Consider the following 55952-nt stretch of genomic DNA (forward strand, 5'->3'; position numbering starts at 1 on the left):
CGCACAGCAAGACCTGCCGGCGCGCCCTTTCCGCGCGCCGGCCTCGACGGCCGGCCGCGCATCGCTTGCGGCGTGGTGGCGAAATTTGGCCGGATTGTCGCTTTGCCCGACGGAAGCCGCATCCGTGAGCCATCATGACACCTTCGCCCGGGTCAGTGACATCATCCGGGCCTCTCGGACGATAGAGCAAAGCACGCAATGACGCAGGTGTTGAATACGGCGCGCACGAAAGGCGTCATGCGCCATCTCCGGCTTTCGCGGATGATGCGACGCCCGCCGCTGCTGGTGCACCTCGCCGGCTTTGCCCTCATCGTGCTGATACCGGCGCTCCTCTTCAGCGCGTTCCTGATCCTGCAGTTCTCCCAGCAGCAGAAGGAGATCGCCGCGACCCAGGCGGTGGATGCCGCCGGGATCATCTCGGACGCGATCGACCGGGAAATCTACGGCCTGTTGACGGCAGCCAAGGTGCTCGCCTCCTCCTCGCTGATCGACGAGAAGAACCTGGCGGAGTTCCATCGGCGGACGATCGCCGCCCTCGCCTCGACGCGGACCGATGCGACGCTGGTCGATCCATCCCTCCACGTCGTCGTCGATACCCGCTCGCCCTGGGGGCAGGCGCCTTTCGTCGAGGCGAATACGGACGCGGCGGAGACGGTTTTCCGCTCACGTCTGCCGCACGTGTCCGACGTCTTCTTCGCCGAACGCTCGGGCGCTCTGGCGTTTCAGATCGCGGTCCCAGTGGTGCGCGGCGAGCAGGTCGTCTTCGTCCTCGCCATCACCAAGAAGACCCGCGACCTCGGCACCGTGATCGCGGAAAGAAACCTGCCGACGCCCTGGACGGCCATCATCAAGGACCGCGCCGGACACAAGGTGATCGCCGCCCTCGCCAGTAACGGGCGCGTGCGCGAGAGTGAAACGACGTCGAACACGCCCTCGCTGGCAGAAGTCGGCGGCGAACTGCATGAGGATCTGATCGAGGCCTCCTACAGCTCGGTCCTGACCGGCTGGACGACACTCGTGGCGCTGCCCGATGCCGTGATCGGCCAGCCGATCTTGCGCTCATGGCTCCTTCTCGTGGGCACGGGCGTCCTTCTTCTGTTGTTCAGCGCCGGCCTTGCCGTCTTCGTCGGCCGGCGGATCGCCGCGCCGATCCTGTTTCTGGCCGACCAGGCGAAGGCGATCGGCCGGGGCGGCCCGGCCATGCCGATCCGGACCAACATCGAGGAGGTTGCCGAGGTCTCGAAGGTCCTCGCCCAGGCGTCGCGCGAGCGCCGCGAAGCCGAGGAGCAGAACCAGTTCCTGATGCGCGAGATGAGCCACCGCGCCAAGAACCAGTATGCGCTCATCGCCGCCATCGCCCGCCGAGCCGCCAAGGAAAGCGCCTCCACCAACGAGTTTCTGGAAACCCTGTCGGAGGCGCTGAACTCGCTGGCACGCTCCGCCGATCTTCTTGCCGGCCGCGGATGGGAGAGCGCCTCGCTGGACGATCTCGTGACCAGCCAGCTAAAGGCCTTCGGCGCCGGCAACAGCGAGCGGATCGAGACACACGGTCCCGCCGTCAGCCTGTCGTCGGCCGCCGCGCAGACCCTTGGTCTCGCCCTCCACGAACTGGCGACGAACGCGGCGAAATACGGCGCCCTCTCGGTCGACGGTGGCTATATCAGGCTCGACTGGTCGCTCGGCGAGACCTTCGTCCTCAACTGGAGCGAACACGGCGGCCCGCTCGTGACCGAGCCGAAACGCTCAGGCTTCGGCACGCTGGTAACGCAGAAGATGACCGCCCGCGGGCTCGGTGGCGAGGTCGACATGGCCTATGCGCCGACAGGCGTGGTGTGGAAGCTGACGGCGCCCCGCGAGGCCATCCTCGCGCACTGAGCGGGCAAGACGCCAAATGCGTGGCCCTTAGCCGAAGGAAGCGTTTCCGCCGGCCCCGCTCTGCCCTATGACTGGACGGGGAGGACATGCCGATGGGAGACAACGGGGTGGCGACGCAGTTCGCCGACCGCAACGAGGCCGAGTGGCGGGCGGTCGCCGAAAAGGCCTTGGCCGGCGCCGGCTTCGAAACGCTCGTGTCCCGCAGCGACGACGGCATCGCCTACGGCCCGCTCTATCCCCGCCGGACGCCGGCGATGCCGATCGCGGGCCGCGCCGCGGGCACGGGCTGGACGATCGTCCAGCCGCTCGACGATCCCGACCCCTCCCGCGCGAATACCCAGGCGCTCGTCGATCTCGAAGCCGGCGCCGAGGCGCTGTCCCTCTGCTTCGAGGGTGCCGCCGCGTCGCGCGGGTTCGGCCTGAAGCTGGAGGACGAGACCCTCGCCACCGCGCTGGACGGCGTGCTGCTCGACATCGTCCACATCCGCGTCGAACCCCATCCGCAGGGCAGCGAAGCCCTCGCCGCGCTCCTCCGCCTTGCGGCGCGGCGCGGCCTCTCACCGTCGGCGCTGAGCATCGATGCCGGCATCGACATGGTCGGTCCGCTCGCCTTTTCCGGCCGGTTCCCCGATGACGATCGCGCGCTGCGGGCGGGTTGCGGCGCGCTGGCCAGGTCGCGGGCCGACGATGGCATGGGAGGAAGAACCGTCGAAGCCGACGGCCGTGTCTATCATGATGCCGGTGCGAGCGAGGCGCAGGAGCTCGGCGCGGTCCTTGCGACGGCCGTCTGGCATCTTCGCGCCCTCGTCGGCGCGGGCATGGCGCCCGGTGCCGCCGCCGATGCGATCGGCTTCACCCTTGCCGCCGACCAGCAGCAGTTTCTCGTCATGGCCAAGCTGCGCGCCTTGCGCCTCCTCTGGCGCCGCGTGCTCGATCTGTCGGGCGTCGCTTCGCCGGCACCGGCGCGGCTGCATGTCGAAACGTCCTACCGGATGATGACGGCGCACGATCCGCACGGCAACATCCTGCGCACGACGATCGCCGCCTTCGCTGCCGCCACCGGCGGCGCCGATTCCATCGCCGTCCTCCCCTTCACCGCAGCAAACGGCCTCGCCGAGGCGCGCGCCCGCCGGCTCGCGCGCAACACGCAGGTGATCCTGCGCGAGGAGGCGGGGCTTGCGTGCGTCGCCGACCCCAGCGCCGGCTCGGGCGGCGTCGAGGCGCTGACGGATGCGCTGGCACGAGCCGGCTGGGACGCGTTCCGCCAGATCGAGACCGAGGGCGGCATCTTCGCCAGCCTCAAGGCCGGCATCCTGCAGGCAAGGATCGCCGAGACGCGGCAAGCACGAGAGGCGGAAATCGCCGCAGGACGCCACGCCATCATCGGCGTGACGCACTACCCGCTCGGCAAGACACAGGCCGCGCCGCTGCTGACGACGCGTGAAGAGGCGCGGACCGGCGATGCTGGAGATGCCCCACCTGCCGTCCTGCCGCTGCAGGCAACCAGACTCGCCGCCACCCCGGAGGCCCATCCATGAGCTCCATTCCAGACTTCGCCGAACTGGAATGGCAGCGTCCGGAAGCGGAGCCCCTGCCTGCATCAGGCACGGATTTCGAGACGCCGGAGGGCATCGTCCTGAAGCCCGTCTATGCCGAAGCGGATCTGGCGGGCCTCGCCGCGCTCGACACGTTTCCGGGCTTTGCGCCCTTCATCCGCGGCCCCTACCCCACGATGTTCGTGCAGAAACCCTGGACCATCCGGCAATATGCCGGCTTCTCCACGGCCGAGGCATCGAACGCCTTCTACCGCCGCAACCTGGCGGCCGGGCAGAAGGGTCTCTCCGTCGCCTTCGATCTCGCCACCCATCGCGGCTATGATTCCGACCATCCGCGCGTCGCCGGCGATGTCGGCATGGCCGGCGTCGCGATCGATTCGATCATCGACATGCGCCAGCTCTTCGACGGCATCCCGCTCGGCGAGATGAGCGTGTCGATGACGATGAACGGCGCCGTGCTGCCGGTGATGGCGCTCTACATCGTCGCGGCCGAGGAACAGGGCGTGCCGCAGGAGGCGCTGTCGGGGACCATCCAGAACGACATCCTGAAGGAGTTCATGGTCCGCAACACCTACATCTACCCGCCGGCGGCCTCGATGCGCATTGTCTCGGACATCTTCGCCTATGCGTCCGAGCGCATGCCCAGATACAACTCGATCTCCATCTCCGGCTACCACATGCAGGAGGCCGGGGCGACGGCCGATCTCGAGCTTGCCTATACTCTCGCCGACGGGCTCGAATATGCCCGGGCGGGCGTCGCCGCCGGGCTCGACATCGACCGCTTCGCGCCGCGGCTCTCCTTCTTCTGGGCGACGGGCATGAACTTCTTCATGGAGGTCGCCAAGATGCGCGCCGGCCGCCTCGTCTGGGCGGAGCTGATGCAGCAGCAATTTCAGCCAAAGGACCCGCGCTCGCTGTCGCTGCGCACGCATTCCCAAACGTCCGGCTGGTCGCTGACGGCGCAGGACGTGATGAACAACGTCGTCAGAACCTGCGTCGAGGCCATGGCGGCGACCCAAGGCCACACGCAGTCGCTCCACACCAACTCCTTCGACGAGGCGCTGGCGCTGCCGACCGACGTCTCCGCCCGGATCGCCCGCAACACCCAGCACATCCTCGCGCGCGAAAGCGGCACGACGCGGATTATCGATCCCTGGGGCGGCTCGGCCTATGTCGAGAGCCTGACGCACGCGCTGGCCGAGAAGGCGCGGGCCCACATCGCCGAGGTCGAGGAGCTCGGCGGCATGGCCAAGGCGATCGAGAAGGGCCTGCCGAAGACGCGGATCGAGGAGGCCGCGGCCAAGACGCAGGCGCGCATCGATTCCGGCGCGCAGGTCGTCGTCGGCGTCAACCGCTACCGCTCCGGCAGCCTCGACGAGATCGACGTGCTCCGTGTCGACAATGCCGATGTCCGCCGGCAGCAGCTCGAAAAGCTCGTCCGCCTCAAGGAGTCGCGCGACCCGGCCGCCGTGGAAGCGTCGCTCGGCGCTCTGACGGCGGCGGCAAAAGATGGCACGGGCAACCTGCTTGCGCTGTCGATCGACGCCGCGCGTGCCCATGCGACAGTCGGCGAGATGGCGATGGCACTGGAAAAGGCCTTCGGCCGCCATGTCGCGACATCCCGGGTGATCTCGGGCGTCTACATCAGGGAGGCCGGCGCCATGTCCGAGCGCATCCAATCCATGCTGGCGCGCACCGCGCGCTTTGCCAAGGCGGAGGGGCGCCGGCCGCGCATCCTCGTCGTCAAGATGGGGCAGGACGGCCACGACCGCGGCCAGAAGGTGATCGCCTCGGCCTTCGCCGATCTCGGCTTCGACGTCGACATCGGCCCGCTGTTCCAGGCGCCGGAAGAGGCGGCACGGCAGGCGGTGGAGAACGACGTCCACATCGTCGGCGCCTCCTCGCTCGCCGCCGGCCACCTGACGCTCGTGCCGGCGCTGAAGGCGGCGCTGGAGAAGGAGGGCCGCGGCGACATCATGATCGTCGTCGGCGGCGTCATTCCGCCGCAGGATTTCCAGACCCTGCGCGAAGCCGGCGCCAGCGCCATCTTCCCGCCCGGCACGGTGATCGCCGAGGCGGCCGAGCAACTCCTCGACGAACTCGCCAACCGGCTCGGCCATGGCAGTCTCGCCGCAGAATAGGCAGCGCCGGCAAGTGAATTAGCGAACCTGGGACGTCGGGGGAAAATCTGCAAGAAAAAAATTTAAGGCTATAGAAATCACTTGCTTGAAGGCAAGCTAGATGCTGCAGTTAGCGAATAGCTATATGATACGTAAGCTCCGGCTATCGGTTTCAGTCGATTGAGGTCGCCATGGCACTTTTCCACCAAAATTACACGTTTGATGGAAAAAACGAGCAAGCAATTCGCGAGGAGCTAATTAGACCGTTTCTGACAGAATTGGGATATACACCTGAATCAGACACTCTTGTTCGGTATGAAGTTCCGCTTCGATATGAATATCACTTCTTGGGCCGAAAAAAACCTGGAAAAGATATAAAAATCGAAGGGCGATCGGATTATATAGTTGAAGTAATCCCGGCCGGGCGATGGGTTATAGAGGCAAAACCTCCCAGCGAAGCATTGACTGTTGAGCATTCGCATCAAGCTCATACCTATGCCGCCCATCCAGAAATTGCTGCAATACTATACCTAATCACAAACGGTAGAGAGTGGAAATTATACAGAACGAGCTATCCAGATAATCCAATTGCGGAGTGGCAATATGTAGATATTGATAAAATTACCCAAAATATACAGAATGTATTGAGTCCTTCGGCAATAAGGCGACTGAATAAATTTGAGATCGATCTTTCAAAACCGATCGCTAAAGGCTTACGCTCGAAACTAGAAATAAAGACTGGATATGTAGTATACGAAGAACATAAGTTTCAGCATAAAATTTTTGAAAAAGGGTCTCAAGAAGGTATTCAAAACGGAATAACTGGCGAAGGCATCAGTCGTGCAGATAATGGAGAGATTGTCGCCGTCGTCTCATTTCTCTCTGCGTACGGGACCATGCAACAATATTTTTCAGCAATGGGAATTGATAGATTAGAGTTTAGAACAGTTGATGAATATATATCTGACGATCGTAGTCGCCCCACTGTATTCACCAATCTGACTCGAGTTTCAGTCCCAAAAGGTAATTACCCACCCCCTTGTCACGGGCCGAATTCCCTGAATCCATGGACGGATGGATCGCGGTGATTTGCAGCGTCTGACGAAGGAAGAGTTGATCGATCTGGTGCTGAAGATTCAGCGTCCGGAGAAGACGTCACGCACATCCTCGAAGCCTCCGTCTAGTGACCGCAAGGAGCGCCGTGAGCAGGCAAGACCTGGCGGCGCCAAGCCCGGTCACGAAGGCCACAGCCGAGCGATGGGTGAGGATTTCGATCGGCTCGTCGATCACCGTCCCGAGCAATGCTCCTGCTGCCAGGCAGCCCTGGCCGATAGCCTTCCCGCGGAGATCGGCGGCACGTACGAGACGGTCGATCTGCCGGAGATCAAGCCGTTCGTGACGCGTCATCGCCGGCTTTCGGTTTGTTGTCCTTCCTGCGGCACGCTTGTCTCAGCGGGATTGCCCGATGCGGCAAGGGGGACGCCGTTCGGGCCGCGGCTGCATGCGGTGGCGACCTATCTTAAGACCTTCCAGGCCCTGTCCTATGAACGGCTTCAGAAAGCTCTGGCCGATCTCTTCGGCTTGCAGATCAGCCAGGGCGGGCTGATGAACATGCTGCGCCGGGCGCAGGGCACCTTCGTCGCCGACCGCGATCTCGCCATTGCCGCCCTGCGCCGCTCCAAGGTGGTGGCCTCGGACGAGACCGGCGTTCGCATCGAAGGCAGCAACGCCTTCCAATGGGTGTTTCGCTGCGATGACGCAGTCGTCCATCGTGCCGCTCCGACCCGTGGTGCCATCGTGGTCAGGACCCTGATGGACGGGCACCGGCCAAAGGTCTGGTGTTCCGATCGCTACTCTGCCCAGCAGGGACATGCCGACGCCCATCAGACCTGTCTGGCTCATCTGGCCCGCGACGTCGCCTACGCCGAACAGGCGGGCGAGGATCTGCTGCCGTCGCGGCTGCGGATCTGGCTGTCCAAGGCTTTCGCTTTGGCCAGCGGCATCACGACCTTCGCCGCATCGACCATCGTCGCCAAGCGCCGTGCACTGGAGCGAAGTCTTTCCGAGATCCTCGCCGCACCGACCTCCTGCCCTTTCGCTCGAGTGGTCCAGCACAAGTTCAGGCGAGCGCGCGACCAGCTCCTGACCTTCACTCTCTGGACCGGGATGGTCGAGGCCACCAACAACGGCTGCGAGCGCGCCCTGCGACCGGCCGTGATCCAGCGCAAGGTCACCAACGGCTATCGATCCATGTGGGCCGCCGAAGGCGAAGCTGACATCCGAACCGTCGTCGATACCGCCCGGCTGCGCCAAGGGGGCAACGTCTTCAACACAATTCTCGAGACGGTAGGCGCCTGACATTCTACGGAATGCGGGGGTGGGTAATTACCCCAAAAGGGACTATGTTCCCAACAGAAATTCGTTCAAAGGAAAAGATGGCGATACCATTCGCAATTCGTGCCGATATGTTCAGTCAAGCTGTAGGATTCATTGAGGAAGACCATTTCCAAGGGACTTTCCACCACAGAATGGACTTCTTTCTAGATTTTGGTGCGAACAGAAGGATGTTTATGGGACACCTGCCCGAACGAACGTGGGCAGAGGTGAGCGGGCGATTCAGTCTGATTGTTCGCTGAAGCGTCTTGACAGCTGGGTGGTCGAAAGTGGCTTGGTCGACTGGCTGTGATGGCTTCCAGCACTCGCCAATCAATGTTTCCAAGTCTCCCGGGACCGATAAGTCTCGGTACTAATGAGACCTGTGCGCGGGGGCTTGCCGGCAGCCTGTATCGTTGATTCACTGAGGTTCTTCGGACGGAGGATTGGGTCATGGCGCGGCGTCCCATTGGTCAGGAAGCTCTTCGACTTCGAGACGCGGGGGCAAAGCGGAGCCTTGGTGCCCTGGACGACATCGCCGGGTTGATCAACTGGTCCAAGATCGACCAGGATCTGTCACCGATTTACCGTTCCGCGACGGGTGAGAAGGCCTGGCCGCCACTGGTGATGCTGAAGGCACTCCTGTTATCGGTCTGGTACGACCTGTCGGATGTGAAGCTGGCCGAGGCCCTCGACGACCGGGCCTCGTTCCGCCGGTTCTGCGGCTTTGCCGCGAGCGAGCCGACCCCGGAGCGCACCGCCTTTGTCCGGTTCCGCAGGGAGCTCGTGAGGCATAGCCTCGACACAATCCTCTTCGAAGCGGTGACGCGCCAGCTCGACGAGAAGAACGTCATGGTGAAGACCGGCACGCTGGTGGATGCGACCATCATCGCCTCCGCCAGCATCACCAAGGACGGGGAAGCCCGCTGGGTCGGCCATCGCCGCAAGGCGGCCGTGCACGGCTACAAGGCGCATGTGGCGACCGACGCCGATGGTGGAATTGTCCGGTGTATCGAGATGACGCCGGCCAACGTCAACGACGGGCGCATGCTCGGTGCCGTACTGCCGCCCGAGCCCGGCAACGTCCACGCCGATCTGGCCTATGCAAGCGTGCGCAACGAGACCTTGATCAGGGATGCTGGCGGCTCCTCTCGTTTACCCGGTCGATCGGTTTGGGGCGGACCCGAGGCTCTCGCAAAACTCGAAGGCTGGAACCGCGAGGTCGGGCATGTCCGCCGCCGGATCGAGAAGGTCTTCGGTACCTGGAAGCGCAGCTACGGTCTGCGGCGCATGCGCTGGATCGGCCTCGCCAAGGCCGGACTTCAGGTACGGCTGACGGCAATCGCCTTCAATCTCACGCGAACGCGAAACATCCTGCGCGAGCGAGTGGCATGAGGACGGGACACGTGCGTCCGCCATCGGCCAATAGAGGCCAAAAGTGCCTCGAAACTGCTCGTCGCAAACGGAAATTCCAGCCGCGGCGGAATGGCGAACTCCCCGACGCTGAAACCTGAAATCCAAGTCCCCGCGCACAGGTCTCACTAATACCAACGTGCGCCGTTTCTGACTCGTATGGGATTCCCAGATCGAGGAAAGTCTGAATCATTGAGGCAAACGGAGGTTTGCCATGGTGAGACCCATTCCGCTGCGCGTTGATTTTGACGGTCTTGGCCTGCGTCGTCTGGCGCGGGAGACCAAGGACGCCAACCAGGCGCGCCGTCTTCTGGCGCTTGCGACGATCTACGATGGAGGCTCTCGTTCCCAGGCGGCCGAAGTGGGCAGCGTCACTGTGCAGATCGTGCGTGACTGGGTCGTACGGTTCAACGAACGAGGTCCTGTGGGTCTCGTCAACGTCAAGGCGCCGGGCAGTTCCTCCAAGCTGAATGACAAGCAGCGCCATGCCTTGGCGAAGATTGTGGAGAGCGGCCCGATCCCGGCGATCCACGGCGTCGTGCGCTGGCGGCGCAAGGATCTGGCGCAGTGGATCTATGAGGAATTCGCCATCTCGTTGGACGAGACCACGGTCGGGCGCGAACTGAAGGCGCTTGGCTTTGCCAAGCTCTCGGCGCGTCCGCGCCACTATGCGCAGAACGAGTTCGAGGTGGATGCTTTCAAAAAAACTTCCCCGCCGAACTGGCAGCCATCCAGGCCAAGCTCCCGAAGGGTACCGAGATCGAGCTCTGGTGGGCTGATGAAACCCGCATAGGGCAAAAGAACAAGATCACCCGCCGTTGGGCCCGGCGCGGCACGAGACCGTCCGCGCCGCAGGACCAACGCACCATGTGGGCCTATATCTTCGGCGCCGTCTGCCCGCAGAAGGGCAAGGGTGCCGGCCTCGTCCTGCCCTACTGCGACACCGGCGCGATGAACCAGCACCTGGCGGAGATCTCACGCGCCGTCGATCCTGGCTCCCATGCCGTGCTGATCCTCGATCGCGCCGGCTGGCACATGACGCCCAAGCTCGTCGTGCCCGAAAACATCACGCTGCTCTTCCTACCGCCTCGCGCCCCTGAGTTGAACCCGGTCGAGAACGTCTGGCAGTTCATGCGCGACAACTGGCTCTCAAACCGCATCTTCATCGACTACGACGACATCGTCACACACTGCTGCGAGGCCTGGAACAAGCTCGTCGACCAACCCTGGAAAATCATCTCCATCGGCATGCGTGACTGGGCACACAGGTTCTGATCAGCGCTCGTTGGTATAAAGAGACCTGTGCGCGGGGACTTGGATTTCAGGTTTCAGCGTCGGGGAGTTCGCCATTCCGCCGCGGCTGGAATTTCCGTTTGCGACGAGCAGTTTCGAGGCACTTTTGGCCTCTATTGGCCGATGGCGGACGCACGTGTCCCGTCCTCATGCCACTCGCTCGCGCAGGATGTTTCGCGTTCGCGTGAGATTGAAGGCGATTGCCGTCAGCCGTACCTGAAGTCCGGCCTTGGCGAGGCCGATCCAGCGCATGCGCCGCAGACCGTAGCTGCGCTTCCAGGTACCGAAGACCTTCTCGATCCGGCGGCGGACATGCCCGACCTCGCGGTTCCAGCCTTCGAGTTTTGCGAGAGCCTCGGGTCCGCCCCAAACCGATCGACCGGGTAAACGAGAGGAGCCGCCAGCATCCCTGATCAAGGTCTCGTTGCGCACGCTTGCATAGGCCAGATCGGCGTGGACGTTGCCGGGCTCGGGCGGCAGTACGGCACCGAGCATGCGCCCGTCGTTGACGTTGGCCGGCGTCATCTCGATACACCGGACAATTCCACCATCGGCGTCGGTCGCCACATGCGCCTTGTAGCCGTGCACGGCCGCCTTGCGGCGATGGCCGACCCAGCGGGCTTCCCCGTCCTTGGTGATGCTGGCGGAGGCGATGATGGTCGCATCCACCAGCGTGCCGGTCTTCACCATGACGTTCTTCTCGTCGAGCTGGCGCGTCACCGCTTCGAAGAGGATTGTGTCGAGGCTATGCCTCACGAGCTCCCTGCGGAACCGGACAAAGGCGGTGCGCTCCGGGGTCGGCTCGCTCGCGGCAAAGCCGCAGAACCGGCGGAACGAGGCCCGGTCGTCGAGGGCCTCGGCCAGCTTCACATCCGACAGGTCGTACCAGACCGATAACAGGAGTGCCTTCAGCATCACCAGTGGCGGCCAGGCCTTCTCACCCGTCGCGGAACGGTAAATCGGTGACAGATCCTGGTCGATCTTGGACCAGTTGATCAACCCGGCGATGTCGTCCAGGGCACCAAGGCTCCGCTTTGCCCCCGCGTCTCGAAGTCGAAGAGCTTCCTGACCAATGGGACGCCGCGCCATGACCCAATCCTCCGTCCGAAGAACCTCAGTGAATCAACGATACAGGCTGCCGGCAAGCCCCCGCGCACAGGTCTCATAAAAGCAGCAGCGGATGGTTACCAGGGCCGGGGTGTAGCCCTGCGCGGCCGTCATGAGCCGTTTCGAGGCGCGCTATTGCAGAGTCGGGGCTTGCGAGATGACCAAGGTCGGTGCATGCAGCCGCGTCCGACCCGTTCTGCTCGATCCATCGAGTGAAGGAGTTCACCGATGCTCGAAATCTACCGCTCGGACCCGTCCGGCCATATGCGCGCCGAGAGGATCGATGGCGACGCCGTCCCGCCGGACGCGATCTGGCTCGACCTCATCAATCCGAGCAAGGCCGAGGAGCGGCTGGTCGAGCGTCTCTGCGCCATCGAGGTGCCGACGCGCGAGGAGATGCGCGAGATCGAGGTTTCGAGCCGGCTCTATTCCGAGGACGATGCCGACTTCATGACGGCCTCCGTGGTCTTCGGCCTCGACACCGGATCGCCCGCCTTCGCGCCCGTGACGTTCATCCTGGCGGGCAAGCGCCTCGTCACCCTACGCTACACCGAGCCGAAATCCTTCGTCATCTATTCGGCCAAGCTCTGCAAGGATGCCAGCGAGGGGACGTTTCGCGCCAGTCTGGCTGAGGCCACGGAGATGGAGGGCGAAGCGACGTCCGCCACGGCCGCGCCCAACGGCAAGGCACCGAAAGTGCCGACCGCCGACGCCATCCTGATCGGCCTCCTGGAAACGGTGATCGACCGGGTCGCCGACATGATGGAAGCCATTGCCGCCGATCTCGACCGCATCGCCTCCGACATCTTCTCGGCCTCCGGCAACAAGCGCCCGACCGCCAATGCCGACTTCAAGTCCCTGCTGCGGCGCATCGGTGCCGCCGGCGACCTGATCTCGCGCACCCGGGAGAGTCTCGCCACCCTCGACCGGATGATGCCCTATCTGCAGTTCGTGCTCGACCGCCGCAAATCCCCGAAGGACGCCAAGTCCCGGGTCAAGGCGATGTCGCGCGACATCACCTCGCTGAACGACTTCGTCGCCTTCCTGTCGAACAAGACGACCTTCCTGCTCGACACCACGGTCGGCATGATCTCGATCGAACAGAACGCCATCATCAAGATCTTCTCGGTCGCGGCCGTCGGCTTCATGCCGCCGACGCTGGTCGCCTCGATCTACGGCATGAACTTCAAGTTCATGCCGGAACTCGACTGGCAGCTCGGCTACCCCATGGCCATCGGCCTGATGGCGATCTCGGCCGTGCTGCCGCTGATCTTCTTCCGCTACAAGCGCTGGCTGTAGCGACGGCGCTCAGCCGCGGCTGAAGCCGCGATAGGTCGCCGGCCCCGGCGAGGCCATGGCCGATTCGGTGACGGCGATGTCGCCGAGTTCGGCGTGGAAGGGCGACTTGATGCAGGCCGGGTCGGTGTTGCGGGCGTCGCCCGTCAGCGCCAGCGCCTGGCAGCGGCAGCCGCCGAAGTCGACATGCTTGCGCTCGCAGGAGCGGCAGGGCTCGGGCATCCAGTCGGTGCCGCGATAGGCCTCGAAGGCGGGCGATGCCGCCCAGATATCGGCGATGGAATGATCGCGGACCGACCAGAAGTCGAGATGCTTGATCGTCTGCGCAGCGTGGCAGGGCAGTGCCAGCCCCGCCGGGGTGACCGAGAGCGTCCGCTGCCCCCAGCCGCCATTGCAGGTCTTGGGATAGCGCGCGTAGTAGTCGGGAAAGACCGCGTCGATGACGAGAACGCCTTTCAGCCGGAGGCGCGCCTCCTCGACCTCGGTGATGGTGCGGTCGACATCCTCGCGCGCCGGCATCAGTTGCGCCCGATTCTTCAGCGCCCAGCCGTAATACTGGGTGTGCGCGATCTCCAGCCGCTTTGCCCCGAAGGCGACGGCCTTGTCGATCATCTGGGGCACCTGATGGATGTTCGTGCGGTGGATGACGGCGTTCAGCGTGAGCGGGAAGCCGCGTCTGACGACTTCGGCGGCAAAGGCCTCCTTGCGCTCGAAGCCGCCCTTGTAGCCGCCGACCAGCTCGGTCACGGCGGCATCCGCCCCCTGCAGCGACAGCTGAATGTGGTCGAGTCCGGCGGCATGCAGGTCGTCGAGCATGGCCGGGCTGACGCCGATGCCGGAGGTGATGAGGTTGGTGTAGAGCCCGACCTCGGCGGCATGGCGCGTCAGCTCGACGATGTCGCGCCGCGCCGTCGGCTCGCCGCCGGACAGGTGGATGTGGATGACGCCGAGCTCGGCCGCCTCGGTGAAGACGCGCTTCCACGTCTCGGTGTCGAGTTCGCTCGAGCGGGCGTCGAGTTCCAGCGGATTGGAGCAATATGTACAGCGCAGCGGGCAACGATGCGTCAGTTCGGCAAGGAGCCCGATCGGCGGCGGGGGTGCGAGGCGAGCGGGAGCATCCGTCTGCGGCGTGGGAAAGACGATCTCGTTCATAGCTCCACCATCTGCTTGCCCTGGAGGTCGAGGAGAAAGCTCTCGACATCGGGACGGATGACCGAGAGATCGGCGGTGAAGACGAGGGCCAGGGCTGCCAGGAGATCGGCAAACCGTGTCCGGCCATCGATGCGTTTCAAGATTTCGACCGACACCTCGTCGGCATTGAAGATCCGCTCGGGCGCGACCAGGATGAAGGTGCCGCGCGCCTTGTCCTCGCGAAACCGCACGCCGTGCGGAAACCGCGGCACGACCTCGTCGGCGATGCCGGTCACGTTCTTCCGCTCCCGACCGGTGCGACCGTACCGTGCTTGGCTTCGCCCATGCCGGGCTGCCAGACGTCCGGCGGCGGCATGACCGGGTCGACATAGGCGTGATGCAGTGCATCGAGCTGGGCCCAGAGAACCGTGCACTTGAAGCGCAGCGCATTCAGCACGGCGCGCTGCTCTTCCGGTCGCCGCGCGTGCTTCAGGCAGTAGTCGAGCGCAAAGTCGGAATCGCGCTTGGCCTGTACCGGCCGCTTGTCGAAATAGGCGAGCGTCTCGGGCGAGATGAAGTCGTAGTGCTCGAGCATCCCGCGCACCCGCGCCCCGATCGCCTGCGGCGAGAACAGTTCCGTCAGCGAGGAGGCGACGGCCTCCAGCAGCGTGCGCTCGCGCACGAAAGTGACATAGGCGTCGACGGCAAACCGCGTGCCGGGCAGGATGCCCTCGCCGGACAGCACATAGTCCCGGTCGAGACCGACGCCGTCGGTCAGCGCGATCCACTTTTCGATGCCGCCCCGGTTCTCCTCGTCGCCGTCATGGTCGATGATCCGCGAGCGCCAGTCGCGCCTGAGTTCCGTCGTGCCGAGCCGGGCGAGGATGTAGCTGTCCTTCACCGGGATCTGCGACTGGTAGTAGTAGCGGTTGAGCGCCCAGGCCTGCACCTGCGCCTTGGTCAACTCGCCGGCGTTCAGTCTCTGCTGGAACGGGTGGAGATGGTGGTAGCGCGTCGCGCCGATTTCCTGCAGCGCGGAGACGAAGTCGTCGGGGCTCATCATCGTCACGGCACGATCTCCATCCCGTCATGGGCGACACGCCATCCCGCCGCCTCGACCGCCCGGCGTTCGTCCGATCCCTCGATCAGCACCGGGTTCGTATTGTTGATATGGATGTAGACGCGGTCGCCGACGTCACGTCCGTCGAAAGCATCGATGCTGCCGCCCTCGCCGGTCATGGGCATATGTCCCATCCGTCGCCCTGTCTTTGCGCCGACGCCAGCTCGCTGCATCTCGTCGTCGACGAACACGGTCCCGTCGAAGAGGAGGACATCGGCCCCTGCGACGCGCGCGGCCAGATGCTCCGGCACGAAGGCGCAGCCCGGAACATAGAAGGCAGTGCGACCGCCCGCCGACAGGCGGACGCCGACCGTCATGTCGCCCTCGGCACCGACATCGATCTCGCCGCGCTCCAGATACAGCGGAACCTTTCCCGGCACCGGGAAGATTTCCACCGTCAGGCCCGGAACGGGTTCGAAGGGCTGTTCCATCTGCACGGGCCGCGTGGTCACGCAGGCCGGATCCATCACCGAATAGACCGGATTGTCGGCGATCACACCGAGAACGCCTTCCGTCCCGTAGAGGTCGAAGGCCTGCTTCTCGCGCAGGGTCAGAAGACCGGCGACGTGATCGACGTCGCCATTGGTCACGAGAACCGCCGCAATCGGCGAGGCGCGCCGCGCCGCGTCATCGGCGCCGCAGCTGGGCATCAAGGGAGGCGAGGCCATGATCTGGGCCCGCAGGTCGGGCGAGGCATTGAGGAGGAGCCAATGGACTCCGTCGGCCGTGGCCGCGATCGAGGACTGCGAGCGCGCGGTCACGCGCGGATCACCCGACCAGTGGAGACGACAGACGTGACAGAGACAATTCCATTGCGGGAACCCTCCTCCCGCGGCCGACCCGAGAATGAAAAGCCGCAGGCGGGATTGGCCCCGCCCGCGGCTGTCAGAGGCTGACACGATTTAGAATTCGATCGGCATGTAGCCGTTGATTTCCATCGCGACGCAAACTTCGACGAGAACGGGTTTCTTCCAGGCCATCTTGTAGCTCCCAATATGCGACCGGCTTGATGCCGGCCTTGTTGATCGGTGCCCACTAGAATTCGAACATACAGAAGCGGACGCCATCGTTGAAGTGGGGGCGCGATTAAATAAGCGTAAGGTCACAACGACCTTAAACATGTGCCGCGACCACGTTTCCAACGCTCAGAACCGCCTGTCCGGCTCTCGACAGGCCGCTGTCCGGCCCCTAGAGGCAAGGCGATGATGAACAGGGCCCCGTCCGACACCGACCTCCTGGCGACGCGGATCGCGGCCGGCGACCGCACTGCCCTCGCGCGCGCGATCACGCTTGTGGAATCGACCCGCAGCGACCACCGGACGGCGGCGACGGCCTTGCTCGACATGCTGGCGGAACGTACCGGCCGGTCGATCCGAATCGGCATGACGGGGGTTCCGGGCGTCGGCAAGTCGACGCTCATCGACGGTTTCGGCACGATGCTGACGGCGCTTGGACACCGCGTCGCGGTGCTGGCCGTCGACCCGACATCGGTGCGCAGCGGCGGCGCCATCCTCGGCGACAAGACGCGGATGGCGCGGCTGGCGACGGACCCCGCCGCCTTCGTGCGGCCCTCGCCCTCCTCCGGCACGCTCGGCGGCGTCGCGGCGAAGACACGCGAGACCATGCTCCTCTGCGAGGCCGCCGGCTTCGACGTGGTGATCGTCGAGACCGTCGGCGTCGGCCAGTCGGAGATCACCGTCGCCGACATGGTCGACCTCTTCGTTCTCCTGATGCTGCCGGGCGCGGGCGACGAATTGCAGGGCATCAAGAAGGGAATCGTCGAGGTCGCCGACATCATCGCGGTCAACAAGGCGGACGGCGAGAATGCCCGCCGGGCGCGATTGGCGGCGGCGGAACTTCGCGCCGCGCTGAACATCCTCGGTCCGCGCGACCCGCTCTGGTCGCCGCCGGTCCTGACCTTGTCGGGCCAGACCGGCGAGGGCCTTGCCGAACTGTGGTCGGCCATCTCGCGTTTTTGCGGTGTCGCCGAAGGTGCCGGGACCTTTGCCGGTCGCCGCGCCGGCCAGAATGTCCGCTGGATGTGGACCATGCTGGATGAGGCCCTGCGCAGAGCCCTGCTCGACCATGACGGCGTCGCCGCGGCCATCGCCGAGGGCGAGGCCGACATCGTCCGCGGCATACGGGCGCCGACGGCGGTCGCTCAGGCGATTCTGCAGCTCTTTACCGCCCGCTAACCAGTCCGGGCGATTTTGCCCGGGGAGCCACGGCGGCGCCGAGGGCGACACCCTGCCTTAAGCAGGGGATGCGACGCTTCGGCCATGTCGCAAAGCGCCTCGTTCTCCTCCCGTCGCCTTTTTCTCGCCGGCGCGCTCGGCGTGGCGGGCATCGCCATGGCATCGCCCCTCCGGGCGGAGATGCGCAAGTCCGGCACCGGGCTCGGCAGCTCGGGCCTGCGCGGCGCGCTCGACGCCACGTCGCGAGGCCTGACGCCGTCCGCCGGCGGCGACCAGACACGGCTCCTCCAGAAACTCCTCGACGAGGCGGCGCTGTCGGGCGAGACCCTGTTCCTGCCCCCCGGCGACTATTTCGCCGACAGCCTCGCCCTGCCGCGCGTCACGCGGCTTGCCGGCGTACCGGGTGCCTCGCGCCTGTTCGGGCCGGGGCTCGCCCTGACATCGGCCGGCGCCGAGCGCATCATCCTCGACGGTCTCTCGATCGACGGATTGGCGGTGCCAGCAGGCGGGACCGGCCGGCCGCTCCTCGACATCGCCGACTGCCCCAATCTCACCGTGACGGAGTGCGAGATCGGCAACGCCGCCGGCAACGCGCTGGATCTCACCCGAAGCGGCGGCCGAATCGAGAACTGCGTCATCGTTCGTGCCGGACTGGCGGCGATCCAGTCACGCGATTCCTCGGGCCTGGCGATCGATGGCAACCGGATCGAGGACTGCGGCAATGGCGGCATTCTGGTCCACCGCAATTCCCCCGGCCTCGACGCCTCCATCGTCACCGGCAACCGCCTTGCCCGGATTCGCGCCGATGCCGGCGGCACGGGCCAGAACGGCAACGGCATCAACCTGTTTCGCGCCCACGGCGTCACCGTCTCGAACAACCAGCTCGACGACTGCGCCTTTTCGGCCATCCGCGCCAATGGCGGTTCGAACGCGATCATTGCCGGCAACCAGTGCCGCAACTCCGGCGAGACCGCGCTCTATGCCGAATTTCAGTTCGAGGGCGCCGTGATTTCCGGCAACCTCGTCGACGGCGCCGCCATCGGCATCTCCATCGCCAACTTCAACGAGGGCGGCCGGCTTGCCGTGTGCACCGGCAACCTCGTTCGCAATCTCAGGACAAAGGGCCCCTACCCTGCCGACGCGCCGGGCTTTGGCATGGGCATCTCCGTCGAGGCCGACACGGTGGTGTCGAACAACGTCGTCGAGAACGCACCGCTCTACGGCCTGAAGCTCGGCTGGGGACCCTATCTGCGCAACGTCTCGGCAACCGGCAACGTCTTCCGCCTCTGTCCGGTCGGCATTGCCGTCACGGTCGTCGAGGGCGCGGGAACGGCCGTCCTCTCCGGCAACGTCATATCCGGGGCCGACCGCGGCGCCATCCTCGGTTATCGCTGGAGCGAGGCGGTGACGGGCGACCTCGCGGCAGAAGGAGCGCGGCCGCCGGACCATCTCACCATCGCCGGCAATGCCGGATAAGAGCGACTTTTCTGCCGTTCAAAGCGGCGGCGACAAGAAACCCCTGTCGGAAAACCTCCACCGGCGCTATGTCCGAAGGAAATTTCCAGGGGCAAGACCATGAACGACACCCGATCCGCGCGCCTTGCGGTGCTCATCGACGCCGACAACGCGTCCGCCAAGATTGCCGACGGCCTGTTCGAGGAGATCGCCAAGATCGGCGAGGCGAGCGTGAGGCGCATCTATGGCGACTTCTCGACCCAGCGCATGAAGGGCTGGACCGACATCCTCGCCCGCCACGCCATCATCCCGCACCAGCAGTTCGCCTACACCACTGGCAAGAACGCCTCCGACATCACGCTCGTCATCGACGCGATGGACCTTTTGCATTCCGGCCGTTTCGACGGCTTCTGCCTCGTCTCATCCGACAGCGACTTCACCCGCCTTGCCTCGCGCATCCGCGAGCAGGGCGTCAACGTCTTCGGCTTCGGCGAACAGAAGACGCCGGAGAGTTTCCGCCAGGCCTGCCGTCGCTTCATCTACACCGAGAACCTCCTGCCGCAGCGCGCGTCGCAGAGCCGCGACGCAGCAGGAGCCGGACCGATCCAGGCGCCGCTGCGCGAGAAGGCCGACGCCCTGCCGATGCTGTCGCGCGTCATCGACCAGATGGAGAGCGAAGACGGCTGGGTGAATCTGGGCACTTTCGGCAAGCAGCTGCAGAACCTCTACACCGACTTCGACCCGCGCACCTACGGCGAGCGCAAGCTTTCCGACCTCGTGCGCCGGACCAACGCCTTTGAGATCAACCACCCGGAAGGCGGCAGCATGCTGATCCGCCTGAAGCAGCATGCCACGCCAAAGCCGGCCGGTCTGCCCGCGGCACCGGTCGCCGACAAGGCGCCGGAGATCACGGCTGAACCGATCGAGGCGCCGAAGCCGGCCGGTCGTCGCCCCGCCGCCAAGACCGCTTCCGGCAAGCCGGCGACGTCCCGGCGGAGTTCGGCGGCGAAGTCCGCCGCAGCGAAGCCAGCCGCCGACAAGGCTGATACGGTCGCGGCGCCCGCGCCGGTCGCGGCGGCCGAACCTTCCCCAGCGCCAAAGACGGCCGCTGCAGCTCCCGCAGCGAAGGCTCCCCTCTCGGCACCGGAAGCGACGCCCGCTCGCGCTGCAGCGATCTCCGCACCGCTGACGCCCAAACCCGTACCGATCTTCGCCGCCCCCAGCGATGCCGCGGGCATCGAGGCGGCCGATGCCGTGCCGAAGCCGCGGCCGCGCACGCGCCGGCCGCTCGGAACGCCCCGCGGCTGAGGCGTCGCCGGGCCCCGTCTTCCGAGCCCGGCATCCCTATTGGGCGGCGCGCAGCTCGCCGACGACGATGCCGTTCCAGTTCTTCAGCGTTTTACGCGCCAGTGCGTCATAGGCTCCGGCCACATCCGGATCGCGGTCGCGAAAGATGTGTGCCAGGGTTGCGGCGGTGGCGATCTCCGCCGCCCGTCCGGCGCCATCGTCGATCTTCAGCGCGAAGCCGAGACCGAGCTCCGGAACAGCGCCGCAGAATACGCCTTCGGCACCGGTCTTGACGAACACACGGCCCGGCGCCGCTTCGATCAGCGCGACGCAGGCGCGGTTCGTCCCCGCCATGTACCAGGGCTCGGCCATGCAGGCGGCGATCAGGCGCTGGCCAGCTCTTGCCCGTTCCGCCGAAACGCCCTGGCCCGAAACGAGCTTGGCAAAGCCATGCGCGAAGGATTGCAGCGGCGCGGCATAGGTCGGGATCGAGCAACCGTCGGTGCCGGAATCCTCTTCGCCGAGCGCGGTGCCGGTCAGATCCTCGATCGCCGCCTTCGCCCGGACCTGCACGGGGTGGTCCGCGCCGATATAGCCTGCCGTCGGCTCGCCCATGGCGACGGCCGTACACAGGAAGCCGGAATGCTTGCCCGAACAGTTGTTGTGGAGCGCGCCCGGCGACCGGCCCTGGCGCGCCAGAACGCGCGCGACGCCGGAATCGGACGGCCAGTGGCAGCCGCATTCGAGCGCTCGTTCGTCGAGGCCGGCGCGGCGCAGGAGATCGGCCGCGAGCGCCACATGCCCCTCCTCGCCGGAATGCGAAGCGCAGGCGAGCGACAACTCCTTGTCGCCAAAGCCAAAACGATCGGCCGCCCCGGACTCGATTAGCGGCAGGGCCTGCATCACCTTGATCGCCGAGCGGGGAAACACCAAAGCGGCGATATCGCCGAGCGCATGAACCGATTCGCCCTCGCCGTCGACGACCGCAACGGAGCCGCGGTGGCAGCTTTCGACCCGGCTGCCCCGCGTCACTTCGACCAGGATGGGATTGCTCATACGGAAGTCCTCATTTTCGCCGCTCTGCATCATGAGCGTGCTCTAGCAGCGCAGCGTGTGCTTCGCCATATCCTGGGATGTGGCGCGCGTGACGCCATCTCCCGGGAACCCGATGCGATTGTTCAAAATTCTGCTTCTCACCCTCGGCGTCGTCTACGTCGCGCCGGCCCTCCTTGCCGCAACTCTGTTCTGGTTCGGCGATCATCCCGCGTCATGGGGTAGTGCCGACTGGAGCAGTGCGAAAATGCTGCCGGATCCGGCTGCGTCGTCGGAGGCTGCCGTCTATGTCATGTCGGCGCGGACCGGCGGGCTGAAGGGCGCGATATCAAGCCACTCCTGGATCGTCGTGAAGGAGAAGGGCGCGCGACGCTACGAGCGCTGGGACAAGGTCGGGTGGGGCGCACCGATCCGGCACAATGCCTATGCCGCTGACGGGCGTTGGTACTCCAACGCTCCCGAGATCGTCGTCGGCCGGCACGGTGCGGAAGCTGAAGGGCTGATCCCGAAGATTCGCGCGGCGGTCGCCGCCTACCCCTTCGCCGAACGCGGCGGTTACCACATCTTCCCCGGCCCGAACTCCAACACCTTCGTCGCCTTCGTTCTCGCCGAGACGGCAGGTCTTGCGGCGGCCTTGCCCCCTGTCGCCGTCGGCCGCGACTATCCCGTCGGGCGCGATCTCGTCACCCTGGACCGGGAGCGCGGCGAACTCCGCCTGTCGCTTTTCGGCTATGCCGGTATCACGATCGGCCGGATGTCGGGATTCGAGGTCAATCTTCTGGGCCTCGTCGCCGGCATCGATCCGGAACGGCTAGCGGTGAAGATTCCGGCCTTCGGCACGTTCGCGTTGCGGCCCGCCACGGTCTGAGGCGCCCCCACACCGCGAACGGTTCCAGCCGGCGCAGATTCCTGCTAGCGCGAAGCCGTTGAAGCGGCGCGGGGCGCCGTCGCGAGGGGAAGTCTGATGTTTCTCAGCTGTGGCGATGCGCTGTTCGATGTTTTTGCCGAGCCGGATGCCGACGTGTCGCGAATCGGGCTGAGGGCCGTCGTCGGCGGCTCGCCCCTGAACGTGGCGCTGGGCCTTGCCCGGCTCGGCCATCCCGCCGGCTTCTTCACCAAGGTGTCGAGCGACCTGTTCGGACGGCGCCTTCGCGACTTCATGCAGGCCGAAGCCATCGACCAGCGCTTCCTGATCCCAACCGAGCGCAACACGACGCTCGCCATTGTCTCCCTGTCGGCCAGCGGCTCGGCCGAGTATTCCTTCTACATCGACGGAACCGCCGACCGCTCCGTCGAGCCGAGCGAGGTTCCCGCCGATCTGCCGCCCGGGCTCGAAGCGATCCATGTCGCGTCCTATTCGACCGTGACCGAGCCGACCGCCTCCGCCCTCGTCAGGCTGATCGACCAGGAAAAACACCGGCGCTTCATCTCCTACGATCCGAACATCCGCGCCTCGATCGAACCCGACCTCGACGTCTGGCGCGCCAAGGTTGCCGAGATCGTTCCCTCCGCGGCGCTCGTCAAGGCGAGCGACGAGGATCTGGCTCAACTCTATCCCGGGCGATCGCTGGAGAACGTCCTGGCGGACTGGGTTTCGGCCGGCGCGAGTCTTGCCATCGTGACGCGCGGCGAAAAGGGCGCGATCGCGCTGTCGTCGAGCGGCGTCGGCGCGGCGATGGACGGGATCGAGGTCGAGGTGGTCGACACGGTCGGCGCCGGCGACACGTTTCAGGCAGCCACGCTCGCCAGGCTGAAGGAGACGGGCGTGATGAGCCGCGAGGGGCTGAAAGCGCTCGACGACGCCGGACTGCAGGCACTCCTCGACTTCGCCATTCGGGCCGCCGCGGTCACCTGCGGACGCCGGGGTGCCGACCTGCCGCGCCGCGGAGACCTGGGGTTGCCGCCGCTCTGAGGGCTGCCCCGCGGCGTGCCGACGATGGTCCAAACGGAAAAGGCCCGCCGGAGATCATCCGGCGGGCCCTTCACTGTCTTGCCGTTGCCGGCGGCTTTCGCCGCCGGCGCTGGTCCACTTAGTTAAAGCGGTACGAAGCCTTGGCCATCACCGAGTGATAGGTCAGGTCGTTGTTCGAGTCGGTCGAGAAGCTGGCGCCACCGAGGCCACCGGCAACAGGCGTGTAGTCGACATCGACCGAGCTTTCGCCGAGGTCGGTGTAGAGGTACTCGAGGCCGAACGAAACGTTCTGGGTCGCGAGCACGTCGAAGCCACCGCCGACGGCGTAGCCGATGTCGTCGTTGTCCGTGCGGGCCGAGACGTCATAGGCATTGCCCAGACCATCGGTGTAGGTGCCGCCGCCGTTGTAGCTGTTCTCGATGTCGGCATAGGCGAGACCGCCCGTCGCATAGACCATGAAACGGTCCATGGCGTAGCCGGCCTTGGCGCGGACGGTGCCGACGTAGTTGATTTCCTGGTCGGCGCCAAAGGTCTGCGTGCCCGTCGCGGTGGGCAGCGTGTAGCTCGTGTTCGCCTCGGCGTCGATGTAGTTCAGGTCGGCAACGGCGCCGATCACGAAGTTGCCCATCTGGTAGTCATAGCCAATGTGACCGCCGCCGATGAAGCCGGAATTGCTGTCGTCGTTGCCGCCGCTGAAGCCAGTGGTGTCGGACGAGAAGGCGCCCGAGTCGCGGTTGAAGGCGACGCCAGCCTGGCCACCGACGTAGAGGCCGGACCAATTGTACTGGGGAGCGGCTTCGACCATCGGCGCCGGTGCTGGCGGCTCGTCATAGATGACGTCGGCGGCGAGAGCGGGCGAGACGAAGGCGGTGGCCGAAGCCAGGAGAAGAGCGAAACGTTTCATGTAGGTGTACTCCAACTTTATGTCGCCAGCAGCGACGTTTGATCGATCGACATTTCCCTCGTAAGGCCGACCGAAACTTTACCGGGGCTGTCTGGGCCCGTCTTGTGTTCAAATGTCGGCCGCAAGAAAGCGTTGCAGTGGCAGGCTGACTTCCAGGCGACCCTGTTGCCGAAGCGCCACATCGGCCGAAACCGGGCATGGCGTTGGTTAAGAGTGACTAAGGGGAGACCGTTGATTTTGAATTAAAAAACCCGCGGAGCCGAAGCCCCGCGGGTCACGAAACGGTGTTGGAACCGGGCAGCGCCCGGCGTCGCCTTTAGTTGAAGCGGTAGGACAGCTTGGCCGTGACCGTGTGGAAGTCGAAGTCGCCGCCGCTGGTGAAGTCGGTCGAGTTGCCGGCGATGACGGCTGTGCCGCTGCCGTCGAACGGACCGCCGCTCAGCCGCGTGAAGGAGTCGCCACCGCCCAGATTGGTGTAGAGGTATTCGGCGCCGAACGAGATGTTGTCGGTGACGAGGACTTCCATGCCGGCACCGACCGTGTAGCCGAAGTCGTCCTCGTCCTGATTGACGATGGCGGCAGGATTGACGCCGGTGACGGCGGGCGAGTCGGTCGAGAACCCATAGTCGACCTCGCCATAGGCGACGCCGCCGGTGACATAGGCGAGCGCGCTCGGCGTCACCAGGTAGCCGGCGCGAAGACGGGCGGTCGCCAGATAGTCGAGGCCGCGCTCGGCGGTGTAGAAGGCGGGGGTATTGGAGAAGGCGCTTGCGGTCTGCGTCACGTCGAGAGCGTTGATGTCGAGAATCGCGCCGAGGACGACGCTGCCCATCTGGTAGTCGTAGCCGATGTGCGCGCCACCGATGAAACTGGAATCAAAGCTCGAATCGAAATTGTTGCCGAAGGCATCGACGCCGCCGCCGATGATCGGGCCGGCGAAGCCGTTAGTGCGCAGCCCGAGATCGTCCGGGCTCTCCGGATTGAAAGCGCCGCCACCCTGGATGCCGATATAGACGCCTGTCCATCCGGCGGCCGGCGCGACGACGGCCATCGGCGCCGGCGGCTCGTCATAGATCACGTCGGCAGCCAGAGCCGGAGCGGCGCTCAATGCGGTGGCGGCGAGAATGAGTGGTATGCGGTTCATGGTCTGACCCCTGCTTGGACATGTCGGACGGTGCGGCGTGTCATTCACCGCCGCTACTGCTGCTCGTCTGCAGGCAGAATGCTCGATCTTTCTCCCTGAACAAGGCCGCTTGAAAGAGCGGGACCAATAGAGTTGCAGAATAAGCACAAAGACCCTTACTATTTTGGCGCGACGAAAAAGCCGGTAACGCGGCAATGGTATGGGTCCTCTGGAAAATACTGCGATGAGCTGCAATCCGCGTGATCGAAGATCCCGGACTTCTCACGCGCACTTGATCGCCCGGTGACCATCTCCGGAGAAGGCTTGGTCGGCCCGGAGCGCACAAAACGTCGCATCGATTGCAAAGCGTTCAGGCTGTTGCATATATCCTCGCCAGGGGCATCAAGCTTCATGGAGGAAACATGCGGTTCTCATCGACTCTTCTTGCCGGCGCTCTTGTCGCCGCGGCATTCGCCACCCCGGCTCTCGCCCAGTCCGCAGGCGATCCGGTGGCGGGCAAAAAGGTATTCAACAAGTGCATGGCCTGTCACGCGGTCGGTCCCAACGCGAAGAACAAGGTCGGACCGGAGTTGAACGGCATCATCGGCGAAGCCGTCGCCTCCGTCGAAGGCTACAATTTCTCCCCGGCACTGAAGGAATACGCCGCGACAAATCCCACTTGGGACGAGGCGAACATGACTGCCTGGCTTGCCAATCCGAAGGCTGTCGTGCCGAAAACCAAGATGGCCTTCCCCGGCCTGAAGAAGCCTGAGGAAATCGCCAACGTGATTGCCTATCTCAAGAGCTTCGACGAGACGGGTGCAGCGGCCGCGAACTGAACCAAAGCAGATCGGTGGGCGGGCGCAATGCCCGCCTTTCCTCAGCGCACGGGCGCTCCCGCTGCCGGCGGCAGACGGTCGATCAGGGCCTGCAACTCCCCGTAAAAATAGCGACGGCCGGGATAACCGACGAGCCGCCCGATCTCGCTTCCGCCATCGACGAGCACGAAGGTCGGGGTGAAGACGGCGGGATCGAGCCCCGGGACGTCGCCCGTGCGGCTTTCATAGATGTCGACCCGGCGCAAAGGCGCCAAAGCGCCGGCGGCGCTGCGCGGATAGTCCGGCGCGATCTCTTCGATGAACCGCGCGCAGAACGGACAGGCTCTCTGCTCGAACATCAGGAGTTCTGCGCCTTTCGCCGGGGCGGCAGGCATTTGCACAAGAAGCGCCAGCGAGAGAACGGCTGCAGCTGCCGGCGACCATGCCTTCCGACCTCGTTCGAGACTACCCGTCATCCCCCCAGCCTATCTCCTAGCCGGCACCCATCGTTACACGATGGCGACATTCGGACGTGGGTCCCTGGTCTGGGGCACGCTCACGCCCGACTCCGCGCCAGGGGGATGGAAGACCGATCAGGCGTAGATGTCCATCGCCTGTTTCAGAAGATGCAGCGCCTCTTCCTTCGGACGCTGGAAGGAGTTGCGCCCGATGATCGAGCCGTTGCCGCCACCGTCGCGGATGGCCCGAACCTCGTCGAGAAGTTCCTCGGGCGTCTTGGCGGCACCACCGGAGAACACCACCAGTCGTTTGCCGGCAAACGAAGCCTGCATGATGTGGCGGACCCGGTCGGCTGCGTCTTCCGTCTTGATCGCATGCTTTTCATAGAAGGGCCTGGCGGCGTCGAGGTCGATGTCCGACGTGGGCAGCTTCACCTTGATAATGGTTGCCCCCATCAGCGCCGCCATGTGGGCGGCGTAGGCGATGATGTCGACAGCGGTCTCGCCCTCCTTGGTCACCTTGCCGCCGCGCGGATAGGACCAGACGACGGTCATCAGGCCGCGCGACTTTGCCTTGACGCTGATTTCGCGCAGTTCCTCCAGCATGTCGTAGGCGCTGTCGGATCCGGGATAGATGGTGAAGCCGACGCCGACGCAGCCGAGCCGCATCGCATCTTCGACCGTGGCGGTCAGCGCCTGGTCGTTGGATCCCGAAGCGAGCGAATTGCCGCTGTTCAGCTTCAGGATCAGCGGCACCTCGCCCGCGAATGTATCGGCGCCCTGCTCGAGCAGGCCGAGCGGCGCCGCATAGCCCGAGACGCCAGCCTCGATCGCCAGTTCGTACAGATAATGCGGATCGTAGGCCGCGGGATTCGGCGCAAAGCTGCGGGCCGGACCGTGCTCGAAGCCCTGGTCGACCGGCAGGATCACGAGGCGCCCGGTGCCGGCCAGACGGCCATGCATCAGCAGCCGCGAGAGATTGCTTTTCAGTCCTGGGGTCTCGCCTTCATACCAGGACAGGATCTTGCGGACGGTTTCGCTTCTGAGCATCGGGTCTCTTTCATTTGCTGCGACTTGAGCACGGTGGTTTTATCCTGCCGGCATTGTTGTCGCTGTCTTTGGAACACTGTGACGGATAGGTAAAGAGACCGGACAAGCCTTCCCAATATTATAATCGTTTGAATTCGCTCGGGTGGATAGTACGGCGGCAGGGTCCTCGAGGAGGGCTGCCGGAGACCGTCCGCGCCTCCAGCGTCCATCGGGCGGGTAGAGGTGACGAACGGATGAACAAATGGCTCGTGGCCGCGTTAACCCTTTATTGGCAGATGGCACTGCGGGAGAAGAGCAATGTTGACGGACTTCCCTCGGGGTTTCGGTTTTGATCCGACCGTCATGGGCGAACGTGCAGCGGGTTACGTCGCCGGACGCAGGTCAAGGCTTGCTCCTGGAATGACGATGACCCCGGTCCTGCCGGTCGTCCTCGTCGACGACGAGTTGCTCCCCGTCAATCCCCAGGACGAATCGGACAATGCACCCGCCGAGCGGACCTCACAGAGCCCCGTGGTTACGGCGGCTCTGGTCGGTGTCCTCCTGGCCGGCGCGGGATACTTTGTCGGCTTCCACTAGAAGGCGGTCCGCGCCGACGGACCATTCGTGCAGACGCCGGCCGAGCATCCTTGCTGACATTGCGCAGAGCGTACAGCCGCTGCGTACAGCGTACAGCCGCTGCGTACAGCGTACAGCCGCTGCGTAGAGAGAGTTGCGGTCGTGTCCGTCAACGTGGTGGAAATTGAGTGTAGCTGAAGCGGCTCCGTTTCAGGCGACTTCGGTGGAAATCTGTTCGGGTTTTGCAGTGTTGCCCATGGCCATGAGGTCGGCCATGGGTTCGGTCTGCATGTAGCGGTTCTGGATCTGCCATTCGTCGTTGGCCTCGAGAAGGACGGCGCCGATGAGCCGGATGATGGATCCCTCGTTCGGGAAGATTCCGACGACGTCGGCACGCCGCTTCACCTCCTTGTTCAGGCGCTCCAGGGAATTCGTCGAATGGATCCGGGTCCGGTGCTGACTGGGAAAATCCATGTGCGCCAGCACGTCGGTCTCGCTGTTGTCGATGAAGGCCCCGAGCTTTGGACACTTTCCCCGAAGCTGGTCGGCGACGTGGCGCAGCGCCTGGCTGGCGCTAGCACGATCGGGCTGGGCGAAGGCTTGGCGCAGCGCGGCCGCCGCCATGCTCTGCTGCGCCTTCGGGACATACGACAGGGCGTTGCGCATCCAATGCACCCGGCAGCGCTGCCAGGAGGCGCTGAACACCCGGCGAATGGCGGCTTTCAGCCCTTCGTGAGCATCCGAGATCACGAGCTTCACGCCGGACAGGCCGCGGCGCACGAGGCTCTTGAGGAAGCTCGACCAAAACGTCTCCGCTTCCGAGGGGCCGATGTGAAGGCCGACGATCTCGCGCTTGCCGTCCGTGTTCACGGCCACGGCGATTATGGCGGCGACCGAAACGATGCGTCCACCCTCGCGCTGCTTCAGGTAGGTCGCATCCAGCCAGAGGTAGGGCCAGTCGCCAGTGAGAGGACGGTCGAGGAAGCCGCCGACGCGTTCGTCGATGTCTTTGCACAGCTTCGATACGGTGCTCTTGCCGATCCCCGACAGCCCCATGGCCTGTACCAGATCGTCGACCCGCCGGGTGGAAACGCCGCTGATCCAAGCTTCCTGAATGACGGCAACCAAGGCCTTCTCCGAGAGCTTTCTCGGCTCCAGGAACGGCGGGAAGTAGCTGCCCTGCCGAAGCTTGGGTATCCGAAGCTGCAACGAGCCGAGCCGCGTGTCGAGCGAGCGGTCGCGGTAGCCATTGCGATAAGTCGCCCGTTCCTGCGTCCGTTCGTGGCGCCCGGCGCCGATCATGCCTTCAACGTCGACCTCCATAAGGAGCTGCATCACGCTCTCGGCTATCGTTCTCAGGAAATCGCCGTCCCCGGCTTTCGCAAAAAGCTCGGCAAGCGGTAGTCTGTCCTCGGTCATCGGGTTCTCCGGTCAGGTTGAAGTCTCGCAACTCCACCTTAGCCGCCCTATCCGGTGACCGCCTCAGCCACACCTTTCAATGTCGGAATTTCCACCACGAGCGCGGACACTACCAGAGTTGCCCGAGAGTCCGGCACAATGCATCCCGAAGGCAAAACTCGAAGACGTCGACTGCGAACAGGGGATGCGCCTCAGTAACGGCTAACAAATACAGCCTCGCCGGCAATATAGAACAGCTCTAAACAAGCATTTTATGTTGACAGGCTCATTCAACAAACCTAGCCATCGGGCAGTGCACTGGTCGCCGACAGGCTGCCTGATGCCCTCGGCCGCTCCCGACCGATGGCCCATGGAGGTTGAATGTTTCGTTCGTTCCGCAGCCGCCCGCGTCTTCCTGCCTGGATCGCCGTCCTCGGCGTCACCGCTCTTCACAGCCCCTCCTACGCCGACGAGACGTCGGCGCCGGAATTGACCGCCATCCTCGGCAATTATTCCGACATCGCCCTGGCCGGCTATTCTGACGCGCTCACCACCGCGAAGGTGCTCGGCACGGCCGTCGACGCGCTCATCGCCACGCCGACCGACGCGACCCTGGAAGCTGCACGCGATGCCTGGCGCGCAGCGCGTCCATCCTATCAGCAGACCGAAGCCTTCCGCTTTGGCAATCCCATCGTCGACGAGTGGGAAGGCCGGGTCAACGCATGGCCCCTCGACGAGGGCCTCATCGACTACGTCGCGCCGCAATACGGTTCCGAATCCGATTCCAACCCGCTCTACGTCGCCAATGTCGTCGCGAACACGGCGCTGAGCCTGGGCGGCGAGACGGTCGACGCCACGGTGATCGATGCCGCGCTCCTCAAGGACAAGCTGCAGGAGGCGGGCGGCGTCGAGGCGAACGTCGCGACCGGCTACCATTCGGTCGAGTTTCTCCTTTGGGGTCAGGATCTCAACGGCACCGGACCGGGCGCCGGCCAGCGCCCGGCGACCGACTTCTCCAATGACAACTGCACCAACGGCCATTGCGATCGCCGCGCCGCCTTCCTGAAGGCCGCGACCGACCTCCTCGTCACCGACCTGACGGAAATGGTGGGCAACTGGCAGAAGGATGGCGCGGCGCGCGCGCATCTTCTGGCCGATCCGGCCGCCGGCGTCTCGGCGGTGCTCACCGGCATGGGCTCGCTGTCCTATGGCGAACTCGCCGGCGAACGCATGAAGCTCGGCCTCCTCCTGCATGATCCGGAAGAGGAGCACGACTGCTTCTCCGACAACACCCATGCCTCCCACCTCTACGACGCCATCGGCATTCGCAACGTCTACACCGGCCGCTACACCCGCAGCGACGGCAGCATATTGGAAGGGCCCTCCGTCTCGGCCCTTGTCGCGTCGAAGGACAAGGCGATCGACGACGAACTGCGCGCCAAGCTCGATGCCAGCGTCCTGGCCCTCGAGGAAATCGCCAAGGCGGCCGAAAATGGCGAGGCCTACGACCAGCAGATCGGCGAGGGCAACGCGGCGGGCAATGCGCGCGTCCAGGCCGGCATCGACGCGCTGATCGCCCAGACACGGACGATCGAGCGGGCCGTCGCGGCGCTCGACCTCAAGAACGTGACCATCGAGGGCTCGGACAGCCTCGACAACGCCGACGCGGTATTCCAGTAGGCTCCATCCTGCAGTGTCGGACGCGCCGAATGGTGCGTCCGCGGCCGCTTTCGGCCACGCGACCAGAGTATGCCGGCCATGACCATCCCCCGCTTCGCCATCCTCGCCGCCCTTCTCGGCGGCGCAGCGCTTTTGCCGGTGGTGGCAGCGCGCGGCGTGACGCCTGAATTGCGCACGGACCTGTCGGCAAAGGATCTCGCCCGCGTCACGGCGGTGACCCGCCCGACCACGGACTTCACCACGCCCGAGAAATTCGAGCTGATGCAGGGCGGTGCCGGGACGCTGCAGAACATCGTCAACCGCGACAGCTTCAGCAAGATCGCCGCCAACCAGTCTTTCGCGGCGCGCGAGAGCTTCAACATCGGCAATGGGCTCTTCACGAAGTTCTGGGTCTCCTCGCCCTCTTCGACCGAGGCCTCGGACGGTCTCGGCCCCCTTTTCAACGCGAGGTCCTGCCAGAGCTGCCATCTGAAGGACGGTCGTGGTCGTCCGCCCGCGGAGGGCGAGCCGGGGGTCTCCATGTTCCTGCGCTTGTCGGTGCCGCCGAAGACGGACGAGGAGCGCCAAGCGCTTGCCGACCGCAGCATGCAGCGCATTCCCGAGCCGACCTATGGCGGCCAGCTGCAGAATTTCGGCGTGCCGGGCATCCTGCCGGAAGGGCAGATGCGCATCGACTATACCGAGGTGCCGGTCGAGCTCGGCGACGGAACCCTCGTCCAGCTCCGCCATCCCCGCTATTCCGTCACCGATCTCAACTACGGCCCGATGGCGCCGGATGCGATCCTGTCGCCGCGCGTCGCCCCCCCGATGATCGGCCTCGGCCTCGTCGAGGAGATCCCGGCCGCCGACATCCTCGCTCATGCCGATCCCGAGGATACCGACGGCGATGGCATTTCCGGCAAGGCAAGCATGGTGCGCGATCCCGAGACGGGGGGCATGACACTCGGCCGCTTCGGCTGGAAGGCGAGCGCAAGTTCCATCAAGGTCCAGGCGGCGGAAGCCTTTGCCGGCGATATCGGCATATCGACGCCGCTCGTGACCGATTCCTTCGGGGAATGCTCGATCGCCCAGGCACTCTGCCGTGACGCGCCGAACGGTGTCCAGCCGCGGCTCGGCGAGGTCGAGGCGCCCGACCCGGTGCTCGATCTCGTCACCTTCTACTCGCGCAACCTCGCCGTCCCCGCCCGCCGCGATGTCGGCGCGCCCGACGTGCTGAAGGGCAAGAGCCTGTTCTATTCCAGCGGCTGCGCGTCGTGCCACGTACCGAAATACGTCACCAGCCGCGATGCCGCCGACGCGCCGCAGGCCTTTCAGCTGATCTGGCCCTATTCCGACTTCCTCCTGCACGACATGGGCGAGGGTCTTGCCGACGGCTCCACCAACGGCGATGCCACCGGAACGGAGTGGCGCACACCGCCGCTCTGGGGCATCGGCCTGACCCAGACCGTCAACGGCCACACGCTGTTTCTCCATGACGGGCGGGCGCGCAACCTGACCGAAGCGATCCTCTGGCACGGCGGGGAAGCTGAAGGATCGCGCAACAGCTTCAAGGCTCTCGGCAAGTCCGACAGGGACGCCCTCCTCGTCTTTCTGGAGTCGCTATGACCTTCGCAAGATCCTGCCTCGCCGCCGCGCTGCTGGCATTCACCACGAGCGCTGCGGCTGCCATCACGCCGGCCGATGTCGTGCGGCAGGCCGTCGACGGCTACATCCGCCCCGGCTACCAGCGGTTCGACAAGGCCGCGGAGGGCATGGCGGAAGCACAGAAGGCGCTCTGCGCCTCGCCGTCGGAGGCAAATCTTGCCGCCGCACGCAGAAGCTTCGCCGATGTCGTGATGACATTTTCCCAGGTCGAGTTCGTGCGCTTCGGCCCCGCGATGGCCGACAACCGTGTCGACCGCATCCTCTTCTGGCCCGATCCGCGCGGAATCGCGCTGCGCCAGGTGCAGGGGCTTCTGGCCGGCAAGGACGAAACTGCCACTGATCCTGTGGCGCTGCATGGCAAGAGCGTCGCCGTCCAGGGACTGACGGCTCTGGAGTTCGTTCTCTACGGCACGGACGCCCAATCCCTTGCCGGTGCGGAAGGCGATTATCGCTGTCGCTACGGTGCGGCGATCGCAGCCAACGTCCTCGGCATGGCGGACGCCATCGTGAAAGGCTGGCAAGAGGGCAAGATCGGCTTTGCGGAGGACATGCTGACCCCGAAGCCGACGAACCCGGCCTATCGCAGCATCACCGATTCGCTGCAGCAGATCACCGGCGTCTTCATTCAGGGATTCGAGTTGATGCGCGACCTCCGCCTGCGTCCGGCCTTCGGACGGTTGCCGGGGGATGCCAAGCCGAAGGCGTTGCTGTTCTGGCGCTCGGGTCTCACCGCCACGAGCCTCAGCGGCAATTTTTCCGGACTCTCGGAGCTGTTCGAGTCCTCGGATCTCGACGAGCTGTTGCCGCCGGCGGCCGCGGCATCAGCCGTTTCGGTGCGCTCGACGCTGAATGATGCGGCAGCGACCCTTGCGACCATGAAGATGCCGATCGACAAGGCGCTGGTCGACCCGGTGGAGCGAACCGAAGTCGGCCGGCTTCTGGTGGCGACGCAGACACTGCAGCCGATCTTCGTCAACGAGATCGCCCCGGCGCTCGGCCTCAGCACCGGCTTCTCCTCGCTCGACGGCGACTGAGATGATCGACCGCCGCCACTTTCTGGCCAGCGCGGGTGCCGCCTTCCTTTCGGGCCTTGCCCCCGCCGCGGCCGAGGCCTTCGACCGGACCGCCGCCGTCTTCGGCGCCGCCTGCCAGAAGGCCGACGGCAGTTTCGGCTGCGCGATCTTCTCCGAACGCGGCGAGATCCTGTCGATGATCGATCTCCCCGACCGCGGGCACGACGTCACCTTCGACGTCGCCACCCGTCGGGCCGTGGCCTTCGCCCGGCGCCCCCGGACCTTCGCGGTCGTCTTCGATCCCCGGAGCGGCACCACGCTGCGGACCATCGCCTCCGTCGAAGGCCGCCACTTCTTCGGCCACGGCTTCTTCTCGCCGGACGGCAAGCTTCTCTACGCCACCGAAAACGAGATCGACACCGCCGCCGGCCTCATCGGCGTCTACGATGCGACGGCGGACTTCAGGCGCGTCGGCGAGTTCGCCACCCATGGCATGGACCCGCACGAGGCGCTGCTGATGCCGGACGGCGAGACCATCGTCGTCGCCAATGGCGGCATCGAGACCTATCCCGACTACGGACGCCAAAAGCTGAACATCGCGACGATGGAGCCCTCTTTGGTGTTCATCGACCGGCGTTCGGGCGACCTGATCGAGAAGCACGTCCTGACCCAAGACCTCCACCAGCTGTCGATCCGGCATCTGGCCATCGACGCCGGTCACCGCGTCTGGTTCGGTTGCCAGTACGAAGGCAATCCGAGCGACCTGCCGCCGCTGGCCGGTTTCGTCCGGCCGGGCGAAGCGCTCTCGCTAGTGACGCTCGCGCCGGAACGGCTCGCCGCTCTGTCGAACTATGTCGGCTCGGTCGCGACCAATGGCGACGGCAGCCTCGTCGCCTTCGCCTCGCCCAAGGGCAACACCATCCTGACGCTCGACGCCGCGACCGGGAAGGCCGCCGCCAGCTACACGCTCGCCGACGGCTGCGGCCTCGCGCCCATGCCCGAGGGGCTCCTCGCCACCAGCGGCCGCGGCGACGTCATCGCCCTCCCCGGCGGCACGGATCGCCAGCCCTCGCAGAAGGTGCTGTGGGACAATCATATCCTGGCGATTTGAGGCAGGAGCCAAACGGTGTCGACGAGTTCCAGACGAAAGGAACCGCCGATGTGCTGAATACCGCCGTCAGGAAACGGACACCGCCTCAGCGCGCAGTTGCAGACCCAGTGAGCGCACCACTCCGAGCAGGGTCGACAATTTGGGGTCGCCTTCGGCACTCAGCGCCTTGTAAAGCGCCTCCCGCGTAATGCCGGCCTCTCTGGCCACCTGCGTCATGCCCCGCGCCCGGGCGATGACACCCAGCGCTGCAGCAATGTACGCGGTCTCCCCGGATTGGAAAGCATCCTCCAGCAGTGAAACCTGCGCCGACGAGTCTCCGAGATAGTTTGAGGCGTCGAAGGGAAGAGTGTCGATGGGCATCATTCAAATCTCCAGTTCGTCCGCCAAAGCCCGGGCCGTTCGGATATCCTGGGCCTGCGTGCTCTTGTCGCCGCCGCAGAGCAGGACGACGAGGATAGGTCCGCGTCTGGCGAAGTAGACGCGATATCCCGGTCCATGGTCGATGCGCAGTTCTCCAATGCCATCGAAGAATTTTGCATCACCGAAAAGACCGACCTGCAATCGGACGAGTCGCTGAGCGATGCGCTCCTGGGCTCGCCTGTCCCGCAATGCCTCAAGCCAGTCGCGGAAAACGCGGGTTTGGCGAATTTCAAGCATATGTAATATTTAGATTACGGCTTACCGACCGTCAATCCGCGGCTGTGACGCGACGAAGGAGCCAAGCTTTGCCCCTCATTGGGTGCGCGCGTCTTCAGAGGATCTCGCAAAGGCGATCTCATGGGAATTGACAGGTGCCGGCTTCGCTGGAAAGCGGGACGGCGGTTCGAAGAAAAGCCATCCCGCCTTATCCGCGATACGTCGCCTCCGCCCCTTCGACTTTTCACACAGCCGGAAACTGCGCCGCCTCGGTCAAAAGGCCCCAGACATAGTCGGCAAAGGAGCGAACGCAGAAGAGCTCGAACTCGCTCTCGCCGCGCCGCCAGATCACCATGTCGGCCTTGGCGAACACGCTGCGGCTGACGGCGCCGACGGGAAAGCTCTGGAGGCGCAGGTCCTGCGGACAGCTCGACGACAGCACGGCCTCGGCGGCCGGGCCCTCGATACGGATGCCGACATAGCGGTCGGTGACGTCGACGGCCGAATGGAGCACTGTTCCCGAGCCCTCGATGGCCGCGATCATCTGCGACGCCGGCGTCCCGCCGACCAGCAGCCAGTCTTCCGGGCCGAGCCAGAGCGCCGACACGCCCTCGGCGACGACACTCGTCTTCGGTTTTCCGGGCAGACTGAGGCCCAGCGCCCCGCCCACGGCCGAAACCGCATCGGGATGCGCCCGAAGGCTCACATGCGCGCGGGCCGCGAGGGGCACCAGCGAGACGCCGGGGCCGGCGGCGTAATGGCCGGCGAGCGCCTCGAGCGTCCGCGGCATGGTGCCGGCCGAGGCCGTCGTGATCGGATCAGCCATTGAGCCGCTCCCCTTCCGGATCGAAGAATATCGGCTTGGTGACCTCGACGGCGATGGTCTCGTCCGGCATCGGCACGTGCAGCGTCTGGCCCGTCAGGGCAGCGCCGTCGCGCACCAGTGCCAGCGCGATCGAGCGGCCGAGCGTTTCCGACCAGTAGCTCGACGTGACGTGCCCGATCATCGTCATCGGGACGGGCTGGTTCGGATCAGCGACGATCTGCGCACCCTCTTCCAGCACGGTCAGCGGGTTGCGGGTCAGGAGCCCGACCAGTTGCTTGCGACCGGGGGCCATGAGGTCCGGCCGCGTCATGCCGCGCTTGCCGACGAAATCGGCCTTCTTCTTCGACACAGCCCAGCCGAGCGCGGCGTCGGCGGCGGTGACGGTGCCGTCCGTCTCCTGGCCGACGATGATATAGCCCTTCTCGGCCCTGAGCACGTGCATCGCCTCGGTGCCGTAGGGCGCAAGGCCATGAGGACGGCCGATCTCGCGCAGAGCGTCCCAGACGGCACGGCCGCGGTTCGACGGCACGTTGATCTCGAAACCCGTCTCACCGGTAAAGGAGACGCGGAAGAAGCGCGTGGGAACACCCATGAACGTGCCCTCGGCCACCGACATGTGCTTGAAGACGTCCGGCGAGATGTCGATCCCGCCGACGAGCGGCGTCACGATCTCGCGCGCTTTCGGGCCCTGGATGGCGATGGTCGCCCACTGCTCGGTCACCGAGGTCAGCCAGACGTTGAGGTGCGGGAACTCGGTCTGGAGATAGTCCTCCATGTGGTTCAAGACGCGCGGCGCGCCGCCGGTCGTCGTCGTGATGTGGTAGCGGCTCTCACCGATGCGGGCGACGATGCCGTCGTCCATGACGTAGCCGGCCTCGCTCAGCATGATCGCATAGCGGCACTTGCCGACGGCGAGACTGGCGATCGGCGTCGCGTAGATCAGGTCGAGGAATTCGGCCGCATCCGGGCCGCAGACCTCTATCTTGCCGAGCGTCGAGGCGTCGAACATACCGGCGGCGTCACGCACCGCGCGGCACTCGCGCTTGACCGCATCGTGCATCGAGGCGCCTTGCGGAAAATACCAGGCGCGCTTCCAGTTGCCGACATCCTCATACGCGGCGCCCTCGGCCTCGGCGCTGTCGTGGATCGGCGTCTTGCGGACGGGATCGAAGAGCTCGCCGCGCGAGGTGCCGGCGATGGTGCCGAAGGTCACGGGCGTGAACGGCGCGCGGAACGTCGTCAGGCCGACCTGCGGCATGGTCCGCCCGAGCGCCTCGCCGGCGACGCCGATGCCGTTGATGTTCGACGTCTTGCCCTGATCCGTGGCCATGCCGTTGGTGGTGAAGCGCTTGATGTGCTCGACCGAGCGAAAGCCCTCACGGGCGGCGAGGCGGATGTCCTTGGCGGTGACGTCGTTCTGGAAGTCCACGAAAGCCTTCACGAAACGACCCGGACCCGCCGAGGGCGCTGCCCCGGCCATGCCGCCAGCAGTGCCAGCAGCACCGCTGATACGCACTGCGCCGGACACGACCATCCCGCCGGAATCATTGTCGGCGCCGGACGCCGCCGACAGGCCTGCCGCGCGGCCCGTGGAGACGGCCGAGGCCAGATCGAAGTCGCCGGCGCAGGCGCCGACCGAGACGCAGTCCTGCGCCGATTCGCCGGGAATATAGGCCTGCAGTTCCGGCGCGAAGGCGAGCTTGCCGCGCGACTGGGAGAAGAGGTGCACCGAGGGCGTGAAACCGCCGGACATCAGCAGCGCATCGCAGTCGAAGCCGCGGCGATCGAGGCCCGACTTGGTCTCGACGACGGTGATGCCGCGGATGCGCTTGACGCCGCGCACCTTGGCGACGTCGTAGCCGGCCAGGACCTCGATGCCGAGTTCGCGTGCCTCGCGCGTCAGGTCGCCGTTTGGATCCTCGCGCAGGTCGACGATCGCCGGTACTTCGACGCCCGCCCGCTTCAGGTCGAAGGCGGCGGCGTAGGCGCTGTCGTGGCAGGTGAAGACGGCGACACGCTTGCCGACCTTGACGCCGTAATGGTTCAGATAGGTCCGGCCGGCGCTGGCGAGCATGATGCCCGGCCGATCGTTGTCCGGAAACACCAGCGGCCGCTCGATGGCGCCGATGGCGAGCACGACCTTCTTCGCCCTCACCTGCCAAAGCCGTTCGCGCGGCGCGGCGGGGTCGGGGGCGGCGAGATGGTCTGCGCGTTCTTCGACGAGGCCGATGAAGTTCTGGACGTAGTATCCGAAGGCCGTCGTCCGCGGCATCACGCGGACGTTCGCCATGCCCTTCAAACGGGCCACCGCGTCGGCGACGAAGTCGGCAGCCGTGACGCCGTCGATCGTCACTTGGCTCTCGGCCTTCAGCCAGCCGCCGAAGGCGTCGCCCTCGTCGCAGAGGATGACGCTCGCCCCGCTCTCGCCCGCGGCGAGCGCGGCCGAGAGGCCGGCCGGTCCGCCGCCGACGACGACGACGTCGACATGCTCGAAGCGGTTGGCATAGCGGTCCGGATCGGGCTTGCCGGGCACCTTGCCAAGGCCCGCAGCCGAGCGGATGTTCGGCTCATAGACCCTGTGCCAGAAGGATTTCGGCCACATGAAGGTCTTGTAGTAGAAGCCTGCGGAAAGGAACCGCGCGAACAGGCCGTTGACCGCGCCGACGTCGAAGTCGAGCGTCGGAAAGCGGTTCTGGCTCTCCGCCGTCAACCCCTGGTAGAGCGGCTGCATGGTGGCGCGGATGTTCGGCTGACGCCGGGCCGCGTCACGCGAAATGTCGACGAGCGCGTTCGGCTCCTCCGAGCCGTGGCCGAGAATGCCGCGTGGGCGGTGATACTTGAACGAGCGGCCGGTGAGGTGGACGCCGTTGGCGAGAAGCGCCGAGGCGAGCGTGTCGCCCTCGAGGCCCTCGTAGCGGCGACCGTCGAAGCTGAAGCCGAGGCGACGGGCGCCCTTGAGGCGGCCCTGTCCGGGAAGGCGATGGGACGTCACTGCTGGGCCTCCGTGCGGGCGACTTGCGTGTGCGCGGCATCCCCCATGTGGTCGGGGTCGACATGGGCGTCGCGCGATGCGGCTGCGAGTTGCCCGTTGTCGTCGATATCCGGCTTCGGCTCACCGGCCTTGTAGGTGATCACGAACTTGTCCGTGACGGCATGGCGCGCCGCATTGAAGAAGCGGCCGCAGCCATGGATGTGGCGCCAGCGCTCGAAGATCACGCCGCGGCCGTTGGAGCGGAAGTAAAGAAGTTCGGCCGTCGCCTGGTCGGTGAGACCCGCGGCGCCGTCGGGACGCTTCAGGTGGGCTTCGCCGGCGTGGCGAAATTCGGTCTCTGGCCGTTCCTCGGCGCAGTAGGGGCAGTGGATGAGCAGCATGTCGGCCCCCTCTAGTGCGCGACGGCGGCGGCGGCCGCCTCGTCGATGAACCGGCCGGTGACGAAACGGTCGAGGTTGAAGGCCGCATTGATCTTGTGCGGCTCGTCGCGGGCGATGGTGTGGGCGAAGACATGGCCCGAGCCCGGCGTCGCCTTGAACCCGCCGGTGCCCCAGCCGCAGTTGACGTAGAGACCCTTGACCGGGGTCTTCGACAGGATCGGCGAGCGGTCCGGCGTGACGTCGACGATGCCGCCCCAGGTGCGCAGCATCTTCAGCCGCCGGAAGATCGGGAACATGTCGGTGATGGCGTCGAGCGTGTGGTTGAGGATGTGCAGGCTGCCGGCCTGGGAATAGGACGGGTACTGGTCGGTGCCGGCGCCGATCACGAGTTCGCCCTTGTCGGACTGCGAGACGTAGGCGTGGACGGTGTTCGACATCACGACGCAAGGCATGCAGGGCTTGATCGGCTCGGACACCAGCGCCTGAAGCGGAAAGCTCTCGAGCGGCATGCGCACGCCCGCCATCTCCATGACCGTCGAGGTCGAACCGGCGGCGACGACGCCGACCTTCTTCGATCCGATGAAGCCCCGCGCGGTCTCGACGCCCTTGACCGAGCCGTCGGCGCCGCGACGGATGCCGGTGACGGCGCAGTTCTGGATGATATGGACGCCGAGCGCCGAGGCAGCGCGCGCATAGCCCCAGGCGACCGCGTCATGCCGCGCCGTGCCGCCGCGCCGCTGCAGCGCGCCGCCGACGATCGGGTAGCGTGCGTCGGACGAAATGTTCAGCGGCGGGCAGAAAGCCTTCGCCTCTTCGGCGTCAAGCCACTCGTTGTCGACGCCGTTCAGCCGGTTGGAATGAATGTGGCGTTTGGCGACCTGCACGTCGTGGACGTTGTGGGCGAGCATCAGGACGCCGCGCGGCGAGAACATGACGTTGTAGTTCAGCTCCTGGCTGAGTCCCTCCCAGAGGTTCAGCGCGTGGTTATAGAGCGCCGCCGACTCGTCGTAGAGATAGTTGGAGCGGATGATCGTGGTGTTGCGGCCGGTATTGCCACCGCCGAGCCAGCCCTTCTCGATGACGGCGACATCGGTGATCCCGTGCACTTTGGCAAGGTAGTAGGCCGTGGCGAGACCGTGCCCGCCGGCGCCGACGATGATCACGTCATAGTGCTTTCGCGGCTCGGGCGAAGCCCATTGCTCGCCCCAGCCCGTATGGTTCCGCAAGGCCTCCCGGGCCAGCGCAAAGGCTGAGAAACGACGCATTCGGGCATCCCTTAGATCTGGTGTCGACGCGGCGACGTCCCGCAGTCTCCGGGGTGTATCGCACATGCCGGGGCACGCTAGCCCTTTCAGCCTCAGATCATGCTCATTTTGCGACGGGTCGTGACGCTTTGTCCCGATGTCTCCGGCAAAGCACGCGGCCTTAAAAAAATGGCGGGGCGCCGAAGCACCCCGCCATCGTCAGTCGTTCGAAGGGTTCACAATCAGACGGCGACGGCACGTGCCCGGTAATGCGGGCGACCGACCATGCCGCCGATGGCGGCGACGATCAGGCCGAGAAGGAGAGCGATGAAGCCGGCGAAGGAAGCGGTCGAAACCGTCTCGGCGGCTGCATCGGCTGCCACCTTGGCCTCTTCGACGGCCCGGTCGTAGGTCGCCTGGAAGTCGTTGAGACGCTGCTCGGCTTCCTGTGGCGAGATTCCGGCCTGCTGCGAGATGACGGTTATGGCAGCCTGGCGCTGCTCCGGGGTCGCGCCTTCGCCAAGACCGGCGACGATTTCGGGAATTGCCTCGCCGAGATCGGCTTCGCCCGTTGTCTGGCGTGCCGTGTCGGCGGCCTGCTGACCTTGCTGGACGGCCGCGTTCGCGGCCTGGTCGACCTGCTGCTCGCGGCGCTGCAGAAGCTGACGCGCCTGGCCTTCGATGCCGTCCGGCAGCGCCGAAAGCGAATTCGGGCCGAGATTGCCGGCAGCACTCGTGAGGGCGCTGATCGAGCCGCCGAGGGCGCCGAACGTACCACCGATCAGGGCCGAGGCGCCCGATGTCAGGAGGTAGACGGCGACGAGGGTCGACGTCGCCCAGGTCACGAGACCGTGCAGGACGCCGTCGGCCTTCTCAGGCGAACCGGCAAGGCGCGCGGCGGCCCAGGCGCCGAAAAAGGTTGCGATGAGGACTGTTCCGAGCGTCCAGAGTCCACTGGCCGAACCGATGGCGGAAAGGTCCGGCGAGCCGTTGCTGGCCGGATCGATCGTCGCCATACCGATGCCGAGGCCCAGAAGGCCCAGCATGACCTGGACGACGAGCGTCAAAATGGCCCCGGCAAAGATGGCGCCCCAGGAAATGCGGCGAAGCGGGCCCTGCTGGACCACCGGCGTCGCAAGGACGGTGGATCGATCGATGATCGTATCGGACATGGGGTATTCTCCTGGGCAAAGGGGCCGGCGCCGCTGTACCGCCGCCGCCAGTCTCGCACCGCCGTGCGTTGCGCGTTGGCTGTGTCTAGCGGCTGAACCCCCGCAAAGGCGGCTCGTTCCGGGGTCCAGGTAAATATGTGCGAGAATTAGCTGCATGCGACCGAAGGTTCTGCTGACCGCAGCAGCGACCGCCTCGATGTCCTGCCGCACATCATCGACCGCGCCGCGCATGGCGGCGGCCGTCTCGGCATGGAGCGTCCCGTCGATTCAGGCAAGGAAGCCGTCGAGCCGCCTTGCCGCATACAGGCTGCACGCGACCTCGACATTCCCGGATCCGTCTGACAGCGGGCCACGCCGTCGACAGCTGTTGATCCAAAAGTCTCCATCTGACAAAACACCAATATCGGCAAGGCAATGCCCGGTGAACGTTCATCCCTCGCTGCCGTGCCTCCGCTCCAGCCCTGCGCCGGATTCCAACGATAGCCTGGCATCGATGGCGGAACGGCGTGATGGGCGGGACGTTGACGAGTGGCTGTGCCATGTGCAGCGACAGCGGCCGCGCGGCATGGCATAAAGTCGGGCACGACACCGCCGGGACAGCACGACCAAGACGGCACGACGAACAAGGACTGATGGCTTGAGACCTGAATTGAATGGCGCTTCCGGCGCGATCCGTTTCCGCCCCTCCTGGGACCGGGTGGTCGTGCAGACGCTCGCGGGCCTCAGCCTCGTCGCTGTCCTTTCCGCCTGTCAGACCGGCATGCCCGCCGCCAATGCCATTCGTCTCGACCAGGCCTCGGGCTCGTCGGAAAACATTTCCTCGCTGACCGCGACGGTGAACGCCAATCCGCGCGATCCGGAAGCCTACAATGTCCGCGGCACGGCCTACGGCCGCGCCGGGCGCAACAGCGAAGCGGTGCAGGACTTCACCACCGCCCTGCAGCTCGACCCGAATTTCTACCAGGCCTATGCCAACCGCGCCCTCGTTTATCGCCAGATGAACGACAACGCCAAGGCGGTCGCCGACTATAACGCCGCGCTGCAGATCAACCCGCGCTACGACAGTGCCTTTATCGGCCGCGGCAACATCTATCGCATGGCCGGCCGCAATCGTGAGGCGCTGGGCGACTTCCAGAAGGCGATCGACCTCAACACCACCGATCCGCGCGCCTACCACAACCGTGGGCTGCTCTACCAGATCGACGGGCAGCACAAGCAGGCGATCGAGGATTTCTCGACCGCGATCTCGCTACAGGCGGACGCGCCCGAGCCCTATTCCGGCCGCGGCGTCTCCTATCTCGCCCTCGGCGACGAGGAAAACGCCTTCACCGACTTCAACACGGCATTGAAGCTGGACGACAAGAACGCGGAATACTGGACAAACCAGGCGATCATCTACGAGCGCCGCAACGAAAAGGCGCGCGCCTTCAAGTCCTACGCCCGCGCTGCCCAGCTCGACCCCGCCTACCAGCCGGCCAAGGACGGCATGGGCCGCACACGCGCTTAGGCTGCAATGACTGGAAGGGCGGGCGGCTTTATCCGGCCGCCCGCCTTTTCGCAGTACCGGCCGCGTGTATCACGCGTGACGATCGGAACCTTGCCGTCTCCAACGCCTTCCTGACGCGAAGAGACACTGCAACAGGAACCGACCTCCATGAAAATCCTCCTCGCCACCGCTGCCTTCGCCTCGCTGCTCGCCGCACCGATGGCAGCCCATGCCGAAACCGCGCTTGGCATCCTCACCTGCAAGAGCGAAGGCTCGGTCGGATACATCATCGGCTCTTCGGAGAACGTGATCTGCGATTTCGCGCCGGCCAATGCGGCGCAGCCCGTGGAAGTCTATTCGGGCACGCTGGACAATGTCGGCCTCGACATCGGCGTCACCGGTGAGACCATCATGTCCTGGAATGTGCTCGCCGATACAGACGGCTATCAGCCCTCGCAGCTGGCCGGCACCTATGTCGGCGCGAGCGCGGACGCTTCCTTTGCAGCCGGCGGCGGCGTGAAGCTTCTGACCGGTGGCCCGAACGGCGGCTTCAGCCTGCAGCCGCTCAGTGTCCAGGCTCAGGAAGGCGTGAATGCCGCCCTCGGCGTCACCAAATTCACGCTGGTCTCGGCCGTACCGGCCGGCGCCGTCGCCGCCCCCACGGGTGCCGTGGTCGTTCCCGAGGGCTCTGTCGTTGTGCCCGAGGGTTCGGTCGTCCTTCCCGAGGGCACAGTGGTCGTTCCGGCGAACTGATCGCCGACGCAATCGGCGTTCTGCCGACGGCAAAGCCTGTCTTCCGGCAGACGCCGCCGGGGATCGCCTGTCGCTGGTCCCCGCCGCACAGTCGGTGGCGATCATAAAAAAGGCCCGCATGCTGGTTGCATGCGGGCCTTTTCGTTTGTCCGGCTGGGCCAGGATCAGTGGGCCATCGCCTTCACGATGTTCTCGACCATCTTCTTGGCGTCGGCGAACAGCATCATCGTGTTGTCCTTGTAGAACAAGGTGTTGTCGATGCCGGCATAGCCCGATGCCATGGAGCGCTTGACGAAGAGGCAGGTCTGGGCCTGATCGACGTTGAGGATCGGCATGCCGTAGATCGGCGAGGTCTTGTCGTCCCGCGCCGCGGGATTCGTGACGTCGTTGGCGCCGATGACGAAGACGACGTCGGTCTGGGCGAACTCCGAGTTGATGTCCTCGAGCTCGAAGACCTCATCATAGGGAACGTTCGCCTCGGCCAGAAGCACGTTCATATGCCCAGGCATGCGGCCGGCGACGGGGTGGATGGCGTATTTCACCTCGACGCCATGGTTCTTCAGCGTGTCGGCCATCTCACGCAGCGCGTGCTGCGCCTGCGCGACCGCCATGCCGTAGCCCGGCACGATGATCACCTTGGAGGCGTTCATCATGAGATAGGCGGCGTCGTCGGCCGATCCCTGCTTGACCGGACGCTCCTCGCCGCCGGCCGAAGCCGAGGGACCGCTCTCGCCGCCAAAGCCGCCGAGGATGACCGAGATGAAGGAGCGGTTCATGCCCTTGCACATGATGTAGGACAGGATCGCACCGGAGGAGCCGACGAGCGCGCCGGTGATGATCAGCGCAAGGTTCTGCAGCGTGAAGCCGATGCCGGCCGCCGCCCAGCCCGAATACGAGTTCAGCATCGAGACGACGACCGGCATGTCGGCGCCGCCGATCGGCACGATCAGAAGAACGCCCAGCGCCAGGGAAAACAGCACCACCAGCCAGAAGGCGATGTGGCTCTCCGTCACCGCGAAGATGATGAGGCAAAGGACGAGGCCGGCGGCCAGCGCGATGTTGATCAGGTGGCGCGAGGGCAACATGATCGGCTTGCCGCCCATGCGTCCGTCGAGCTTCAGGAAGGCGATGATCGAGCCGGTGAAGGTGATCGCGCCGATGGCGACGCCGATCGCCATTTCGACGAGCGCCTGGGTATGGATGTTGCCGACGGTGCCGATGTTGATGGCCTCGGGCGCATAGAGCGCGGCAGCGGCGACACAGACCGCGGCAAGGCCGACCAGGCTGTGGAATCCGGCGACGAGCTGCGGCATGGCCGTCATCGGAATGCGCTTTGCCACGACGGCGCCGATCCCGCCGCCGGCGGCGATGCCGACGAGGATGAGGAGCAGCGCACCGGCGGAGGGGTTGGCGAGGAGCAGCGTCGTCACGACGGCGATGCCCATGCCGACCATGCCGAAGATGTTGCCCTGGCGGCTTGAGGTCGGGTGCGACAGGCCGCGCAGTGCCAGGATGAACAGCACCCCGGAGACCAGATAGAGGAAGGCGGCGAAGTTCTCGGACATCATCGCCTCACTTCTCCTTTTTCTTGTACATCGCCAGCATGCGCTGCGTGACGAGGAAGCCGCCGAAGATGTTGACGCTTGCCAGCACCAGGGCGACGAAGCCAAAACCCGTCGCGATGCCGGAGGCCGAGATGCCAACGGCAAGGATCGCCCCGACGATGATCACCGAGGAGATCGCGTTGGTGACAGCCATCAGCGGCGTGTGCAGCGCCGGCGTCACCGACCAGACGACGTAGTAGCCGACGAAGATCGCCAGGACGAAGATGGCGAGGTGGAAGACGAAGGGATTGGCCGAAGCGACATGGTCGGCGACCGGCGACGTCATCATCTGCTCGACGCCGATGCGCGCATCGCGGATGGCGGCGCCCGCCTCGTTGAGGCGTTGCAGGGTCGCACGCGCAAGCTCGTTTTCCATCATGCCTCTCCCGTCTGTGCAGCAGGCGCGTCACCGGCCGTTCCCGGGTCGGCAGCGACCATGGTGGGCGCCGCCGGCGCGGGGGCGGCCTTGGCGAAGTTCGGATGCACCACCGCGCCGTCGCGCGTCAGGAGCGTCGCCTTGACCAGGTCGTCGGCGAAATCGATCTTCAGCGCCTTCGCCTCCTTGTCGATCATCGTCTCGAGGAACGAGGCGACGTTCTTGGCGTAGAGCAGCGAGGCGGTGGCGGCGATGCGGCCGGCGACGTTGAGGTGACCGACGATCCGGGCCGGCCCGGCGTCCACGATCTTGCCGGCTTCGGCACCCTCGACATTGCCGCCGCGCTCGACCGCAAGATCGACCAGCACGGAGCCGGGCTTCATCGTCTCGATCATGGCCCGCGTGACGAGGCGCGGGGCCGGCCGCCCGGGGATCAGCGCCGTGGTGATGACGATGTCCTGCTTGGCGATATGGGCGGCCACCAGTTCGGCCTGCTTGGCCTGATAGCCCGCCGACATCTCCTTGGCGTATCCGCCCGAGGTTTCGGCCGCCTTGAACTCGTCGTCCTCCACGGCAATGAACTTCGCCCCGAGGGATTCGACCTGTTCCTTGGTGGCGGGCCGCACGTCGGTCGCCGTGACGACGGCGCCGAGGCGGCGGGCGGTGGCGATGGCCTGCAGGCCGGCGACGCCGACGCCCATGACGAAGACGCGCGCGGCCGGCACGGTGCCGGCGGCGGTCATCATCATCGGAAAGGCCCGGTCATACTCGGAAGCAGCGTCGAGGACGGCCTGGTAGCCGGCAAGATTGGCCTGGCTCGACAGGACGTCCATCACCTGTGCGCGCGTGATGCGCGGCATGAATTCCATGGCGAAGGCGAGAATGCCGGCATCGGCCATAGCCGCGACATCGTCGTCACGCCCGTAGGGATCCATGATCGCAATGACGGCGGCGCCACGGCGATAGCCGGACAGTTCCTCGCGCTCGGGCCGTCGTACCTTCAGCACGACATCCGCGCCTGCTGCGTCGGCGGAACTGCCGATCGTGGCGCCGACGGCAGCAAAGGCCTCGTCGGGAATGCGCGATCTGAGGCCGGCCCCGGCCTCGACCGTGACGTCGACACCAAAACTCTTCAGCTTCTTCACGGTGTCGGGAGACGCCGCGACACGCGGCTCGCCCTCGTCCCGCTCCCTTGGCACGAAAACCTTCATACGGATCTCCTCCCCCGCGACCGGGCCTCTGTGGCCAATCCGGTCGATATCTCCCCTCCCCACGCGGGCGGGGCGGTCACTTCATGAAATAGCTGACCACGGCGCCGAAGATCAGGAAGGCTAGAATGCCGGCCAGGAAACCGGCAGAGGAGACAAGCGCCACCGCCATGCCGACGACGACCGCAAAGACCCAGATCGAGCCGAACTTCACCAGAAGCAGGAACCGCTCATAGGTGCGCTCGTGCTCGCTGTAGTCCATCTTGTCGGCGTAGGTGATGGTATGGCCGTGATCTTCAGTCATGTCATTCTCCCGAACGCGCCTCCGTCCGGCAGGGGGACGAAGCTGGATGCCGTGTTGCTGATGCCGGCCAGCGGCAAGCATGGTCGCTCCCCGCCGACAAGACAATCTGCTCTGGCACATACACGCTATCTCCCCGAACAGGCAATGCCGCCGGAGATAGCAGAAGGCCGGACCCTTTCGGACCCGGCCTTCTGTTATCTCCGGCATGAAAGCGGTCGTATCAGGCGACCTGGCGGCGATCCTCGTGACGGCCTTCCTCGACCTCCTCGATGATCTTGGCGACGAAGGCCGGGATATCGCCGGGATTGCGCGAAGTGATCATCGCCTGGTCGACGACCACTTCCTTGTCCATCCAGTTCGCGCCGGCATTCTTCAGGTCCGTCTTGATCGAGCCGTAGGAGGTGACGTCCTTTCCGCGGACGAGATCGGCCTCGATCAGCAGCCAGGGTGCGTGGCAGATCGCGGCCAGCGGTTTCCCGGTATTGTAGAAGTCGCGGATGAAGGCGACGGCCTTTTCATCGGCGCGCAGCACGTCCGGGTTGATCTGCCCACCCGGCAGAACGAGCGCGTCGTAATCCGCCGCCTTCACGGCCGAGAGCTCGCGGTCGACCGGAACGCTCTCGCCCCAATTGTCCTTGTCCCAGCCCTTGATCGAGCCGGCCTTCAGCGAGACGACGTGCACCTCGGCACCCGCTTCGCGCAGCATCTTCAGCGGCTGGGTGAGTTCGGCCTGCTCGAAGCCGTCCGTGGCGAGGATGGCGATCTTGGCTTTGCGAATATCGGTCATGGCATGTTCCTTCAAAAGCAAGTCGCTGCGCCGCCTGAGGCGCCGCGTGTACCGTGCTATGTTTCGGATAGATAAGGAAAATGCAGCCCATGGCCGATCGTTCCGGCAGACGGGCAGGATGCCGCACCCTGCCCTCAAACCTCGTCGGGAGAATCGGCAGCACCGTCAGCATCGATGGCGGCGCGGGCATCGCCATAGCCAAAGCCCGCGCGCATCATTGCCGCCATGTCGCGCTCCCGCCGCTCCGCCCGGTCGCGCAGGCGATGCGGGCCAAGGCGACGTCGCCGGGCGTAGGCGAAGGCCGCCTCGTGATCGGTGCTCTCGTCGCCCTGCAGCGTCACCGCGATCGTGTCGCGGTCGACGCCCTTTTCGGAAAGCTTCGCCTCGATCTTGCGAAGCGACGCGCCCCCGCGCCGGAGGCTCGACAGCTTCGCCGCGGCGAAAGCGCGGTCATCGAGGAGTTTCAGATCGTGGAAACGGGCGAGCGTCGCATCGATCATCGCCCGGCAGTCTGCGGAACTGGGCGCACCGCCCTCCTCCGCCTCGGCGACACGCCGCGCCACCTTGCGCTCGAGCACCCGCCGCAGGTTTTCCGCCGTGCTGGCGTAGCGGCCGAGATAGTGCGCGGCGGCGCGGAACAGCCATTCCGGCGTGACGGGCCGGGGACGACGTTGCGGAGGGGCGGGCGGGGGCGGGCGGCTCATCGCGACGATATAGAGTGCCTTGACCTCGGGCGACAAGCGAAAGGCCCCGATCCGGTCTGCGGATCGGGGCCTTTCCAGACCGTTGGCCCTGCCCTGTCGTCCGCCGGAAATCCGGCGCCTCGATCAGGCGGCGCGGGCGAAATCCTGCGTGGCTTCGGCCGGTGCACGCGATGCGACATTGCCGAGAATGCCGCACTCATAGGCGATGGTCGCGGCCTCGGCACGGGCGCGGTCGAGGCCCGGCGCGATCTCGTCGGCAAGGCTGAAGAGCGTGCCGCCGTGCAGGAAGGGCGCCTCGTAGGCGGCGCGCAGGACCATGCCACAGTTGATCTTCGTTGCCGGGCTCTGCTGGATGACGGTCTCGACGACGCGGGCGATCCGGCTCGGGATCGCCGTGATGGCGCTGGCGATGAAGGCCCAGTCGCGGCCACGGCGACCCTTGCCGGCTTCCGAGGACAGGAGGCACTCGGTGGCGATCGCGGCATAGGCCGAGAGCGGCGAGAAGCGGACCGGGATGAGCGTGCGGTCCGACAGGCGGGCGGCGGCGCGGATCGTTTCGGCGGTGTCGCCGGCGTCGATGATGGCGAGATCGCCGCGGCGGCGGGCAGCACGCACCAGACGCTCCATCGCAGCTTCGTCCTCGGCGGCCTCCACGGTGATGCGGGTGTTGTGCTGGCCCTTGCCGGCCCAGGCGACGAGATCCTTGTCGCGCGCCGCGTCGATCAGCACGACAGGGATGTCGGCAGCCGCGGCGACGCTGGCGAGCGTCAGCGCGAGCGTGGTGGTGCCGGAGGTCTTCAGGGAGCCGACGGAGAGAACGGGAATCATGACGGAGCGCCTTTCGGAAGGGGTGCGGGGAATGCGCCTCCAGCGGCGTCGTTCCGCGAAAGGCCAGTTGACTGAACAGTTCGGCTCCCTGTGTGGGACCCGAAGATTTCGTGAAACTGGAAAGCACGGCGTACCGATATCTTTCTGCAGGCTGAGGATGTGACCGATGTCGGTGCGGCACGGGCTTGCATTTGGGCCATGCCTGCGATGACACATTGACCTCGCGCCCATTTCCGTGATGGTCGCAGAAATCCCGCCGTTTTCGCGAAAGTTCTCCCGCATGCCTGCGCACTCGATCCTCGTCGCCGTCCCCGCCGACATCCGCACCATCGGCAATCACCGCTGGCACGCCGCGCCCGAGACCTATCTGAAGGCGGTCATCCGCGTCGCCGGCGCCATTCCGGTGATCGTGCCGGCCCTCGCGGCGGAGATCGACATCGGCGAGATCCTGTCGCGGGTCGACGGCGTGCTCGTCACCGGATCGGTCACCAACGTCCACCCCAGCCGCTATGGCACCGAGCCCAGCGCCGCGCACGAGCCCTACGATCCGGATCGCGACGCGCTGACGGAGGCGATGATCAAGGGTGCGATCGAGCGCGACGTGCCGCTGCTCGCGATCTGCCGCGGCCTGCAGGAATTGAACGTCGCGCTCGGCGGCTCGCTGGCGACGGAGATCCAGGACATCGAAGGCCGGATGGACCACCGCGCCGCCGATGATCCCGAACAGGGCGTTCGCTACGCCATCCGTCAGAAGGTCACGGCCGAGAGCGGCAGCAAGTTGAACCGGATCCTCGGCAAGAGCGAATTCCAGGTCAACTCGCTGCACCGCCAGGCGATCGATCGTCTGGCGGAGGGACTGACGGTCGAGGCGACGGCACCGGACGGGACGATCGAGGCGGTGTCGGTCGACGCGGCCCGCGGCTTCGCCCTCGGCGTGCAGTGGCATCCGGAATACTGGGCCGAAAGCGACGCCGATTCCGCCGCCATCTTCAGTGCCTTCGGCGAAGCCTGCCGGGCTTTTCGAAAGAGCCGCGCCACGGCCCGCTGATCAGGCCAGCGCCCCGCCGAGCAGCGCGACGCCGAGGGCGATGACGAGAAGGGCGCCGATCACTTCGACGCTATCGAGCACGGCGGCGCGGCGCCCCCCCGCCGCACCGAAGCGCAGGGCGACGTCCTTGGCGAAGACAGCGAGCGCCGCAATGGCCGAGACGGTGATCGCCGTCCCGAGCGCCATCGCGAGGACGGAGAGCACGCCGCCGAGATAGAGCCCGTTCAGAAGGGCGAAGGTCAGGACCACGATCGCCCCGGTGCAGGGCCTGAGACCCACGGCGAACACCGCCGAGGCCGCCGAGCCGAGCGAGAGCCGCGTCGCGCCGAGCGCGCGGGGATCGGGCATGTGGGCGCGGCCGCAGTCGCAGTCCTCGGCGTCGTCCACACAGACCTCGCTGGAAAATCCGCCCGACGCCGGGCGCATGATCGGTCCGCCGGGCGCCACCACCGGCATCTCGGCGCCGCGCAGGCGCGTGGGGCCAGGCCTCGCCGCCGCCGGCACTCCCCCGGCAAAGGCAAGGCCGGTGGCAGACGTCCCCATCCCGAATGACGACGCGACCGGGTTCGGCGACGGCAGGGCGGGACGCCGGGACCGCTCGACCAGCCGCAGGATCTTGCGCAGCAGCAGCCAGCAGCCGAAGGCGATGATGAGGACGAAGGAGGCGATTTCGAGCCCGTTGGTGGCGTCGGTCATCGACACGCCAGTCCCGCGCAGGACGAACCATCCGGCGCCCACGACGACCAGCGCGGTCACCGCCTGCAGCAGCGCCGACACGAAGGACAAAGCGATCCCGCGGCGCAACTGCACCTCGTTGGCCAGCACGTAGGACGAGATGACCGCCTTGCCATGGCCGGGCCCCGCGGCGTGAAAGACGCCGTAGGCGAAGGAGAGTCCGATGAGGAAGAACACGCCGCCCGAGCCGTTCTTCATCCCCACCAGCGCCGCCCGCAGCGCGGCAAAGAACTCCCGCTGATAGGCGTTGATCTCGATGAACAGGCCGGAGAAGAGCCCGCTCGGCTGCGACACGGTCTCGGCCGTGCCGATGCCGAGCGAGGACTTTGCCAGGCCGGGATCGACGGCCGCCATCAGCACGAGGCCCGCCAGAAGCGCCAGCACTGCCAGACGGCCGAGCGGCGGGTGTGTCAGCTGCATGTGATTTCCAGCCGCGTCGCCAGAACCTTGGCATAGTCGACGCCGTCGGCCGGCACGGTCTCGTCGGCGCCGAGCCCGGCGATCGAGGCCATCCACTGCTGCGCCGCCTCGTCCTCGTCGGGCACCACGATCTCCTTGCGGCAGGTCGCCGGCATGTCGACCAGCTGGAAGCTGGCATCGTCCTCGAAGGTGAAGGCGACGAAGAAGGTCTCGTCGAAATTCGACAGCGTCACCTTCTGCGCCTTGAAGTCGATAGGCTCGCCCGCCTTCATCTCGAAGAACAGCAGCAACTGCCCATCCTGGTTCAGCGCCCTGATGCTCTCCGGCGGCAGCATCTTCACGGTCTTATCGCCGATGGCGACGAAGGTGTAGAAGCTCCATTCGGCGATCGACTCCCGCACGGTATCGCCGATTTCCTGCAGTTCGTTGTCATCCAGAATGCCGTTGGCGTTCTTGTCGAAGTCCACCACGACGCTGGAGGAGAAGAGCTCGTCCATCCGCCAGATGTTGCGCACGGAAACGAATTTGCCGGCCGCGTCGCCGACGACCTCCATCCGCGCATCGGCGTAGACATGCGGATGCGCCTGCACCTCAGCGGTCGGATAGAGGCTCGCGAACAGTGCCAGGGCCGCCCAGCGGGTGATCGACGTCATGGCCTCTCCTTCTCGGTATCGTCCGTCCAGACCTGACAAGCATGGCCGAAGTTTGGAGGACTTCGGCGGGCGTCGCCGTTTCATGCGCCGACACAGGAACGGCCGCAAGATGCCGTGCGCCCTTGGCCTGGGGGATCGCCGACACCACATGTCTGACATCGCCACGTCTGGCCGATCCCCGGAGATATCGCATGAAGACGACACAAGCCGAACTGGAAGACCAGATCACCAGCCTGCGGGCCGAACTGGCATCGCTGACGAAGTCACTGTCCCGGCGTGGCAGCGCGGCGTTCGAGGATATCGAAGACCGGGCGTCCGACCTTTACGGCTACGTCCAGGATCGTGGACCTGACATGGCCCGCGAAGTGCGCAAGCAGGCCCGTCAGCTCGAGCGGACGGCGCGCGACAACCCCGTTGCTTCGGTCGCGCTCGCTGCCGTGGTGCTGCTCGTCATCGGCGCCCTGCTCCGCCGCGACTGAGCGCGCGACGGGTTTGTCCCTGCTGGGGGGATGCGGAGTTGCCGCGTCCCTGCCCGCTACTTCAACACGATCACCTGCGCGCCGACATGGACCCGCTCGAACAGATCGGCGACGTCCGCATTGCGCATGCGAAAGCATCCCGACGACGCCGCGCTGCCGATCGAGCGCGGCGCGTTCGTGCCATGGATGCGATACGTTCCCCAGCCCAGATTCAGCGCCCTGACGCCGAGCGGATTGGATGGTCCCGGACCGACCGAGTCCGGCAGCGACGGGTTCTTTTCACGCATCGAGGGCGTCGGGACCCAGGTCGGATTGAAGCGCTTGCGTGTCACGAAGCTCTCGCCGAACCACTGCTCGCTCGGTCGCCCGACGGCGATCTCGTAGCGCAGAGCCGTCGTCGCCCCGGTGATCAGGTATAGCTTGCGCTCGCTGGTCTTGATGACGATCGTCCCGGGATCATAGCCGCTGGCAAAGTTCTCCTCCGCCCATTTCGGCTTGGGGTCGCTGGCCGCCGTGGCGGTGCCGGGCACCCCCGCAATCGACAGAGCGAGAAGGGCGGCGGAAAGGAGAGGACGCATCGGCACTCCGTCGAACTGTCACGGTCGCCCCGGTCGATGAGGGCCGACGACAGTATGCGAGGCAATCGTTTCCAGAGCGTGAGCGTGCCCCTCAGTACGCGACTGCCTCGCACCGTGAGCATGCTGTCAGCGCGCGTCCGCTTCGGACCCCGAGCGTGCCGTCAGCGCGCGTCCGCTTCGGACATTGTGACGAGTTCCGGCGCCGCGCGCTCTCCATCGCACTTGCGGAACCAGACCGCCAGAAAATCGACGAAGAGGCGCACCCGCAGCGGCAGGTGCCGGCGATGCGGGAAGACGGCATAGATTCCGGCCTCCTGCGGCATGAAGGTTTCCAGAACGGTGACAAGGCGCCCCGCCGCGATATCGGCCCGCACGACGAATTCCGGGATCATCGCAAAGCCGAGCCCCGCCCGCACCGCGGCTCTGACGGTGACGGGGCTGTTGGCGGTGAACTGGCCGGAGACAGGAACCGGAAACGGCTCGCCCGTTTCGGGATCGCGGAACGACCAGCTGGAGAACATGCGCGAATTGGAATCGATCACGGCGGGAAAGTTCGCCAGCTCCGACGGATGGGTCGGCCGCCCGAGCCGCTCGATCAGCGCGGGGCTGGCGCAGAGCGCAAGGTCGAGCGAAGCGAGCCGCCGGGCGATCATCGCCGAGTCGGACAGCCGCGTCATCCGGATGGCGACGTCGAAGCCATCCTCGACGAGGTCGACGAAATTGTCGTCGAGGTGGATGTCCAGCGAGATGTCGGGATGGGCGACGGCGAAATCGACGAGCGAATGCCCGAGCTCCGCATCGCCGAACGTGCGGGCCGCCGAGACCCTGATCCGCCCCTTCGCTTCGCCAGTGGCCTCGCGCGCCTCCTCGTTCAGGCTTTCGAGGTCTGAGAGGATGGCCGAGGCCCTCGCCAGATAGACCTCCCCGGCGCCGGTCAGCGCGATCTGGCGTGTCGTCCGGTTGATCAGGAGGACGCCCAGTTCATCCTCGAGCTCGCGCACATATTTCGACAGCAGCGCCTTCGAGCGCCCGGTCTTGCGGGCAGCGGCGGAAAACCCCTCGTTCTCTATGACGGCGATGAAGGCGCGCATCCGTGTCAGGGTGTCCATCGGCTCTCCAGGCTTGCGCGGAACTGGTGCAATGTTGCACGATTCCGACACTCGCACCCTTCGTCGGTCCAACGCCTGTAAAAATCAACCGCCACAAGATTTTGCAGTTGTGTATGACGCGAGTCATCCATATATCCCGCCTTGCCCAAAGTCGCACGAGCCTGTGGGCGTCCCCCGATCCTCATATGCGAGGCCATCGGGACGGTCCTGGAGTAATACCCTCCAGTCGTCTTCGCGCCAAGCGAAGTCGAGGACGCCTTAAAGCAACGACGGTGCGGGCTTTTTTGGTCTCCCCTGGTCTCCACAGCCGGGAAAACTGAAGAGGCACACCCTCATTGCCCCATGTGCGGCGGGTTCAAGCCCTCCATGCCAAGGCAGACATCGACCGATGCCGAAGCACGCCGCTTCGTCGTCGGACTACGTCGCGAACGTATTCGAGCTTGCGAGCGCCTGTCCGGCGATCGCGGGACCGTCTTCGTCCGCTCATCTCCTTCGGTTCATGGGAAAACCCAGATGGCAACGCAGCGCATCCTCGACTTCCTCGCCACCCGACGTCCGGCCGGCCCCTGCCTCGTCGTCGACCTCGATGTCGTCGAGTCCAATTTCGGCGCCTTCCGCAAGGCGCTCCCGAATTCGGCGATCTACTACGCCGTTAAGGCCAATCCGGCGCCGGAGGTTCTGCGCCTCCTG

General features: G+C 65.7%; 52 protein-coding genes and 1 pseudogene (1 of these 53 cut by a window edge). 24 read left to right on the forward strand and 29 right to left on the reverse strand.

Annotated features, from left to right (window positions below):
• Positions 1-198 precede the first annotated feature (198 nt).
• The 7 genes from Sa4125_RS17670 to Sa4125_RS17700 all read left to right on the forward strand — a co-directional run bounded on the left by Sa4125_RS17670 (position 199) and on the right by Sa4125_RS17700 (position 10612).
• A complete protein-coding gene (locus Sa4125_RS17670) occupies positions 199-1875 on the forward strand; it encodes an HWE histidine kinase domain-containing protein (protein WP_224000012.1) in 1677 nt (558 codons plus the stop codon).
• A 92-nt stretch (positions 1876-1967) separates the two neighbouring features.
• Positions 1968-3413, forward strand: coding sequence for a methylmalonyl-CoA mutase family protein (locus Sa4125_RS17675; protein ID WP_224000014.1), 1446 nt, complete (start codon positions 1968-1970; stop codon positions 3411-3413).
• Entirely contained in the window at positions 3410-5572 is a 2163-nt protein-coding gene (gene scpA, locus Sa4125_RS17680; protein WP_224000016.1) for a methylmalonyl-CoA mutase, read from the forward strand. Before Sa4125_RS17675 ends, scpA begins: the two co-directional genes overlap by 4 nt.
• A gap of 170 nt (positions 5573-5742) precedes the next feature.
• The gene (locus Sa4125_RS17685; protein WP_224000018.1) at positions 5743-6639 is read left to right on the forward strand and encodes a type I restriction enzyme HsdR N-terminal domain-containing protein; all 897 of its coding nucleotides are present in this window, start codon (positions 5743-5745) and stop codon (positions 6637-6639) included.
• Positions 6626-7909, forward strand: coding sequence for an IS66 family transposase (locus tag Sa4125_RS17690; protein WP_223998294.1), 1284 nt, complete (start codon positions 6626-6628; stop codon positions 7907-7909). Before Sa4125_RS17685 ends, Sa4125_RS17690 begins: the two co-directional genes overlap by 14 nt.
• A gap of 468 nt (positions 7910-8377) precedes the next feature.
• On the forward strand, positions 8378-9319 hold the full coding sequence (locus tag Sa4125_RS17695) for an IS5 family transposase (RefSeq protein ID WP_223998448.1): 942 nt from the start codon (positions 8378-8380) through the stop codon (positions 9317-9319).
• 232 nt (positions 9320-9551) lie between these two features.
• A protein-coding gene (locus Sa4125_RS17700) for an IS630 family transposase (RefSeq protein ID WP_224000020.1) occupies positions 9552-10612 on the forward strand; the annotation gives its coding sequence in 2 pieces (ribosomal slippage) (positions 9552-10044 and positions 10044-10612; 1062 coding nt in all).
• 165 nt (positions 10613-10777) lie between these two features.
• On the opposite strand, the gene Sa4125_RS17705 is transcribed toward Sa4125_RS17700, so the two are convergent.
• Entirely contained in the window at positions 10778-11719 is a 942-nt protein-coding gene (locus tag Sa4125_RS17705; RefSeq protein WP_223998448.1) for an IS5 family transposase, read from the reverse strand.
• 246 nt (positions 11720-11965) lie between these two features.
• On the opposite strand from Sa4125_RS17705, the gene Sa4125_RS17710 reads away from it, so the two are divergent.
• A complete protein-coding gene (locus tag Sa4125_RS17710; RefSeq protein ID WP_224000022.1) occupies positions 11966-13036 on the forward strand; it encodes a magnesium transporter CorA family protein in 1071 nt (356 codons plus the stop codon).
• A 9-nt stretch (positions 13037-13045) separates the two neighbouring features.
• Here Sa4125_RS17710 and pqqE read toward each other — a convergent pair whose 3' ends face one another.
• The 4 genes from pqqE to pqqB are packed head-to-tail and all read right to left on the reverse strand — an operon-like array spanning position 13046 to position 16144.
• On the reverse strand, positions 13046-14185 hold the full coding sequence (gene pqqE, locus Sa4125_RS17715) for a pyrroloquinoline quinone biosynthesis protein PqqE (protein WP_224000023.1): 1140 nt from the start codon (positions 14183-14185) through the stop codon (positions 13046-13048).
• On the reverse strand, positions 14182-14460 hold the full coding sequence (gene pqqD, locus Sa4125_RS17720; RefSeq protein ID WP_224000024.1) for a pyrroloquinoline quinone biosynthesis peptide chaperone PqqD: 279 nt from the start codon (positions 14458-14460) through the stop codon (positions 14182-14184). The genes pqqE and pqqD overlap by 4 nt, the downstream gene beginning before the upstream one ends.
• Positions 14457-15227 carry a pyrroloquinoline-quinone synthase PqqC gene (pqqC, locus tag Sa4125_RS17725; RefSeq protein ID WP_224007927.1) on the reverse strand — a complete coding sequence of 257 codons (771 nt, stop codon included), beginning with the start codon at positions 15225-15227 and terminating at the stop codon, positions 14457-14459. Before pqqC ends, pqqD begins: the two co-directional genes overlap by 4 nt.
• Positions 15228-15229: 2 nt before the next feature.
• A complete protein-coding gene (gene pqqB, locus Sa4125_RS17730) occupies positions 15230-16144 on the reverse strand; it encodes a pyrroloquinoline quinone biosynthesis protein PqqB (protein WP_224007930.1) in 915 nt (304 codons plus the stop codon).
• A gap of 345 nt (positions 16145-16489) precedes the next feature.
• Here pqqB and meaB point away from each other — a divergent pair, with 345 nt between their 5' ends.
• The 3 genes and pseudogenes from meaB to Sa4125_RS17750 all read left to right on the forward strand — a co-directional run.
• Entirely contained in the window at positions 16490-17479 is a 990-nt protein-coding gene (gene meaB, locus Sa4125_RS17740; RefSeq protein WP_224007933.1) for a methylmalonyl Co-A mutase-associated GTPase MeaB, read from the forward strand.
• An 84-nt stretch (positions 17480-17563) separates the two neighbouring features.
• On the forward strand, positions 17564-18955 hold the full coding sequence (locus Sa4125_RS17745) for a TIGR03808 family TAT-translocated repetitive protein (RefSeq protein WP_224000025.1): 1392 nt from the start codon (positions 17564-17566) through the stop codon (positions 18953-18955).
• Between the two features lie 99 nt (positions 18956-19054).
• Positions 19055-19780: pseudogene (locus tag Sa4125_RS17750) on the forward strand (NYN domain-containing protein); the annotation flags it as partial.
• A 498-nt stretch (positions 19781-20278) separates the two neighbouring features.
• Here the strand turns inward: Sa4125_RS17750 and Sa4125_RS17755 are convergent.
• Positions 20279-21277, reverse strand: a complete 999-nt coding sequence (locus Sa4125_RS17755) for an asparaginase (protein WP_224000027.1) — start codon at positions 21275-21277, stop codon at positions 20279-20281.
• A gap of 112 nt (positions 21278-21389) precedes the next feature.
• On the opposite strand from Sa4125_RS17755, the gene Sa4125_RS17760 reads away from it, so the two are divergent.
• Both Sa4125_RS17760 and Sa4125_RS17765 read left to right on the forward strand, forming a co-directional pair.
• Positions 21390-22142, forward strand: a complete 753-nt coding sequence (locus tag Sa4125_RS17760; protein ID WP_224000028.1) for a DUF3750 domain-containing protein — start codon at positions 21390-21392, stop codon at positions 22140-22142.
• Positions 22143-22238: 96 nt separating this feature from the next.
• Positions 22239-23186, forward strand: coding sequence for a carbohydrate kinase (locus Sa4125_RS17765; protein WP_224000029.1), 948 nt, complete (start codon positions 22239-22241; stop codon positions 23184-23186).
• Between the two features lie 118 nt (positions 23187-23304).
• Here Sa4125_RS17765 and Sa4125_RS17770 read toward each other — a convergent pair whose 3' ends face one another.
• Positions 23305-24090, reverse strand: a complete 786-nt coding sequence (locus tag Sa4125_RS17770; protein ID WP_224000031.1) for an outer membrane beta-barrel protein — start codon at positions 24088-24090, stop codon at positions 23305-23307.
• Positions 24091-24406: 316 nt separating this feature from the next.
• Positions 24407-25234 carry an outer membrane beta-barrel protein gene (locus Sa4125_RS17775; protein ID WP_224000032.1) on the reverse strand — a complete coding sequence of 276 codons (828 nt, stop codon included), beginning with the start codon at positions 25232-25234 and terminating at the stop codon, positions 24407-24409.
• Between the two features lie 401 nt (positions 25235-25635).
• Between Sa4125_RS17775 and Sa4125_RS17780 the strand changes: the two genes are divergently transcribed.
• Positions 25636-26052 carry a cytochrome c family protein gene (locus Sa4125_RS17780; RefSeq protein ID WP_224000033.1) on the forward strand — a complete coding sequence of 139 codons (417 nt, stop codon included), beginning with the start codon at positions 25636-25638 and terminating at the stop codon, positions 26050-26052.
• 41 nt (positions 26053-26093) lie between these two features.
• On the opposite strand, the gene Sa4125_RS17785 is transcribed toward Sa4125_RS17780, so the two are convergent.
• Both Sa4125_RS17785 and Sa4125_RS17790 read right to left on the reverse strand, forming a co-directional pair.
• On the reverse strand, positions 26094-26390 hold the full coding sequence (locus Sa4125_RS17785) for a thioredoxin family protein (protein WP_224000034.1): 297 nt from the start codon (positions 26388-26390) through the stop codon (positions 26094-26096).
• Positions 26391-26624: 234 nt separating this feature from the next.
• Positions 26625-27539, reverse strand: a complete 915-nt coding sequence (locus tag Sa4125_RS17790; protein ID WP_224000035.1) for a class I fructose-bisphosphate aldolase — start codon at positions 27537-27539, stop codon at positions 26625-26627.
• A 297-nt stretch (positions 27540-27836) separates the two neighbouring features.
• On the opposite strand from Sa4125_RS17790, the gene Sa4125_RS17795 reads away from it, so the two are divergent.
• The gene (locus Sa4125_RS17795) at positions 27837-28115 is read left to right on the forward strand and encodes a hypothetical protein (RefSeq protein WP_224000036.1); all 279 of its coding nucleotides are present in this window, start codon (positions 27837-27839) and stop codon (positions 28113-28115) included.
• Between the two features lie 189 nt (positions 28116-28304).
• Here Sa4125_RS17795 and Sa4125_RS17800 read toward each other — a convergent pair whose 3' ends face one another.
• Positions 28305-29513, reverse strand: a complete 1209-nt coding sequence (locus tag Sa4125_RS17800) for an IS256 family transposase (protein WP_223998301.1) — start codon at positions 29511-29513, stop codon at positions 28305-28307.
• 360 nt (positions 29514-29873) lie between these two features.
• On the opposite strand from Sa4125_RS17800, the gene Sa4125_RS17805 reads away from it, so the two are divergent.
• From Sa4125_RS17805 to Sa4125_RS17820, 4 genes are all read left to right on the forward strand, one after another.
• Positions 29874-31172 (forward strand): imelysin family protein, encoded by a 1299-nt coding sequence (locus Sa4125_RS17805; RefSeq protein WP_224000037.1) that lies wholly within the window; start codon positions 29874-29876, stop codon positions 31170-31172.
• A gap of 78 nt (positions 31173-31250) precedes the next feature.
• Positions 31251-32777 (forward strand): di-heme oxidoredictase family protein, encoded by a 1527-nt coding sequence (locus Sa4125_RS17810; RefSeq protein WP_224000040.1) that lies wholly within the window; start codon positions 31251-31253, stop codon positions 32775-32777.
• A complete protein-coding gene (locus Sa4125_RS17815; RefSeq protein ID WP_224000042.1) occupies positions 32774-33850 on the forward strand; it encodes an imelysin family protein in 1077 nt (358 codons plus the stop codon). The genes Sa4125_RS17810 and Sa4125_RS17815 overlap by 4 nt, the downstream gene beginning before the upstream one ends.
• A 1-nt stretch (position 33851) precedes the next feature.
• Entirely contained in the window at positions 33852-34940 is a 1089-nt protein-coding gene (locus Sa4125_RS17820; protein WP_224000044.1) for a DUF1513 domain-containing protein, read from the forward strand.
• A 66-nt stretch (positions 34941-35006) separates the two neighbouring features.
• Here the strand turns inward: Sa4125_RS17820 and Sa4125_RS17825 are convergent, their stop codons facing one another.
• The 7 genes from Sa4125_RS17825 to Sa4125_RS17855 all read right to left on the reverse strand — a co-directional run bounded on the left by Sa4125_RS17825 (position 35007) and on the right by Sa4125_RS17855 (position 42190).
• Complete coding sequence (locus tag Sa4125_RS17825; RefSeq protein WP_345944294.1) at positions 35007-35303, reverse strand: addiction module antidote protein; 297 nt, start codon at positions 35301-35303, stop codon at positions 35007-35009.
• The gene (locus tag Sa4125_RS17830) at positions 35304-35597 is read right to left on the reverse strand and encodes a type II toxin-antitoxin system RelE/ParE family toxin (protein WP_224000047.1); all 294 of its coding nucleotides are present in this window, start codon (positions 35595-35597) and stop codon (positions 35304-35306) included.
• Between the two features lie 223 nt (positions 35598-35820).
• Positions 35821-36402 (reverse strand): sarcosine oxidase subunit gamma family protein, encoded by a 582-nt coding sequence (locus tag Sa4125_RS17835; RefSeq protein WP_224000053.1) that lies wholly within the window; start codon positions 36400-36402, stop codon positions 35821-35823.
• Positions 36395-39394: a sarcosine oxidase subunit alpha family protein gene (locus Sa4125_RS17840; protein WP_224000055.1), complete on the reverse strand. Its 3000-nt coding sequence runs from the start codon at positions 39392-39394 to the stop codon at positions 36395-36397. The genes Sa4125_RS17835 and Sa4125_RS17840 overlap by 8 nt, the downstream gene beginning before the upstream one ends.
• Positions 39391-39774 (reverse strand): sarcosine oxidase subunit delta, encoded by a 384-nt coding sequence (locus Sa4125_RS17845; protein WP_224000057.1) that lies wholly within the window; start codon positions 39772-39774, stop codon positions 39391-39393. Before Sa4125_RS17845 ends, Sa4125_RS17840 begins: the two co-directional genes overlap by 4 nt.
• Positions 39775-39785: 11 nt before the next feature.
• Entirely contained in the window at positions 39786-41039 is a 1254-nt protein-coding gene (locus Sa4125_RS17850; RefSeq protein ID WP_224000059.1) for a sarcosine oxidase subunit beta family protein, read from the reverse strand.
• A 221-nt stretch (positions 41040-41260) separates the two neighbouring features.
• Positions 41261-42190, reverse strand: coding sequence for a hypothetical protein (locus Sa4125_RS17855; RefSeq protein WP_224000061.1), 930 nt, complete (start codon positions 42188-42190; stop codon positions 41261-41263).
• 760 nt (positions 42191-42950) lie between these two features.
• Here Sa4125_RS17855 and Sa4125_RS17860 point away from each other — a divergent pair.
• Entirely contained in the window at positions 42951-43697 is a 747-nt protein-coding gene (locus Sa4125_RS17860) for a tetratricopeptide repeat protein (RefSeq protein ID WP_224007939.1), read from the forward strand.
• 147 nt (positions 43698-43844) lie between these two features.
• Positions 43845-44429, forward strand: a complete 585-nt coding sequence (locus Sa4125_RS17865) for a DUF992 domain-containing protein (RefSeq protein ID WP_224000063.1) — start codon at positions 43845-43847, stop codon at positions 44427-44429.
• A 164-nt stretch (positions 44430-44593) separates the two neighbouring features.
• Here the strand turns inward: Sa4125_RS17865 and Sa4125_RS17870 are convergent, their stop codons facing one another.
• The 7 genes from Sa4125_RS17870 to Sa4125_RS17900 form a co-directional block, all read right to left on the reverse strand.
• Entirely contained in the window at positions 44594-45994 is a 1401-nt protein-coding gene (locus Sa4125_RS17870) for an NAD(P)(+) transhydrogenase (Re/Si-specific) subunit beta (protein ID WP_224007942.1), read from the reverse strand.
• Positions 45995-46001: 7 nt separating this feature from the next.
• Positions 46002-46409: a proton-translocating transhydrogenase family protein gene (locus tag Sa4125_RS17875; protein WP_224000065.1), complete on the reverse strand. Its 408-nt coding sequence runs from the start codon at positions 46407-46409 to the stop codon at positions 46002-46004.
• A complete protein-coding gene (locus tag Sa4125_RS17880; RefSeq protein ID WP_224007945.1) occupies positions 46409-47626 on the reverse strand; it encodes a Re/Si-specific NAD(P)(+) transhydrogenase subunit alpha in 1218 nt (405 codons plus the stop codon). The genes Sa4125_RS17875 and Sa4125_RS17880 overlap by 1 nt, the downstream gene beginning before the upstream one ends.
• Positions 47627-47696: 70 nt before the next feature.
• Entirely contained in the window at positions 47697-47921 is a 225-nt protein-coding gene (locus tag Sa4125_RS17885; RefSeq protein WP_224000067.1) for an aa3-type cytochrome c oxidase subunit IV, read from the reverse strand.
• Between the two features lie 220 nt (positions 47922-48141).
• Positions 48142-48708, reverse strand: coding sequence for a type 1 glutamine amidotransferase domain-containing protein (locus Sa4125_RS17890; protein ID WP_224000069.1), 567 nt, complete (start codon positions 48706-48708; stop codon positions 48142-48144).
• Between the two features lie 134 nt (positions 48709-48842).
• Positions 48843-49412: a RecX family transcriptional regulator gene (locus Sa4125_RS17895; RefSeq protein ID WP_224000071.1), complete on the reverse strand. Its 570-nt coding sequence runs from the start codon at positions 49410-49412 to the stop codon at positions 48843-48845.
• Between the two features lie 123 nt (positions 49413-49535).
• On the reverse strand, positions 49536-50240 hold the full coding sequence (locus Sa4125_RS17900; RefSeq protein ID WP_224000073.1) for a chromosome partitioning protein ParA: 705 nt from the start codon (positions 50238-50240) through the stop codon (positions 49536-49538).
• 280 nt (positions 50241-50520) lie between these two features.
• Here Sa4125_RS17900 and Sa4125_RS17905 point away from each other — a divergent pair, with 280 nt between their 5' ends.
• A complete protein-coding gene (locus Sa4125_RS17905) occupies positions 50521-51288 on the forward strand; it encodes a gamma-glutamyl-gamma-aminobutyrate hydrolase family protein (RefSeq protein ID WP_224000075.1) in 768 nt (255 codons plus the stop codon).
• On the opposite strand, the gene Sa4125_RS17910 is transcribed toward Sa4125_RS17905, so the two are convergent.
• Together Sa4125_RS17910 and Sa4125_RS17915 are read right to left on the reverse strand one after the other, a co-directional pair.
• Positions 51289-52443, reverse strand: a complete 1155-nt coding sequence (locus Sa4125_RS17910) for a nickel/cobalt transporter (RefSeq protein WP_224000077.1) — start codon at positions 52441-52443, stop codon at positions 51289-51291.
• Complete coding sequence (locus Sa4125_RS17915; RefSeq protein WP_224000084.1) at positions 52434-53096, reverse strand: DUF1007 family protein; 663 nt, start codon at positions 53094-53096, stop codon at positions 52434-52436. The genes Sa4125_RS17910 and Sa4125_RS17915 overlap by 10 nt, the downstream gene beginning before the upstream one ends.
• Positions 53097-53287: 191 nt before the next feature.
• Between Sa4125_RS17915 and Sa4125_RS17920 the strand changes: the two genes are divergently transcribed.
• Complete coding sequence (locus Sa4125_RS17920; protein ID WP_224000086.1) at positions 53288-53575, forward strand: hypothetical protein; 288 nt, start codon at positions 53288-53290, stop codon at positions 53573-53575.
• Positions 53576-53631: 56 nt separating this feature from the next.
• Here the strand turns inward: Sa4125_RS17920 and Sa4125_RS17925 are convergent, their stop codons facing one another.
• A complete protein-coding gene (locus tag Sa4125_RS17925) occupies positions 53632-54153 on the reverse strand; it encodes a L,D-transpeptidase (protein ID WP_224000088.1) in 522 nt (173 codons plus the stop codon).
• Between the two features lie 161 nt (positions 54154-54314).
• Entirely contained in the window at positions 54315-55262 is a 948-nt protein-coding gene (locus tag Sa4125_RS17930; protein ID WP_224000090.1) for a LysR family transcriptional regulator, read from the reverse strand.
• 513 nt (positions 55263-55775) lie between these two features.
• On the opposite strand from Sa4125_RS17930, the gene odc2 reads away from it, so the two are divergent.
• Positions 55776-55952 carry the 5' portion of an ornithine/lysine decarboxylase gene (gene odc2 / locus Sa4125_RS17935; protein ID WP_224000091.1) on the forward strand. It continues 957 nt past the right edge of the window, so the window shows 177 of its 1134 coding nt (coding positions 1-177); its start codon is at positions 55776-55778; its stop codon lies beyond the right edge, outside the window.

This window comes from Aureimonas sp. SA4125 (assembly GCF_019973775.1).
Classification (GTDB): Bacteria; Pseudomonadota; Alphaproteobacteria; order Rhizobiales; family Rhizobiaceae; genus Plantimonas.

What these genes read in the sequence shown, in the direction of transcription:
- Sa4125_RS17685 (WP_224000018.1), top strand. Translation starts at nt 5,743, where the DNA reads ATGGCACTTTTCCACCAAAATTACACGTTTGATGGAAAAAACGAGCAA.
- Sa4125_RS17910 (WP_224000077.1), bottom strand. Translation starts at nt 52,443, where the DNA reads ATGCAGCTGACACACCCGCCGCTCGGCCGTCTGGCAGTGCTGGCGCTT.
- Sa4125_RS17710 (WP_224000022.1), top strand. Translation starts at nt 11,966, where the DNA reads ATGCTCGAAATCTACCGCTCGGACCCGTCCGGCCATATGCGCGCCGAG.
- Sa4125_RS17770 (WP_224000031.1), bottom strand. Translation starts at nt 24,090, where the DNA reads ATGAAACGTTTCGCTCTTCTCCTGGCTTCGGCCACCGCCTTCGTCTCG.
- Sa4125_RS17820 (WP_224000044.1), top strand. Translation starts at nt 33,852, where the DNA reads ATGATCGACCGCCGCCACTTTCTGGCCAGCGCGGGTGCCGCCTTCCTT.
- Sa4125_RS17745 (WP_224000025.1), top strand. Translation starts at nt 17,564, where the DNA reads ATGTCGCAAAGCGCCTCGTTCTCCTCCCGTCGCCTTTTTCTCGCCGGC.
- Sa4125_RS17755 (WP_224000027.1), bottom strand. Translation starts at nt 21,277, where the DNA reads ATGAGCAATCCCATCCTGGTCGAAGTGACGCGGGGCAGCCGGGTCGAA.
- Sa4125_RS17860 (WP_224007939.1), top strand. Translation starts at nt 42,951, where the DNA reads ATGCCCGCCGCCAATGCCATTCGTCTCGACCAGGCCTCGGGCTCGTCG.
- Sa4125_RS17875 (WP_224000065.1), bottom strand. Translation starts at nt 46,409, where the DNA reads ATGGAAAACGAGCTTGCGCGTGCGACCCTGCAACGCCTCAACGAGGCG.
- Sa4125_RS17780 (WP_224000033.1), top strand. Translation starts at nt 25,636, where the DNA reads ATGCGGTTCTCATCGACTCTTCTTGCCGGCGCTCTTGTCGCCGCGGCA.
- Sa4125_RS17915 (WP_224000084.1), bottom strand. Translation starts at nt 53,096, where the DNA reads ATGACGTCGATCACCCGCTGGGCGGCCCTGGCACTGTTCGCGAGCCTC.
- Sa4125_RS17790 (WP_224000035.1), bottom strand. Translation starts at nt 27,539, where the DNA reads ATGCTCAGAAGCGAAACCGTCCGCAAGATCCTGTCCTGGTATGAAGGC.
- pqqC (WP_224007927.1), bottom strand. Translation starts at nt 15,227, where the DNA reads ATGATGAGCCCCGACGACTTCGTCTCCGCGCTGCAGGAAATCGGCGCG.
- Sa4125_RS17895 (WP_224000071.1), bottom strand. Translation starts at nt 49,412, where the DNA reads ATGAGCCGCCCGCCCCCGCCCGCCCCTCCGCAACGTCGTCCCCGGCCC.
- Sa4125_RS17845 (WP_224000057.1), bottom strand. Translation starts at nt 39,774, where the DNA reads ATGCTGCTCATCCACTGCCCCTACTGCGCCGAGGAACGGCCAGAGACC.
- Sa4125_RS17835 (WP_224000053.1), bottom strand. Translation starts at nt 36,402, where the DNA reads ATGGCTGATCCGATCACGACGGCCTCGGCCGGCACCATGCCGCGGACG.
- Sa4125_RS17890 (WP_224000069.1), bottom strand. Translation starts at nt 48,708, where the DNA reads ATGACCGATATTCGCAAAGCCAAGATCGCCATCCTCGCCACGGACGGC.
- Sa4125_RS17930 (WP_224000090.1), bottom strand. Translation starts at nt 55,262, where the DNA reads ATGGACACCCTGACACGGATGCGCGCCTTCATCGCCGTCATAGAGAAC.
- Sa4125_RS17785 (WP_224000034.1), bottom strand. Translation starts at nt 26,390, where the DNA reads ATGTTCGAGCAGAGAGCCTGTCCGTTCTGCGCGCGGTTCATCGAAGAG.
- Sa4125_RS17795 (WP_224000036.1), top strand. Translation starts at nt 27,837, where the DNA reads ATGTTGACGGACTTCCCTCGGGGTTTCGGTTTTGATCCGACCGTCATG.
- Sa4125_RS17850 (WP_224000059.1), bottom strand. Translation starts at nt 41,039, where the DNA reads ATGCGTCGTTTCTCAGCCTTTGCGCTGGCCCGGGAGGCCTTGCGGAAC.
- Sa4125_RS17900 (WP_224000073.1), bottom strand. Translation starts at nt 50,240, where the DNA reads ATGATTCCCGTTCTCTCCGTCGGCTCCCTGAAGACCTCCGGCACCACC.
- Sa4125_RS17920 (WP_224000086.1), top strand. Translation starts at nt 53,288, where the DNA reads ATGAAGACGACACAAGCCGAACTGGAAGACCAGATCACCAGCCTGCGG.
- Sa4125_RS17815 (WP_224000042.1), top strand. Translation starts at nt 32,774, where the DNA reads ATGACCTTCGCAAGATCCTGCCTCGCCGCCGCGCTGCTGGCATTCACC.
- Sa4125_RS17825 (WP_345944294.1), bottom strand. Translation starts at nt 35,303, where the DNA reads ATGATGCCCATCGACACTCTTCCCTTCGACGCCTCAAACTATCTCGGA.
- Sa4125_RS17695 (WP_223998448.1), top strand. Translation starts at nt 8,378, where the DNA reads ATGGCGCGGCGTCCCATTGGTCAGGAAGCTCTTCGACTTCGAGACGCG.
- Sa4125_RS17830 (WP_224000047.1), bottom strand. Translation starts at nt 35,597, where the DNA reads ATGCTTGAAATTCGCCAAACCCGCGTTTTCCGCGACTGGCTTGAGGCA.
- Sa4125_RS17905 (WP_224000075.1), top strand. Translation starts at nt 50,521, where the DNA reads ATGCCTGCGCACTCGATCCTCGTCGCCGTCCCCGCCGACATCCGCACC.
- Sa4125_RS17805 (WP_224000037.1), top strand. Translation starts at nt 29,874, where the DNA reads ATGTTTCGTTCGTTCCGCAGCCGCCCGCGTCTTCCTGCCTGGATCGCC.
- Sa4125_RS17925 (WP_224000088.1), bottom strand. Translation starts at nt 54,153, where the DNA reads ATGCGTCCTCTCCTTTCCGCCGCCCTTCTCGCTCTGTCGATTGCGGGG.
- Sa4125_RS17885 (WP_224000067.1), bottom strand. Translation starts at nt 47,921, where the DNA reads ATGACTGAAGATCACGGCCATACCATCACCTACGCCGACAAGATGGAC.
- Sa4125_RS17870 (WP_224007942.1), bottom strand. Translation starts at nt 45,994, where the DNA reads ATGTCCGAGAACTTCGCCGCCTTCCTCTATCTGGTCTCCGGGGTGCTG.
- Sa4125_RS17865 (WP_224000063.1), top strand. Translation starts at nt 43,845, where the DNA reads ATGAAAATCCTCCTCGCCACCGCTGCCTTCGCCTCGCTGCTCGCCGCA.
- meaB (WP_224007933.1), top strand. Translation starts at nt 16,490, where the DNA reads ATGAACAGGGCCCCGTCCGACACCGACCTCCTGGCGACGCGGATCGCG.
- Sa4125_RS17800 (WP_223998301.1), bottom strand. Translation starts at nt 29,513, where the DNA reads ATGACCGAGGACAGACTACCGCTTGCCGAGCTTTTTGCGAAAGCCGGG.
- Sa4125_RS17775 (WP_224000032.1), bottom strand. Translation starts at nt 25,234, where the DNA reads ATGAACCGCATACCACTCATTCTCGCCGCCACCGCATTGAGCGCCGCT.
- Sa4125_RS17855 (WP_224000061.1), bottom strand. Translation starts at nt 42,190, where the DNA reads ATGTCCGATACGATCATCGATCGATCCACCGTCCTTGCGACGCCGGTG.
- Sa4125_RS17760 (WP_224000028.1), top strand. Translation starts at nt 21,390, where the DNA reads ATGCGATTGTTCAAAATTCTGCTTCTCACCCTCGGCGTCGTCTACGTC.
- scpA (WP_224000016.1), top strand. Translation starts at nt 3,410, where the DNA reads ATGAGCTCCATTCCAGACTTCGCCGAACTGGAATGGCAGCGTCCGGAA.
- Sa4125_RS17675 (WP_224000014.1), top strand. Translation starts at nt 1,968, where the DNA reads ATGGGAGACAACGGGGTGGCGACGCAGTTCGCCGACCGCAACGAGGCC.
- Sa4125_RS17670 (WP_224000012.1), top strand. Translation starts at nt 199, where the DNA reads ATGACGCAGGTGTTGAATACGGCGCGCACGAAAGGCGTCATGCGCCAT.
- Sa4125_RS17765 (WP_224000029.1), top strand. Translation starts at nt 22,239, where the DNA reads ATGTTTCTCAGCTGTGGCGATGCGCTGTTCGATGTTTTTGCCGAGCCG.
- pqqE (WP_224000023.1), bottom strand. Translation starts at nt 14,185, where the DNA reads ATGAACGAGATCGTCTTTCCCACGCCGCAGACGGATGCTCCCGCTCGC.
- Sa4125_RS17690 (WP_223998294.1), top strand. Translation starts at nt 6,626, where the DNA reads ATGGATCGCGGTGATTTGCAGCGTCTGACGAAGGAAGAGTTGATCGAT.
- Sa4125_RS17705 (WP_223998448.1), bottom strand. Translation starts at nt 11,719, where the DNA reads ATGGCGCGGCGTCCCATTGGTCAGGAAGCTCTTCGACTTCGAGACGCG.
- Sa4125_RS17810 (WP_224000040.1), top strand. Translation starts at nt 31,251, where the DNA reads ATGACCATCCCCCGCTTCGCCATCCTCGCCGCCCTTCTCGGCGGCGCA.